Raw genomic sequence first — 48,668 nt, forward strand, 5'->3', positions numbered from 1 at the left:
GTGGTTTAAAGCTGGGCGCTGCGCGGCCAGCAGACTAAAGTCTTGAAAAAAAAATTCGCGTCCCTCGCCTCGGCGCGGACGCTGAATCCGCCATCGCCGACCTTATGGACAGGAGCGTGAGCACCTCGGCCAAGGCTGACCGGCTTGAAAACGAGGCTACCAAGCTGGCGCAGGAGCAGATCGATATCGCCATCGAGAAGGTTGTCTCCAACACCTAGTGAGGCGACCTTTTAACCGCCGTTAAGCCCATAGCCTCAACGCAAACAGAATGCAAACGTACCGTAGTGAGTTGGTTAACGGCATAGCGTGAGAATTCACACTTGCTCATTTGTTTAACGCTCGCACCCTGTCGGGTTCGAGTCCCGGCACTTTATTGAAAAAAACACGGCACCGGAACGGTGCCGTGCTTTTACTTTTTCTGGAGCGGGCAACGGGACTCGAACCCGCGAGTGTCAGCTTGGGAAGCTGATGCCTTACCACTTGGCGATGCCCGCTTGTGTGTTGGCTAGTATAACGCGGTTGTCTTGTTCGATACAAGGGTGGTGATGCTTGTTTTAGCTGTGGAGATTCGTTTGAAAATCGCGTCAATTGTGGAGATGAGGACCTTTGTCTTTCTTTTCTTACCATCTTCTACCTGTACTTTTATCTGATTATTGTATTTGAGCTCGATTTGTCAGAAATCAGGCAAGCTTTTGGTCAGCTTCTGGTACTTACCCGCATGAACCATGGCGGTAGCCTCATCCCAAGCGCCGCGGCCTCCCCGTGCGGCGCACGAGGGATAAGGAGCAGCCATGTCCAACGCACCCACGCACTCTGTCCACAGCGCAATCGCAACAGGTCCGCTGCTCCTGCTCCTCTTCCTGCTTTTCGGCTGCCTGGCACCGGGAGCCGCATTTGCCGTCGATGGCTACGACCAGCTCGGCTTCCGCACCATTAGCGATGATTGTGGACCCTTCTTCATCGGCAAATATGAAGCTCAGGACGCCTCGATTGCCTACTGCATGAACCAGGAACGCCCCGGGCCCACCAAGCCGGGCGGCCCATGGCTCAACTTTGATCAAGGCTGGGTGTGGCTCGACGACGAGTTCGCGGCAATCGTTTGTCACGGATATCCTACCGCCACGTCGTTTGGCGGTTACCATCTTTCACCCGATCGCGCCCGCGCCGCCACCCAGCTTGCCGTATGGATGCTCAACGGCACTACCCATGTCGACGGCACCTACTCCTACACGACCGCTCAGGGCAAAACCAAGAGTGGGCACTTTACCGCCGACGATGAAGTCGTGGCGGCTGCGCGATGGCTCCACGACAACGCAAAATCAGGAAGCATCAAAGCCGCTCCGCACCGCGCGCGGCGCTATTTAGGGGCCGTATCGGGCGGCAACAAACGTCAAGACATGCTCTATGTACTGCCGGCAGTCTCTGTTTCCTTCCAAAAGCAGTCTGCGAACACCGCTATTACCAGCGGAAACAATACCTATCAGTTTAGTGGGGCGACGTTCAATATCTTTGAGGGCGCCAGCGACGCACATGTCGGCACCGTCAAGATGGACGGCAACGGTCGAGCACAGGCAACACTTCTGCCCAATACGGCATACTACCTAGTTGAAACGAAGGCGCCGGCCGGCTATGTCCCCCGTCGTGATCGCATCGCCTTTACCACGGGGAATGACGGTGGACAGGTCGCCATTGATGAACAGCCCGGCACCATCAACCTGTGTATCGTAAAACTCGATGCCGCGACGAATGCCGGCTCCCAGGTGGGATCTTCACTCGCAGGAGCAGAGTTCACGTGTGTGTCGCAATCAACCCCTGGATGGGCGCAAATCCTCACGACCGACGAAAGCGGTCGAGCCACCCTCACCGATGTCCCCCTAGGAACCTTTACCATCTATGAATCAAAAGCCCCCGAGGGCTACCTGCCATCCAACGATAGCTGGTCCTATACCGTTAGAGCCGACCAGCTCGGTGATTCAGGCGTGGTCGAGATCGAATCGCGCGTTTCCGATATCCCCATTGCGTTTGACCTTGAAATTTCCAAATTCAAGGACTACGGCAATAGCGACCAATCCGGCCTGGAGCAGCCGGCGGGAGGTGTTGTCTTTGAGGTTGTGAGCAACAGCTCTCAGCAGGTTGTAGGCACACTGACCACAAACATCTATGGCTTTGCCTCCACCAAAGATCAGCCCGAAGCATGGTTTGGCGCAGGCAAGCGACCCGCCGGTGTCCACGGAGCCATCCCATACGACCGCGCCGGCTACACCGTTCGTGAGGTTCCGGAAACCGTCCCAGAGGGTTTTAAACGTGCAGGGGAATGGACCGTCGAGGCCAACCAGATTTCCGACGGCGCCGAGCTTCAATATATCGTGGACAACCACGCTCTGTCGACGCATCTCCAGATTGTAAAACGCGATGCCCAAACAGGCGTTTCTGTTCCCCTAGCCGGATTCACCTTCCAACTCCTCGACAGCAATCACAAACCTGTCTCACAAACTTGCTGGCATCCAGCACATAACGTAATGGACACCTTTACGACTGACGCGACCGGGACCGTCACACTGCCCGAATCGCTCGTGCCGGGCACCTATTATGTACGCGAAACCTCGGCCAAAGAGCCCTATCTTGTCGGCAAAGAGATCGAGGTAAACATACCCGCCGACATGAACCTAACGCCCGTTGCAATCGCCTCGTATTATGACCACGCCGCGACCGGAAACATCAGGATCGTTAAAACCGATGTCGTAGACGGCAGCAGCCTCGCGGGCGCCATCTTTGAGATCCGTGCCTCGGGTGATATCGTACGCCCCGACGGTAGCATTGCCGCGCTCGACGGTGAGACTGTCGCTACCGTCACAACGGATGAAACTGGAGAAGCACGCGCGGACGACCTCCCGCTGGGATCTGGCGCCGCACGCTACGAGGTTGTCGAGACTCAAGCGCCGGCAGGCTTCTTACTCGACCGGACGCCCCATATCGTAGACCTCGCTTATGCCGACCAGAAAACACCCGTTGTAGAAGCACGGCTTAACGTATCCGACGATTACACCAAGGTTGATATCTCCAAGGTCGATGCAAGCGGAGAGCAGGAAGTGAAAGGCGCACAACTAACCTTATATGGTCCCGATAAAACCGAAATAGACTCCTGGACCTCATCCGACAAGCCGCACCGCGTCGAACATCTTACACCCGGCACCTACTCGTTGCGCGAAATGATGTCTCCGCGGACCTATGACCTTGCCGAGGAGATAACGTTTGAAATAAAGGATACGGGAGAAGTCCAATCCGTCGCGATGAAGGATGCGCCCATCGAGATCAAAGGACAGGTCGACAAGCGTCAGGAGCTTGTCCAACCTATCGGGAAGGGTCTGCTGGCCAACGGCGATGGTAAAAATCGCACCGCAACGCAAACCAATACGGACGGCCTTTTCTCCTATACCATCGACGCTCGAAACGATTCAGCTACCTGGGTTGATGAGTTCACAATTACCGATGATCTTGAGTGTGCCGAGGACGATACGGCGAGATTCGTCTCAATCGAAACCCCCGTCGCCATCGGCGACCTCAACGGTCTGTGCAACGTGTGGTATCGCACGACGCCGTTGGACTCGACAGACGTCGATGAGCCGGCAAACGCGACACTTGACGATGGGCACGAAAATCCTTGGCTTGAGTCCGACGAAGTAAAAGAGAGTCTGGGTGAAGATTGCCGCCTCGTCGATTACGACGGCTGGCACCTCTGGAAGGCGGATGTCTCGACCACGGAATCCGCCACACTCGAGGCGAAAGAACTCGACCTTGCATCCAATACCGTCGTAACGGGCATTCGCATTGAATACGGTGCGGTAGCCGCCGACTTTACGACTCGAAGCGATGCAGATTCTTGGACCTGTGATGATCTCAAAGATGAGCACGACGACCTTGACGATGCCAAAGCAATCCTTGGCACAGGCGCTCGGGGCGCAGTCGTGCACATGCAGGCAACGTCGACTTATACGCCCCAAACCGCACTTACCAACAGCGCGCGCGTCGATCTTTGCCGCAACGGCGGCGGCGATAAACTTGAGTCACATGACGAGGACCGTGTCATTCAACGCTGTACCCTACCGCAGGACCTACCGGCAACAGGATCAGTTCCCATCACCGCTTGCATCACCGCGCTCCTGACCTCGGGTGCCGCAGCCCTATGGTTCGCTCGCCTTAGGTCGATCCCAAAGAAGCGCTAGCGCGATGAAAAGGCGGGGGAGCCAGTTCCCCGGCTCGCCCGCTTTCAATCATTTAAATCGCCGTATCTACTCTGCAGAAGAAGATCCACCATCAACGATTGCTTGCTCGGACTCAGGAATCCCATCGGCACCCGTGCTCTGTTCTTGCTCCACCTCTTCGCTGATTGCGGAGGCGGGGGTCGAGCCCTTCGCACCCACGATGTAGGCAGCCCCAAATCCTAACGCAATGGCGATCAAGGCCAAAATCACGTAGACAGGCCAATGGCGCTTAATATACGAAAACACGTTGACTCCTTAGAGCTCCGTCTACGAACGGCGGATAACCTCGGTCACGACCTCGGATACCGTGGCAATGTTCGTCGGGTTGACATTGTGGGGCAGGTCGTCCTCGGTACGAGCGCAAGCCAGGCGCGTGCCGTCCACGCCGGCGATGGTGAGGGCTCGGCGGCTCGCCTCGAGCGCGGCATAGGCATCGGTCTTGGCATAGGGCATCTCGAGCGCGCCACAATCGACATGGAACGACTTGCACACCTTGCTGACCAGGTTCATGATGCGGCGATCGCCCTTGAGCAGCTGCTGTTCGCCCTCAACCGTCACCACCGAAAGCCTACCGGCGCCGACGGATTCAAGATTGATGAAGAATACGCCGCGGAGCTTATCGCGATGCGAAGCCAAAAAGGCCTTCATACCGGCGCCATCACAGTCCGAGGCGCCCGTTGCCACAAACCAGATATCGTGACCGAGCAGCTCATCGTCACCCATAGAGGCAACAGCCGAGAGCATATCTTCGGAAGAAGCGCCGTCGGAAGACGTAGCGCCGCCCTTCCAGCCATCGTTATCGTCCTCGAAATTATCCCACGAACCGATGCCGCGACCGGACTTCTTGGCATCGTAATCGTCTTCGACGCCCAGCCAGTCACTCATGCTGTCCTGTTCGTTTTTCTTTTTACGACCGAACAGGCCGCCCAGGCCACGCTTGCGAGACTTGGGTGCCGCCGGGGCGGGAGCCGAAATGGTCTCGATCGGCTGTGCGCCCGACGCAACGGGCCTAGGAGGCGCAACGGGTGCCGATGTGGGTTCGGGACCCTGAGCGGTAGCAAAGGGGTCGTTGACCTGTGCGGAGGGGTCGGGAAGGTCGAACAGCGACGTGCGAGACGCAACGTTTGCCTGCTTCATCGACGGCAGCGACGGATCGGGGACCGAAGCTAGCGGAGACGAGGAAGGTGCAGGCGACGGAGCCGACGCCGGATCGGGAACATTCATCTGCGGACGTGGTGATGCCTGGGAGGAAATCTGGGCCATAAGGGAATCGATCGTTTCGTCCTGGGTGGGAGCAACATCGGCAACCGTGGCACCGGAACCACTCGGGGCCGGCATGGTGAAAATCTGCGTGGAGTAAGGCCTCGACTCATCTGTCTCGGGAGCCTCGGAAACCGCAGGCGCTTCCTCCTGCTCGACCTCGGTCGAATCATCTTGCTCGGCTGCCGCGTATTGCTCTTCGTCACAGTTGACCTCGACGGGCTCGTCCTCGGCAGCATCTTGGATTTCGGCAGCATCAATAGGCTCGTCATCGTCTGCCGCGTCGCCCTGCTCATCGGAAACAGGAAGGGGCTCGGCAATCGCGGTGCCTTGCTTTTCAAACGTTATCGTGGAATCGAACTGCGCGGCATCAAACGACATGGTGCTATCGACGTGTTGCTGAGCCTCGAAAGACGTCGTCGCCTCAACAACATCCGCGGACGCCGGTTGCTGGGACTCAAAGGACGTCATAGCTTCGGCAGCGTCGACGGGCACGGACTGCATAGCCTCGTTCTGCTCGAACTCTTGCGCCGCGAGCTCACGTGCCGCCTCAGCTGCCTGCTGCTGAGCGATAGCTTCCTGCTCGGCAGCCTCGCGTGCAGCAGCGCGCTTCTCTTCGAAATCGTCGACAAATTTCTTGCCCTTTGCAAGCGCGCCCTTAAAGAAGTTGGAAGCGCTGGCGCCAATCGAAGAGAACGCGGATGCAATATCGGCATGGGGCGTTGCCGCGGGAATCTCGGCCGAGAAATCAGTATCGCTCTCGTAAGACACGCGCCTCGGCTGTTCAACGTAATCGTCGTCAGACTCATCCGCAACGTCTTGCGCCGGCGCGGCGGGAGCCAAAATGTCCAGTCCTGCCGCGGGATCGATCGCGGACACCGCCTCGGACTCGGCAACGGCAGCGGTAACCGCGGCAGACTCATCATCCACGGTCACGACGGGGGCAGGCTCGGGCTCAAACGTCGGCTCCTCGCCCTCCTCGTAATCGAGCGTGCAGGACTCGGGAAGCATTCCGAGCGCACGGATGGCATCCGAACCAAAGCGGATGTTGCCGGCGGCATTGCGATAGAGCTTGGGCTCGGGCTCGGCCGCGACAGGCTCCTCCGCCGGCTCGGCAGCGGGAACCTCGTCATTGAACTCTTCGGCCTGGACAGCCTGATTCTGATCCTCGGGCACAATGGCGCCAATCAGCGTCTCGTCGGCAGACGCACCCTCAAAGCCCTCGATCTGCTCGTCGAAAGCCTCACCCTGTTCGGGCTCGGCCTGAGCGTCGGGAGCAATCGGCTGACCGAACTCGTCCTCGGCGTAGGTAGGCTCTTCATACTCGATGGTGTTGCCGTAGTCGTTTTGCTGCTGGGCCGCGGCATACTCCGCCGCTGCGCGCGCCATTTCCTCGGCACGACGCTTCTGCTCCCCAAAATAGGTATCGAACGGAACATCGTCGGGAAACTCGTTTTCGCCCTGGAAAGGAGCAACGTTGTCCATAACACCGAGCATAGCGGCGACAGAAGACTTGTTGCACACCGCGCCGGACGTATAGGGAAGAATGTAGCGGTTAGAGATGATGTTTGCCGCGTTGGCGAGTGCGACGAGGGAAGCGAGGATCGCGACAATCCACAGCAGAACCTTGAGCGCGCCGGGGAGCGGCAGGATGCGCAAAATGGCAACGGCAGCAGGGGCAACCGTGGCAACAGGCAACAGCTTGGCGATGAGCGCACGATACGAAGCATAGGGCTCGCGGGCGAGCAGCTCAGCACGGGGAGAGTCGTAGTGTGCGACAACGACCACCGGGCGGTTGCGCGGAGACGCGAGCGGGCCCGAGGCCTTGTGGTAGGCGATGACATTTTGGCTCACGCCCGTCTTGCCCAGGCGCGAAACCACGGGGTGGCCCGTGCGCTCGAGCACGTAAAGAACGGCGCCGATGATGGCCAGCAAGGTGCCGACCAAACCGATACCGCCGCCGATGCCCATCAGCAGGGCGCCGGCAAACGCAAGAATACCGGTAACGGCAAATGCCAACCTACTGGGCGCCGGGGCATTGAACTCCTGAACCTCGGGATCAAAGCCGTGGTTGCGGAAGATCTGAGCGATATCCTCGGCAGCCAAGCGCTCTTCTTCGCTGCATGCCGGCGTGATGCCGGTGTTCTGCAGCAGGTGGTTAATATAGTTCTGGGTGTTCGCCATGTGCGCTCCACATCCATAATCCGACAAATAGGCCCAATGCATGCACATTAGAACCGTATATAGTCGAAAGTATACCCCGAGCGAGCGCAAACGACCGAATTCGGGCCATCTTAACGCCCCGAGCGGACAAGGATATAGCCTAATCTCCATATCGGACTAAAATCATGGCAGCAAACCACCTTCTCATGCGAGGACTCTATGACGGCAAGCGACGCGACCGCGACAATTAAAAAGGGGAATTCGGAGCCCAGTTTCGATAAAACGGCTCAGCGCATCCTCAATCTTTTCTTTGTGCTCAACAGCTCCCCCGAACCGCTGACGACCGAGCAGATCGTCTTGGATTCTGACCTGGGATATGGCTCGGGCAATATCGACTCGGATAAGCGCAAGTTTCGGCGCGATCGTGACAAACTGCTCGAACGCGGCATCTTAATCAAGGAGGTTCGCCCCGCCGGCGCGCAGGAGACCGAGGAAAGCTCATGGACAATCGACCGCGAGCACACGTTTGCGGCAGGTGGCCTCATCACCGCAGACGACGCCGATATCCTGCTCAACGCTATCGACCAGACAATAGCGGCCGGCTCATCCACTTTTGCCGCGCCGCTTGCCGATATTCGTTCCAAGATTGCCTACCTCACCGGCAGGACGACGGCGGACGAAGCACCGATCCGCCGCTCTCCCACCGTCGATGCGGTATGGAGCGCCTTTGCCGAGCGATGCGCACTGCGATTTTTATATCAGAACGGACGCGGTGAGCAGAAAGAGCGTACCGTCTGCGTCTACGGCATGTTCGAGCGCGAGGGCGTTGCGTACTTCTGCGGCCTCGACAATGCCACCGACGACATCAGGACATTCCGCTGCGACCGTATCGTTCGCGCTTGGCGTCCTTCGAAGGCCTACGCCATCCCTGCAGACTTCAATCTCAACGACTATCTGTTCTTTGAATTCGATTTTGCCGACCGACCGCCCGTTGCAGCTACGTTCTCGTTCGCCCCTCAGACGCAGATCGATATGATCAACGGCCTCACGCGCGGGCGAGGTGAGCTCGCACACACCGATGCGGGATGGATCTGGACCGTTGACGTGCGCGACCTTGAAGCCGCCGCCTCATTTTGCATGGCCCACACCATGGACGGCATGAGGCCCATGGCCCCCAAATCGCTCAAGCAGGCGTGGAACCGCCTCATTGAAAGGACGGTGCACGAGCATGCCCGTGCGTAAACTCACCAGCGAGCAGAGACTCTCGCGCGCCATCGACATCATGGAGGCCCTCTACGCCGCCGGCGAGAGCGGCATGACACGAACCGAGATTTGCAGTCGCTTTGACATCACGGGGGTGTCGCTCGACGAGATTCTCGAGATCGTCTCGACGCTCGCGGACCGAGAATCGGGCGTGCGCATCATCTGCGAATGCCACGGCGAGCGTGTGGTCCTCACCGGTGACGCCGGGCGTGTGCTACCGCTGCGCCTGAGTGCCGCCGAAGGCGCTGTGCTCAACCATGAACTTGAATCGTTGGGGATCGAGCCCCAGGCGGCGGCTCGAATTCGACATGCTCTTCTACCCGAAGAGCTCGGCTATAACCAGCGCGTCTTTGACACCGTCAACCACGGGTCGCACTGGCAGCAGCTGAGCTGCGCCATTCAGGACGGCGTTCGCTGCCGCATCTCATATCGCTCGATGGACGATGCACGGCCACGCGAGCGTCTGGTCGACCCCTTGCGCATTACGGCAAACGGCGACCAAACATACCTGATTGCCTGGGACATCGCGGTCGATGGGCAGCGCACCTATCGCATGGATAAAATCGAGGGACTCACCTTGACGGAAGACTCCGTCGTGCCTCACGCACCGGACGTTGCATCCCTCCACGATTCCCTTGCCCGAACGCAGCGTAGCGCAAAGCTCTTGATGCCACTCGATATGGCGGAGCATCTGGACTGGGCCGGCATCACCCTCATCGAGCGTAGCGGGGCAGACATGGCAACGGTAACCGTGCATTACGGCTCCGAACGTTGGCTACTGAGCCAGATAATCGCAGCGGGCGGAGCCATCCGCATCTTGGATGACCCCGCCCTGTCAAAGCGTCTGTGCGATATGGCAAAAGCCCTCGTCTGTCCGCTTTAGCGCCGCCGCTCGTGGCGTGCACGCCACAGCTGTAGATAGTGTCCGATCTGCGCCGATTCGATGCGCTGGTAGGAGCTCGTGGGCAGCGACGTTAAGAACTTCTTGCCATAGCCCTTCGTCACCAGGCGAGGATCCGCCAAGATCAGCACACCGCTATCGGTCGACGAGCGAATCAAACGCCCCGCGGCCTGCTTAACCTCGAGCACCGCCTCGGGCAGCGAATAGCGCGCCCATGCGCGGTCTTCGCGCAGGTTGCGCTCGCACGAGAGCGGGTCCGTGGGGCTCGAGAACGGCAACTTGGGAATGATGACGCAGCGCAGCGTCTCGCCGCTGGCATCAAACCCCTCCCAGAAGGCCTTGAGCGCAAAAAGCGACGAGGTCGGTTCGTTGATAAACCGGTCGCGCAGGCGACGAGGAGATGAGTTGCGCTGCTGGCAGTTGAGCTCCAGACCCGCACGGGCCATCTTGGGCTCAACGCGGGCGTATAGGTCCTCCATGTCGCGCCGATTGGTGAACAACGTGAGCACCGATCCGCCCATGGCAAGATGAGCGTCGACCAGCACACGCTCGAGCGCCGAAAGATAGCCTTCGCGGTCGCGTGGATCGGGGATATCGCCCGCAACGACTACAGCCATGTTCGAATCGAAGTCGTAGCTCGAATCCAAGTGCAGCGATGACGACGTTGAAGCACCGATGCGATCAAGGCCGACCGCATGGTTAAAGTGCTCAAAGCTTTTGGACACCGTCATGGTCGCCGAGGCAAAGATAGCCGTGTGAACCTCGGGTAGCCACTCGGTTGCCAAAGCCTCGCCAATGTCGATGCGCTCTGCGGTCATCGACTCTCCGCCGGCACGAAGTCTGCGATTGACCTGCAGCGAGTACACGTAGTGTTCATCGGTGCCATCAATGATGAGTTTGAGGTTCTCGGCCAGCTCGTGCAGGCGGCGCGAGATATCACCCAGGTCGACAACAACCTCGGGCTTGTCGGCGGCGACGGCTTGCACCAGCGCGTCGACGCTCTTGTCAGCTTGTTCCAATGCGTCGATGCCAGTGTAGGCCGACTGTAAGAAATCATGCCAGTCGTCTGATTCGCGCAGCTCGGGGCCAATCCATAGATTGGCATTGTCATAACCCCCACGCGCACGGCGGCCGAGCTCGCGAACGCCATCGAACACGTCGGCGATTGCCATGCTCGCGCGGGCAACCGTCGACGTCGCCTTGGCAGTAAGGCCCAGATAGAGCGTAGAGCCCTCGGAGGTTGCCAAATCACGGGAAACCTGGCTTAGTGCTCCGGTGCTCGAGCCACCCAGGCGCTCGAACAGGACGCGTGATTCGTCCGCCGACACCACGCGCGCCCACTGACGGCGCGCCTCGCGCTCGATGGAATGGGCCTCGTCGATTACCCAATGACGAATCGGAGGCAAAATCCTGCCCTCGGCCGCGACGTTACGGAACAGCAGGGAATGGTTGGTGACCACCACATCGGCATGCGCCGCACGACGGCGAGCACCGTGGACCAAACATTTATCAGGGAAAAACGGGCAGAGGCGACGAGCACACTCGCGCGAGGCCGTCGTAAAGTCGGGACGGTTGACGCTGCGCCACCGAATGCCGAGCGAGTCGAGGTCGCCATCGGCCGATTGGCAGACGTACGCCATAATGACCGCGACCGCCGTGAGCGTATCCGCCGGATCGCGCTTGGTGGTAATCTCGACCTGGCCGCGACTCATGCGCTCAAGCTTGCGCAGGCACGGATAGTGGTCATACCCCTTGAGCGCGCAAAACGACAGACCACCGTCCAGTTGCTCGGCAAGTTTTGGCAGCTCATGGTACATGAGCTGGTCGGCAAGATTGTTCGATTTGGTCGCAATACCAACCGTGATGTTGTTACGGCGCGCTGCCTCGGCAAAAGGCACCAGATAGGCCATCGATTTGCCGACGCCTGTGCCTGCCTCAATTACTCGATGAGTGCCCGTGACCAGCGCATCGCGGACCTCGAGCGCCATCGCGATCTGCTCATCACGCGGCTCGTAGGTGGGATACATGCGATTGACCAGACCACCTGGCGCATAGTCTGCCTCAATCTCCTCACGACTCGGCATCTTGAGTACCGGCAGTTCATCGGCGTCCACCCGATCGTCGGCGCGATCGGCCTTGAGAACGTCAGCACGAGCGGCGCTGAGAGAGAAGATAGAACCAGGGTTCTGCCCTGCCAAGAACGAGAAGATAGGACGATAGGACCAAGGCACGTCCGGATGCATGTCGGCTAGGCGCGCCATGAGGCCCTGGGGCAAGTCGGTGAGCGCCACGAGCAACACGCGCCATACGCCACACAGGGCGTCGACGTCGGCATTGGCACGGTGTGATACCGAGTCGCAGCCAAACAGATCGGCCATAAAAGACAGCTTGTGAGAGGCCAGGCGCGGAAGCGCGATGCGCGACAGCGCCAGCGAATCGATCCAAATATCACTCACGTTGACGCCGCCTTTGACCGACTCGATAAACGAGCGGTCGAACGTGGCGTTATGTGCGATCACCGGGCAGCCACCGACAAAATCGGCGAGAGCGGCGACGGCCTCAACCGCCGACGGGGCATCTGCCACATCGGCATTTGTAATGCTCGTGAGCTCGGTAATCTCGGCGGGAATCAGCTGCTTGGGATGCACGAAGGTATCGAAGCGGTCGATGACCTCGCGGCCCGAAAGACGGGCCGCCGAGATCTCGATCAGTTCATTGTCCTGCACCGAAAGACCCGTGGTCTCGGTATCGAGGACAATCACATCTTCCTCGATAAGGCCGAAGGACTGCGTTTTGGCGCGGTCGGCAAGCGTGGCATAGGAGTCGATGACAAACTGCGGCGTTCCTGACGAAACCGCGTCCTCGATTAGCATGCAATGCCCGCTCGACGAAGGCCCATACGGATCAGGCTGTCACAGACCTGCGGGAACGTCATGTCGTCGGTGTGGCGGATCTCATCCGGATACAGCGACGTATCGGTCATGCCGGGAATGGTATTGGTCTCGAGGATAACGGGGCCGTCCTCGCTCACAATAAAGTCGCTGCGCGAGATACCCAGGCAACCGAGGGCCTTGTGAGCGGCACAGGCAAGTTCCTGAGCGCGAGCGTAATTCTCGGGTGAAATCTGCGCCGGAATGCGATGGATATCCGTAGGGTCGACATACTTCACGTCCAGATCGTAGAACTCGCAGTCCTCGGGCTTACGAATCTCGACAATCGGCAGGGCGCGCACGTCATCTTCGCCGTATACGCCGACGGTGATCTCGGTACCCTCGATGCACTTCTCGACCAGCACTTTGTCACCGTACTCAAACGCCTTGGCGATTGCCGCGGGCAGCTCGGAGGGCTCATGGACCAGGGAAATGCCATAGCTGGAACCGTTGACGGCCGGCTTCACAAAGCAGCGCTCGCCACAAACCTCGACGATATGATCGATATCGACTTCATCGCCCACCTCGAGCGCAAGGCCGGGGGCAATGGGAATGCCCGCCTTGGCGTATAGGAGCTTAGAGACCTCCTTGTCGGCACCGCAGGCGCTGGCAAGTACGCCCGAGGCCGTGTAGGGGATACCCAGGGTCTCCATGGCACCCTGCATGGCGCCATCCTCACCGCCGGCGCCGTGCATGGCGATAAATGCCACATCGAATCCGCCGGTCGCCATGGTTACCATAAAGTCATCAGCGGCCGTGTCAAGCAGCTCCACCGAGGTGTAGCCGGCTTCCTTCAGTGCCACCACAACGTTCTTTCCCGAATCGAGCGAGATCTCGCGCTCGGCGGAATGACCGCCCGCCAAGACCGCTACGTGCATGTTCTCTAGGCTTTTACCCGGCATGGGCAGACTCCTCCTCTATAATTTCTGCAGCTGATACCATATTGTAGCGATACCCTCTACGTTTCCCCAAAATCGAAAGGCTTCCATGAATCCCAGGACTAAATCTCAGGACATTCGCGACTTGAGCCAAAACGATATTCGCGAGCTCGTGGCCGAACTTGGCCAGCCCGCCTTCCGCGCGAAGCAGCTCATCGAATGGGTCTTTGAGAAGAACGTTTGTTCGTTTGACGATATGACCAATCTTCCCAAGGCTTTCCGTGAGCAGCTTAAAGAGGCTTTTGCCTTTGATACGCCGACTGAACTCACCAAGCAGGTTTCCAAAGATGGCTCGCGCAAGTATCTGCTCGAGTACCACGATGGCATTTCCGTCGAGACTGTCGGCATGCCCCGTCGCAACAAGCTTTCCGTCTGCGTTTCCACCCAGGCAGGCTGCGGCATGGGCTGCGCCTTTTGCGCTACCGGTCTCAACGGCCTCAAGCGCTCTCTGACCGCTCAAGAGATCGTCGACCAGGTGCTTCATGTATCCAACGACTTTGGCGAGCGTGCCACAAGCGTTGTCTTCATGGGCCAGGGCGAGCCGTTTGCCAACTACGACGAGGTTCTCAAGGCACTGCGTATCCTCAACGACCCCGATGGCATCGGTATCGGCGCTCGTCACCTCACCGTCTCTACCAGCGGCGTTATTCCCGGTATTCGCAAATTTGCCGATATCCCCGAGCAGTTCACGCTTGCCGTTTCCCTGCATTCCGCCATCCAGTCGACGCGCAATAAGCTCATGCCCGGTGTCAAGAAGTACACGCTGCTTCGCCTTCACGAAGCGCTTCAGCTCTACACCGAGAAGACTGGCCGCCGCCCGACCTATGAGTATGCCATGATCGAAGGCGTCAACGATACGAATCCCGAGATGCAGGCACTCTGCGACTTCTGCGAGGGAACGCTGTGCCACGTTAACCTGATTCAACTTAACGACATCGAGGGCAGCCCGCTCAAGCCGTCGCCGATTCATAAGGTTGAGGATCTTCAGCGTCGTCTTGAGTCCCGTGGCATCGAGACCACGATTCGTAACTCCCGTGGTAACGATATTGACGCCGCTTGCGGACAGCTGAAACAGCGCTTCAAAGTTCAGAAGAACGCATAGGGGAGTCGCACTCCAAAACGTTTCATGTGAAACGTCGAACGGCCCCGGTTGCAGGATATGCAACCGGGGCCGTTTCATTTATTGACCTCAATTTTGGACCAGCTGCTACCTTTCCCATTTTTTACGGACAAAATAAGGGGCCCATGTCTCATGAATCAGACAAGGGCCCCTCAAAATATGCAAAGTAATTATTAGGTACCTAATAGCCTACATTTTCCCATTGGTTGCTAACCCAACCTTGATTAATCTTAGGATTTTTCGTTACCTGAGCAGTGCGCATGGCAACATCTTCTGTCATAACATCCATTTTCTTCTTGGATGTATCAACGATATCTTGCGCTCCACGAAGCAAACGACCTCGAAGTTCATCGTCTGTCGCGATCTTATAGCCAGCAAAGGCACCAGCCGCGACAGTCGTCACCAATGCAATCGCAGTAAAAATCTTATTCCTCATCTTGGCCTCCTTGATTAAACTGAATCATTTCACCAAGAATACGAGAGAGCTCTTCCTCGTCCTTAAACTCAATCTCAATCTTATTCTTTCCACGCGAGCTCTTCACACGCACGTTGGTATTAAATACCTGACGAAGTACACGCGCAGCCTTTTTAAAAGACTGCGGCGTTGCGGGCCGCGGCGTCTTAGGTGTCTCTCCGGCAGAAAACAATGGAGCAAGATTTTCTGTCGCTCTTACGGAAAGGCCCTCCGCAACAACCTTCTCTGCAAGTCGAATTCGAGCATCCTCATAGGGAACTGCAAGAATCGCACGTGCGTGACCAGCAGTAAGTTTACCCTCAAAAATCATCTGCTGAACTACTTCGGGGAGATCGAGAAGGCGCAGCGAGTTTGTAATTGCAGAGCGTGACTTGCTTACGGCCTTCGACAATGCCTCCTGGGTCATACCGCTAGCTTCGATGAGCTGGCGATAGCCCTTAGCCTCTTCGACGGGATTCAAATCAGAACGCTGAAGGTTTTCGATAAGAGCAAGAGCCAGCATCTCTTCATCATTAACATCTTTAATGATGACAGGCAGTTCCTCAAGACCAGCAAGCTTTGACGCCTGGTAACGACGCTCACCAGCGATGATCTCATAGCCGTTTCCATGCTTGCGAACCAAGAGCGGCTGCAGAACGCCATGTTCTTGGATTGACTCGCTCAACTCGCGAAGTTCAGTTTCATTAAAGTGAATTCGCGGTTGATTAGGGTTGGGAACGATATCCTCAATAGGTAGTTTTGTTTCAGATGCGGCATTTGAAGCAGATGCAGCAGAACCACCGGTCTCATACTCAGCCTCTGAGACCAAAGCATTGAGTCCGCGTCCCAATCCACCACGTTTCTTTGCACTAGGCACGCTTGATCACCTCTTTTGCAAGGTTCATATACGCTTTTGCACCCTTATTTTGAGGTGCATAGGTAATTACCGGTTCTCCAAAAGACGGAGCTTCAGAGATTTTAACCGTACGGGGAATCAGCGTCTTAAACGCCTTATCACCAAAGTACGATTGAACTTCCTCAACAACCTGATTCGACAAAGAAGTACGTGAGTCATACATGGTCATAAGCACGCCATAGGTGTCTAAGCCCTTATTCAGACGTGATTTGACCATCTTCATTGACTCAAGCAGCTTCGTAACGCCCTCGAGTGCGTAATACTCACACTGGATTGGAATCAAAACGCTATCTGCTGCGGTCAAGGCATTGATAGTAAGCAGGCCGAGCGAAGGAGGACAGTCAATGAAAATAAAATCGAACTCGTCCTGAATCGGCTCAAGCAAATCTTTGAGGCGGGTTTCACGAGCAATTGCGCTTACGAGCTCAATTTCGGCACCTGCAAGCTGAATCGTAGCTGGAATTACGAATACCTTTTTGCAATTTGTATCAAGAACAAGCGATTCTGCCGGCGCATCATTCAACAATGCATCATAGATGCAGTGATCAAGGTCTTCTTTTTCAATTCCAAATCCACTGGTGCTGTTTCCCTGCGGATCAAAATCGACAATCAGGGTCTTACGACCCTGCTCACCCAGTGCTGCTGCAAGGTTTACAGCCGTCGTTGACTTACCGACGCCGCCTTTTTGATTGATGATTGCAATGATACGCGTGTCTTTTGCGCTCTTAGAACGCTTAACGTCGCGAAATCCCACGGTCCCTCCTGGTGTGTATTAAAGCTGTCAAACGGAGGATGTTTCACGTGAAACATTCCGATTCGATATCAACCGCCATGTTTCACGTGAAACACTGCAAGTTGTTAGTATCCATTATGTTTCACGTGAAACATCTAGGCAAGCGGATTCTTCTTTGCCATGCCATTTGCACGAGGCAATGAAACGGATGCTGGATGACTCTTTTTAAGAACAATGAACTCCCTGTGGCCCAAGCCCTCAGGCAAATCGGTTGCGTCATTCAGAAGCAAAGTGAAGCCGCAAATCCTAGCTGCTGACATGCCAGAAGCACGCTCCTCATCCGAAGGATTACCCTTGGTGATAACAAATAGCCCTCCATCCTTGAGGAACGGAGCTGCATACTCAACAAGAATCGGTAGTGGAGCCAGTGCGCGGGCAGTTACGACAGAGAACTGCTTCTTATGGCTTCGAGCATATTCTTCAAGGCGATCATGAACCGCATGAGCATGTTTCAATCCAAGATCATGAACAAAAGAATTGACAGCATCAACCTTCTTGCGAACGGAGTCAATATAAGTAGCTTTACGATGCGTGGTTATGGTTAAAGGAATACCAGGGAAGCCCGCACCTGTTCCCATATCGAGCAAAGCTCCCTCAGGAGCCTTATTGATATAAGGGAGCAAAACAAGAGAGTCGAGGATATGTAGTACCGCAGCATCTTCTATGTTAAGAATACGGGTGAGATTGGTTGTCTTATTTGTTTCCAGAACCAAATCCAAATGCTGAATACATTTCCTCAGCTCAACATCAGTTACGCTCAAGGAATACTCTTTGCAATAGGAAGTTAGACGACTCAACATCTCGTCAGCCTGCTGATCAGTAAGTACTAACAACGAAAGCTCCTTTCTGACAAAAATCAGTGTATCGAGAACTTTTGACAAAAAAAGGGGACGTGGAAACCACGTCCCCTTAGCATAAGCTCGAGTAGATTATCGAGCAACAATCACCACATGGCGATCGGGGTCAGAACCCTCAGAATGAGTATCGACGGCGTCATTGCCACGAAGTGCAATGTGAACCAGTCGGCGCTCGTAGGCATTCATGGGCGGAAGCGAAACACTCTTATGAGTGCGGATGGCACGCTCGGCTGCAGACTGAGCCATGGAGGCAACCTTGTCCTGACGGCGGCTCTTGTATCCCTCGACGTCCACTACAACCGGATACCTAAAGCCAAGCTTGCGGCTCACTAGCAAAGAGAACATAACCTGAAGGGCATCAAGGGTGCGACCATGACGGCCAATGAGAACAGCAAGGTCGGGAGCCGTTACATCCAGAATCAGCTCACCCTCGTCGCCCTCATACTCATCGATAGGAGAGTTGGCGGCATCGAAGTGCGAAAGGATGGAACGCAGGATGGAAATCGCGACATCGGCAATGGTGTCGAGCTCCTCGTCGGTCAGCTCTTCACCGGCCTTGTAGCGCTGTGCAATCTCGGGATAATCGCCCGCGACCTGCGGGGCAACCTCCTCAAGCATATCCTCGATGATCTCTTCAGACATAACGTACTCCAAAAGTTAGGTACCTAAATAAGATTGATATCCCGCTACTTCTTCTTGTGCGGGCGCGGCTTCTTCTCGCGACGAGTGACCTCAACCTGCAGCGGCGCGTTCTTAAGGCGCTCCTCCTCATCGGCCTTCGCCTTGTCGATGACCTTCTGCGTCACAAAAATCTGCTGGATAACCTGCCAAGCAGACGAGACGTCGTAGTACAGCAGAACACCAACGGGAAGGCTCCAGCCCATCCAAAGCATCATGACCGTCATGACAACGGCCATCATACGCATGCTCTGAGCCTGCTGGCCGGTCTGGTTGCGCGACATATAGAGCTGCGGAATCAGGGTCAGGACAGCGAACAGGATCAGGCAGACCAGCGCAGGCAGCGCGACCATAAAGCCATCGGCAAAGGAGGCACTCGGCGTGGTGGTCAGGTCGGGCAGAATATTAAAGAACGAGAACGCGCCGTCGTTAAAGTAGTCCGGCAGGTTACGCAGCAGCGTAAATAGGGCGAACAGGACAGGCATCTGAATCAACAGCGGCAGACAACCAGCCATCGGGTTGAACTTGTTCTCGCTGTAGAACTTCTGCATTTCCTCGGCCTGACGCTGGGGATCGTCGGCATAGCGCTCCTGGATCTCGAGCATCTTGGGCTGCAGCACCTGCATGCGTGCCGTCGACTTAGTCGACTTGAGCATAAGCGGCGTCAGTAGCAGACGGATGATGACCACCAGGATGATGATGGACAGGCCCCAGTCGACCGCAAAGGTCTGGATGAGCTTGAGCAGCTCGAAAAGGATGTTAACGATCCAATCCCACATGTAAGTTTTCCTCCGATAGCGAGTGCCCACTAGGGCACAGGGTCATAACCGCCGACGTGCAGGGGATTGCAGCGAGCGATGCGCCTCACGGCAAGCCAGCAGCCTCTCAAAACACCGTACTTCTCAATCGCCTGGACGGCGTATTGCGAGCACGTTGGGTAATAAATGCAGGCGTCAGGCAATAAGGGCGAAATAACCTGTTGATATATGCGAATAGGAGCGATGGCAACACGTCGCAAAACGTGATTGCTCATCGCTCCTCCCCGGCAACGCCGGCGCGTTTCATAAGCGAACGCAATGCATTGTCCATCTCCTGAGGCGAAGAAACCCTCGTCTTGGGAGTTGCGAACAAGATGATGTCATAACCCGCAACGGGAAATCCACAGCTGCGGGCGGCCTCGCGCATCACACGCTTAGAACGGTTGCGCACGACAGCACAACCGAGCCGTTTAGCACCAACGAAGGCGACCCTTCCGGAGTCGCCTTCGCCAACCGATTCACATATGGTCATTCGAATCAGAGGGTGATTGAAACGACGCCCCTGACTGAACACATGCTCGAAACCTTGCCGAGACTTAATAGTCTTCATGCGAGATGTGTGTATCGCTGCTAGACAGTGAGACGCTTGCGGCCCTTGGCGCGACGACGGGCGAGCACGGCACGACCACCCTTAGTGGCCATACGGGCACGGAAGCCATGGGTCTTGGCACGCTTACGCTTATTAGGCTGATACGTACGCTTCATCTTAAGTTCCTCCTGCTGCATTTCGAGTGTCCGCGGGGGCGCGGACGCAGATATAGACACGTGAGCTTGAAGATTGTAGGGAAATCAATGTTCAAATGTCAAGAAATCAAAGGTAAAAGGTTGCGCAGTTCACACGGTTCCCCCATAAGCCGAGCTCGATTTAGCGGTGCATGGCAACTTTTCACGATATTTCATCGAGTTTTCAACAGGTCATGTTGGCAATGTTGAGAACTTTTCGTCCGTTTTCCAAAGTTTTCAACAGGTTTTGAAAAGTTGTCGAAAGATGAGAAACATTGCACGGTGAGCTACTATTTGTTCGAAACCTTTTGAAAGATTGCGAGCGGCATGTCTGACGACTTTTACACCATGGTCGATTCCGGAGACCCGGCACCCGACAACGAGCACATCACCGGCGTGCGCGAAGAGCGTGAGGAAGGCGAGCAGACGACCACGCAGGCGCCAAAAGTCATGTACGCCGCGCGCATCGCCGTCTATGACGACATGCTGTCGACACCGCGTGTGATCGTCATTGATCCGCAAGATGTCCGCACGTATTTGGAAGAGACGACCAACACCGTCTACCAGTGCATGAAAGAACAAGGTGGCCATATCTCGCTCATGGTCATCCGCGAGATTGTCGAAAACTTTATCCACGCGCACTTTGCCGAGCCCATCATCTCGATTCTGGACGGCGGAGACACCATCCGCTTTGCTGATCAAGGACCCGGCATCGACGACAAGGAGCGCGCTTTCGACTTTGGCGTTACCAGCGCAAACAGCAAGATGAAGCGCTATATCCGTGGAACCGGAGCAGGGTTTCCCATGGTGCAGGAGTATTTGGAAAACGCCGGCGGGGCCGTGTCCATCGAGGACAACATGGGCAACGGCACCGTGGTTACGGTAAGCCTGGATCCTAAACGCGTGCAGGAAATCGAACGCGCCGGCGGGCGCGGTGCTGCCGTGCGGCCCGAGACGGAGCAGCCCGCATATCCCCTGCCGGGAGCTTTTGCGCAGCAGCCCATGGCAACGCAACAGATGCAGCCCCGCGTGGGACAGATGCAGCAGCCCGGAATGCTTCCTACACAAGAGTCCCAGGCGGCGTCGATGTCGATGCCGCCAAACGTGCCAGAGGCCATGCCGCTGGCGGATCAGGATGCAGCAGCAATGCAGCAGGCGACGGGGGCACCGGGTGGCCAGCAAATGGGATATCAGCCGTACCAACAGGGATTTCCATATCAGCAGATGCCGCCACTGGGGTATGGCCAGCAGTTCCCACAGCAGTACCAGCAGGGATATCAGCAGCCGTACCAGCAGATGCCGCAGCAGCAGTACAACCCCTGGGCCCAGCAGATGACTCCGCAGCCTTACCAACAGTGGCCTCAAAGTTTTCAACAGCAAATGTCGCCGATGCAGAGTTCTCAACAATCAGCAGCTCAAATGATGTATCCTAATGCAGCAAATCAGTATGCGCAGCCACAGCCGGACGTGTTCGTAAGCGATCGCGGCAACGCCGCGCTGGGCTATCTGGCGCAAAATCAAGCGTGCGGTGCAACCGATCTGGCGAGGGCGTTTGGAAACTCGGCCCCCACTTGGTCACGCACGCTCAATGACTTGGCGCAGGCCGGCTTGGTCATCAAGCATGGCCAGAAATACCATCTGACCGAACTCGGCGCCGCTCGCGTGCGAGCTCAGAGCTAAAGAACGGGAGAGACAGTGGACGAGGAAGCAAGCATCATCCTGGGGGATGCCATCGCCTTTTGCCAGCGCGACGGCCAAGATGCACGCCTCATCAACATGCTGGGGCAATCGCGCGCCATAAGCCTGACCGAAGATACGCTCACGATCGAGGCCCCCTCGCGCTTTGCCATCGCGCAGCTCAAAAAGCATCAGCCGACTATTGAGGCCTATCTGGAAGAAATCGCCTTTGCTCCGATCGCGCTCGACATCGTGGCACCGCAAGGCGCAACGGCCGAATCTGCTGCCGCGACGGTGCCCGCCACGGCTCCCGCTGCTTCCCCTGCGGCGCCAGCCTCCGCAGGCGACGTGCCGACAATCGAGCACCAGCACAGCGATGTTTCCCGTGAAACCATGGCACCGTTGCCGACCGCCGCTGCGACGTCAACGAACGCACCCGTCACGCACATGCCCATCGCTCATGACGCAGCGGCGGGCGCGGATTCGGGCATTGCAATCAAGAACACGCTCTCGGCCGATGATTTTCGTCGCATGATGAACCAGATGAAGGGCGGGGCGCCGACTAAGTCCACGCAAGCCGCGACCCCCGCTTCACCCATGCCGGCACCGACCGTGCCGGCCGAGCAGAATACGGATGGAGCCCCACTCGCCGCGAACTCAAAATTTACCTTTGAGAACTTTGTCTACGGCCCCGAGAACAGCCATGCCTATCGCTCGGCACTCAAGTTTGCCGCCCTCGCGGACGAGCGCGGCACGTGCACATCACTGTTCATCTACGGCAAATCGGGCCTGGGCAAGACGCACCTGCTGCTTGCCATCAAAAACGAGCTCGCCGAGAAGTCGCCCGAGATCAAGGTCAAGTATGCCAACTCCCAGGCATATCTGGACGACCTGATGACCGAGTTCGACCGCCAAAAGAAGAGCAACGCCCCTATCATGCAGGCATACCACGGCGTGGACGTGCTCATCATCGATGACATCCAAAACATCATCGGCAAGCGCGCGAGCGTGGACTACTTTTTCCAGCTCATGGACGAGTTCATCCGCAACAACAAGAAGGTCGTCATCGCGGCAGACCGCGCCCCCAAGGACCTGAGCATGGACGAGCGTCTGACCAGCCGCTTCAACGCCGGCATGCTCTGCCTGGTCGCAGAGCCCAGCTACGAGATGAAATACAAGATCTTGCAGCGCTATTACGAGAACACCATCGTCGCCGCTCCCGAGGCAGGCGACGACTCGCTGCTGGCGGCCTATGGGGGCGACAGCGGGCACCTGACCGACGACCACTTTAAACACATGGCCGAGGTCTCGGGCACCAACATCCGCGAACTCGAGAGCTTTTGCGAGCGCTGCGCCGGCGAGGCGGGCGACCGCGAGCGCGAGGGCGGGGAGCTCACCTTTGACGATATCGACGCCATCGCCAGCCAGTACTTCGACACATCGGCCAAAAAGATCAACGTCCAGACGGTTCAGTCCGTCATCGAAGAGCAGTACGGCGTGACGCACGAGGAGCTCATCGGCCCGCGCCGCAACGCCAATATCGCCAAAGCACGCCATATTGCCATCTATCTGGCCATCGAGATGTGCGAGATGACGACCACGGCGGTGGGCGCCGAATTTGGCAACCGCAACCACTCGACCGTCAGCACGAGCTACAAAAAGGTCCAGAAGATGATCCAGGAAGACCGCACCGTCACCGAAGACCTCAAGTCGCTGCGCGATAAAATTACACTGCGCTCGTAGGGAAATAGAGACACCTGTTGAAAACTTGTCGAAACCACGGGCATAAGGTGTCTAAAACCCAACCCGCGGTGATGAAAAGTTTTGCGCAGGTTTTGAACGTGGAAAACCACCCCTGTTGCACACAGGTTGCTGTCGATTCTCTTTCTGGGTCTGACCTGCGTCTTTGGGAGTAATCAACAGTTTCGTCAGTGCTATTACTATTATTAAGATATTTATATCTATAGAAAGGTATTAAAAGATGAAGTTCACCGTCAGCCAGAGCTCGCTTACACAAGCCATCGGCGTCGTTATGAAGGGTGTCGCTTCGGCATCCACCCTCCCCATCCTGTCGGGCGTGCTCGTTAAGGCCCAAGACGGCATCTTGGAATTCCAGACCTCTAACTACACCATCTCGATCCGTCATCGCATCGCGGCGCATGTCGAAGAAGAGGGCGAGATGGTTATTCCCTGTAAGATGCTCTCCAATATCACCAAGACCCTCCCCGATGCCCCGGTCACCTTTGAGCTGTCCGAGCGCCAGGTGCTGATTGGTTGCGAGAAGAGCTCTTTCCGCCTGAACACGCTCGATGCCAATGACTTCCCCGAGTTTCCGGCCTATGCCATCGAGAGTGCCGTGGAGCTGCCGACCGATGTCTTGTCCGAAATGGTCGGCCGCGTGTGGCGCGTCACCTCGACCGACAAGGCTCGCCCCATCCTGGGCGGCGTGCACATGAAGGTCGAGAACAACACCGTACGCCTGGTGGCGACCGATTCCTTCCGCTTGGCCGTGTGCGACACGCAGGTCGAGACCTCGACCCTCGAGGGCTCCTTTGAGCTCAACGTTCCGGCTGACGCCTTTAACGACGCGCTGAACATCATGGCCAGCCAAGCGACCATCATGATCGGGGCTACCGACACCCAGGTCGTCTTCGAGGCCGGCAACACCACCTACGTGTCGCGTCGCATCGAGGGCGTGTACCCCAACTACAAGCAGCTCATCCCCGATTCGTGCGTGACGAGCGTCAAGATCGACGTCGCCGCCTTTAACGCCGCCCTCAAGCGCGTGGCCGTTATCGCGAGCGCCAACCCCGCCGTCAAGTTCGAGATCGATGTCGAGAACGGGCAGATGGGCCTGTCCTCCATTTCCAATGACCAGGACCTTGCGCAGGAGACGATCGATGTCGAGGCCGAGGGCGAGTCGGGTACCATCGCCTTCAACTACCACTACATCTTCGGCTGCCTCAATGCCCTGTCCAAGGAGAAGGAGATCACGCTGGAGCTCAAGAGCTACTCGCAGGCGGGCATCTTTAAGTCCTACGACAAGATCAACTACCTGTACCTGGTCATGCCGGTCCGCATCTAGCGCTGCGCCATGACCATGTTCGCCCGCGATCTTTCCGTCGCGCACTACCGCAGCTTCGATAGCTATCACCTTGCCCTGGACGAGGGCGTGACGATACTTGCGGGACCCAACGCGGCGGGAAAGACCAATCTCATAGAGGCGCTGCAGCTGCTGACGAGCGGCGCCTCGTTTAGGCATCCGACCGCAGCCGAGCTCGTCCATGACGGCGTGGGCTCGTGCAAGATCGAGCTGAGGCTCGAGGGCGACGGCCGCGTGCTTGATATGGGATTGAGCGCGGAGGACGGTAAGCGCTCGTTTAGCCGCAACGGCAAGAGATGCTCTGCCGCCGGTGTGCGCGGGGTTCTTCCGAGCGTGCTGTTTTGCCCCGACCATCTGGACATGGTTAAGCGTGGCGCCAGTGTGCGCCGCGCCGCCCTCGATGACTTTGGCATGCAACTGAGCGCACGCTATGCCGATCTTGCGAGCACCTATGGGCGCTGCGTGACCCAGCGTAACGCCTTGCTCAAGGAGACCTGGTGCTGCCGCGAGATGCTCGGCGCGTGGAACGATTCGATTGCCCGCGCGGGCTCGGCCCTGCTCGTGCACCGGTTGGCTCTGCTCGACCGGCTGGCGGGCCATGTGCACACTGTCTACGGGCAAGTAGCGTCAGGTGAGGCCGCCAACGTGACCTATGCGTCCACGCTGGGGGCTTTGCCCCAGGTCGAGGATCGCGAAGAGCTGAAGGGTTGGGCGTACGAGCGCATGCTGGCCGCCCTTGACGAGCATGCCGACGAGGAAATTCGCCGCGGCGTGACGTTGGTGGGACCGCATCGCGACGAGATCGAGTTCACCGTGGCGGGTCGCTCCGCCCGTTCATTTGCCAGCCAAGGACAGCAGCGCACGCTGGTACTGTCCTGGAAGGTGGCCGAGGTGGCCGTGGCTCGCGATGTCCTGGGCACCGCCCCGCTGCTGCTTTTGGACGACGTGATGAGCGAGCTCGACGGCGAGCGTCGCGGCGCTTTCCTGCGGCTGATCGGCGATGATATCCAGACGGTCATAACTACGACCAACCTGGGGTACTTTACCGATGACCTGCTTGATCGAGCCAAGGTGGTGAGCATGGGTGAGACGTGCTAATTACGAGCGCGAGAGCGAGACGGTCGCCTTCAGTGGATTTTTGAACGCAGAGCGCCAGCGCATCCTGGCGGCTGCAACGCCTAAGCGCCGTGCGCAGATGGAGGCCGCCGAGGAGTCGCGCGCGGTCTATCGCGCATGGAACGCGGTGTGCTCGGGCACGCGCGAGGGACGGCATGTGACGGGGCTGCGCTACCTGCCCGAGTCCAATGAGCTGCTGGTGTATCTCGACTCGCCCTCGTGGACGCAGGAAATGACGCTGTTGCGCGAGATCATCCGTGCGCGCATGGAGCGCGCCGGTGCGCATGTGGACGGCCTGGTGTTCAAAACCACCGCGCCCGGTCACACGCCGCCCGCCGCCAAGGAGCGCCTGCGCCCGGCGACGACCGAGCGACCGCCGGCCCCGCACGCCGACCTAAGTGAGGCCGAGCGTACCGAGATCGAGCGCCAAGTGGCGCCCATCGAAGACCAAAAACTGCGCGAGGCCCTCGAGAATGCCATGAGAGCCAGTGCCGAGTGGGCCAAGGGCGTGCAAAGCAAAAAAGAGCCTTAAATCGCATCTGGTGGCCTTGTAGAGCCAAATACCCTCGTTCCCGAGGGTATTTTTTTACGATAAACTAGTAAGGCTGTACACATTTTCTTGACTGAAGGAGGACGTGTGGCAAACGAAAACGATTACGATGGCGGCGAGATTAAGATTCTCGAAGGTCTCGAGGCCGTTCGTAAGCGCCCGGGCATGTATATCGGCTCGACGAGCGCCAGCGGTCTGCATCACCTGGTGTGGGAGATCGTTGACAACTCCGTCGACGAGGCCATGGCCGGTTTCTGCACCGAGATCCAGGTGACGGTCCACGCCGACAACTCCATCACGGTCGTCGACAACGGGCGCGGCATCCCCGTCGACGAGCACCCTGTTAAAAAGATCCCGACGCTCGAGGTCGTTATGACGATCTTGCACGCCGGCGGTAAGTTCGATAACTCGGCCTATAAGGTCTCGGGCGGCCTGCACGGCGTAGGCATCTCCGTCGTCAACGCACTGTCCAAGCGCGTGGTCGTTCAGGTTCGTCGCGATGGCAACACCTACGAGATGGAGTTCTCGCGCGGCAAGACCGTCAAGAAGATGGAGGTCGTGGGCACCTCGGATTCGACGGGCACCACCGTCACCTTCTGGCCCGACGACGAGATCTTCGAGACCTGCATCTACGATTTCGATACGCTGCACAACCGTCTGCAGGAGACAGCGTTCCTCAATAAGAACCTCAAGATCGTGCTGACCGACGAGCGCGAGGCGACTCCCCACGTGGAGGAGTTTTGCTACGAGGGCGGCATCATCGACTTCGTCAAGTTCCTCAACGAGGGCAAGGACGTCCCCGAGGCCTTTAAGGAGCCCATCTACATCGAGGGCAAATCGGACCCGGACGCTCCCGTGGCCAAGATGGGCGAGGTCGAGGTTTCCCTGCAGTGGAATAGCGGCTACGGCGAGAACGTCATGTCGTTTGCCAACGACATCTACACTCCCGAGGGCGGCATGCACCTTGAGGGCTTCCGCACCGCGCTCACCCGCGTGATCAACGACTACGCGCGCAAACAGAACCTGCTCAAGGAAAAAGACGCCAACCTGACCGGCGACGATGTGCGCGAGGGCCTTTCGGCCGTTATCTCGGTCAAGCTGCCCGATCCGCAGTTTGAGGGGCAGACCAAGGCCAAGCTCGGTAGCTCCTATATGCGCGCGCTCACGCTCAAGATCGTGACCGACGGCCTCGCCGATTACTTGGAGGAGCATCCCAAGCCCGCCCGCGAGATCGTCAAGAAGGCGCAACAGGCCTGCAAGGCGCGCAACGCCGCCCGCAAGGCGCGCGAGGCGACCCGCCGCAAGAGCCTGCTCGAGACGGCGTCCCTGCCCGGTAAGCTCGCTGACTGCTCAGTGCGCGATGCCGAGCTGACCGAGCTCTTCATCGTAGAGGGCGACTCGGCAGGCGGTTCGGCCAAGGACGGCCGTCGCCGAGACATCCAGGCGATTCTGCCCCTGCGCGGCAAGATTCTGAACGTCGAACGCGTTGGTGACCATCGCGCGTTCTCGAGCGACACCATCCAGTCGCTGATTACCGCGATCGGCTGCGGTGTCACGACGAGTGCCGGCGACGGCGGCGACTTCGATATCACCAAGGCGCGCTACCACAAGATCATCATCATGACCGATGCAGACGTCGACGGTGCGCATATCCGCATCCTGCTGCTGACGTTCTTCTACAAGTACATGCGTCCGCTGATCGATGCCGGCTACGTCTATGTTGCCTGCCCGCCTATCTTTGGTATTAAGGTGCGCAACAAGATCCACTACGTGTATCCCAACGGCCGCCAGCCCGAAGACGAGATCCTGCGCGACACCATTCAGAGCCTGGGCCTGAACCCCGACGAGGACGACGAGGACGGCAAGGCCAAGGACGGCAAGATCACCAAGAAGCGCAAGGGCTATACCGTCCAGCGCTACAAGGGTCTGGGCGAGATGGACCCCAAGCAGCTTGCCTCGACGACGATGGACCCCAAGACCCGCATCCTGCAGCGCGTGTCGATCGAGGACGCCGTGGTGGCGGACCGCGCCGTGCGTGAGCTGATGGGTTCCGAGGTCGGCTATCGCCGCGAGTACATTGAAAAACACGCGCACGATGCGCGCTTCTTAGACGCCTAGCTTTCCCAGGCACCCCAGCTTGCCCTTCAGGATTTTGGGCGCCGCACGCAAGGCGCGCGCCCTCATCCTTCAGGGCAACCTGGGGCACCTGGAAAACCTAGGAGGGTTATCCGGTGTTCCCGGTAATTCGTCTCCGTGGCAGGGAACTAATGGACCACGCAAACCATGAGGAGGTAACGTGGCAGACGATATCAACAATAACGAGGGTATGGGCGAGGCCGGCGATGCCGGCATGCCCGACGATCTGAAGCGCCTGCTTGCCCGTGCTGAGCAGGGCGAGGACGGCGATCCTGACGCCTATAACCCCGATGCCGATGATGACGAGGAAGAGGACGACGACGGTGAGCTCGAGGAGAGCTTTGGCGAAGTCGATCGTGGCGCCTCGGCCGGCGAGGATATAAACGGCGGCCAGCTCCAGATTTCGGAGTTTGGCCGTGAGATGAAACAGTCGTTCATCGAGTATTCGATGTCGGTCATCACGGCGCGCGCCCTGCCGGACGTGCGCGACGGCTTAAAGCCGGTTCACCGCCGCATTCTGTACGCGATGAACGAGAGCGGCATCTACCCCAACCGCCCACACAAGAAGTCGGCCTGGACGGTCGGCGAAGTTATCGGCAAGTACCATCCGCATGGTGACTCCGCGGTCTACGAGGCCATGGTCCGCCTGGCGCAGTGGTTCTCCATGCGCACGCCGCTCATCGACGGTCACGGCAACTTCGGCAACATCGACGGCGACGGCGCGGCAGCCATGCGTTACACCGAGAGCCGCCTGGCCAAGCCCGCCATGGAGCTGCTGCGTGACCTGCAGAAGGATACCGTCGACTGGCAGCCCAACTACGACGAATCGCTCGCCGAGCCCGTGGCACTGCCTGCGCGCTTCCCCAACCTGCTGGTCAACGGCAGCCAGGGCATCGCCGTCGGCATGGCCACCAATATCGCCCCGCATAACCTCACCGAGGCGATCGAGGCAACCTGCTACCTGATCGATAATCCCGACGCCACTGTCGACGAGCTCATGCAGATCATGCCCGGTCCGGACTTCCCCACCGGCGCCATCATCATGGGCAGCGCCGGCATTAAGCAGAGCTACGAGACCGGCCGCGGCTCCATTACCGTGCGCGCCAAGGCTCACGTGGAGTCCACCAAGACCGGCCGCAGCCGCCTGGTCTTTACCGAGATCCCCTACATGGTCAACAAGGGCACCCTGCAGGAGAAGATCGCCCAGCTCGTCAACGACAAGCGCATCGAGGGCATCTCGGATATGCGCGATGAGTCCAACCAGAAGGGTATCCGTCTGGTCATCGAACTCAAGAAGGGCGTCATCCCGCAGGTCGTGCTCAACAACCTGTACAAGTACACCTCGCTGCAGACGACCTTTGGCGCCAACAACCTGGCGCTTGTCAACGGCGTTCCCAAATGCCTGAGTCTGCGCGAGATGCTGCAGCACTACATCGACCACCAGGTCGACGTCGTCACCCGCCGCACCCGCTTCGACCTTAAGAAGGCCCAGGCCCGCGCGCATATCCTTGAGGGCTACCTGATGGCCCTTGACCATATCGACGAGGTCATCAGCATCATCCGCTCCTCGCAGACCGACTCCGAGGCCAGCAGCCGCCTGATCGAGCGCTTTGGCTTTACGCCCGAGCAGACCACGGCCATCCTCGAGATGAAGCTGCGCCGCCTGACCGGCCTGGAGCGCGACAAGATTCAGGAAGAGCTGGACGGCTTGCGCCGCGCCATCGCCTACTACGAGGACCTGCTGGCGCACGAGGAGAAGATCCTGGGCGTCATTAAGGAAGAGATGCGCGAGATCTCCAAGAAGTTCGGCGATAAGCGCCGCACCGAGATCAGCCATGTCGAGAAGGACCTGGACGTTGAGGACCTCATTGCCGACGAGGACATGGTCGTGACCATTACCCACACCGGCTATGTCAAGCGCATCCCGGTGGCCGCCTACCGCGCCCAGAAGCGCGGCGGCAAGGGCGTGTCGGGCGTCAACCTCAAAGAGGACGACGTCATCGACGAGATGTTCATCGCGTCCACGCACGAGTACGTGCTGTTCTTCTCGAGCAAGGGCAAGGTCTATCGCCTGAAGGTGCACGAGCTGCCGGTGGGTACGCGCCAGGCGCGCGGTACCGCGATCGTCAACCTGCTGCCCTTCGAGGAGGGCGAGAAGATCGCGAGCGTCATCAGCTGCCGCGAGTTCCCTGCCGACGAGTATCTGATGTTTGCCACCAAGAGCGGCATGGTCAAGAAGACCGTGATGAGCGCATATGACCGCAGCCGTCGCGACGGCCTGATCGCTATCAACCTGCGTGACGACGACGCGCTGCTGAACGTGCGCCGCGTGCGCGAGGGCGACAAGATTATCCTGGCCACCACCGCGGGCAAGGCGATCATGTTCTCCGAGGAGCAGGTGCGCGCCACCGGCCGCGATACCAGCGGCGTTCGCGGTATCGGTATGAAGGACGGCGTGAGCGTTCTGGGCATGGAAGTCACTAACGGCAACGGCGATCTGTTCGTCATCACCGAGCGCGGCTACGGCAAGCGCACGCCGGTCGCGGACTACCCGGAGCAGAATCGCGGCGGCCAGGGCGTCTACACCATCCAAATGACCGAGCGTAAGGGTAACCTCGCGGCCATGAAGACGGTGGGCCCGCAGCACGAGCTGTTCATCGTGACGGAGGGCGCGACGGTCATTCGCGTCAAGACCGACGAGATCAGCCAGACCGGCCGCGCCACCCAGGGCGTCAAGATGATGACCGTCGACGACAACGACCGCATCTGCGCCGTAGCCCGCATGACGGCCGCCAAGGAGAAGCCCGAAGGCGAAGCCACAGAAGACGGCTCCGCCCCCGAAGAAACCCCTGTCGATCTAGGCGACGGCAACGACATGCCAGAGGATCTCCTAGACGAGTAAGAGGCCCTAGCTGGTAGAAAATATCAGACCCCATATATCGGCGGTCGGCGCACTGCGTGCCGACCGCTTTTTTGACAAGCTTGGAGCCCCGTGTCAGACGGCTGGGCGAGATGGGTTAGGTTTGTCGCGAGTTCCGCACGCAAAGAAGGCCACTTAATGTGGCCTTCGTCTTGCGCAGGACTGCCCGAGCAGCAAACCTAACCCATCTCGCCCAGCCGTCTGACACACCCCTCAAAGATTTTCAAAAAAGTTGTTGACGTGCGCGTAACGACTCGTCTAATATATCCCTTGCGCGATGGACCTGTAGCTCAGTTGGTTAGAGCGTCCGGCTGATAACCGGGAGGTCACAAGTTCGAATCTTGTCAGGTCCACCACTTTCTTTCGCAATAAACACCCCAGCGAGAGCCGAGTCGCCGCTGGGGTGTTTATTACTGTCTCCGTGGGGGTTTAGCTCAGCTGGGAGAGCGCGGGCTTTGCAAGCCTGAGGTCAGGGGTTCGATCCCCCTAACCTCCACCATGATGGACCTGTAGCTCAGTTGGTTAGAGCGTCCGGCTGATAACCGGGAGGTCACAAGTTCGAATCTTGTCAGGTCCACCATCAAAACTGTGAAGAGCCCCGGGGCGTTGCCTCGGGGCTTTTTTCTTGTCTGCGATAAATCTCATTTTGGTTTTGTGTGCTGGGCGAAAGATTGGGTAGTATAGCTATTCAATGCGGCGGGCTGCCGCGTGTTAACCGCTACGTACCGGAGGTGTTCCATGGTTCGTGTCGACATAGAGACCATCGTCATGGCCGCCGGTCCCGTGCCATCGCTTATCGTACTTCGTGAGCGCAGCAGCAAATCGGACTCGCCCGCGCCGCTGCGTTCCCTTTCCATTCAGACTGGTTCGTTTGAAGCTGCTGCCATCAGCCGCGGCATCGATAGCGGCCGCGCCGAGCGCCCGATTACCCATGACCTGCTGCTCGATACCGTTGACGCCCTGGGCGCCAAGCTCGAGCGCATCGAGATCGTTCGCGCCGAGCCGCCGGTGTTCTACGCGACGATCGTCGTACTGGCCGATGGCGAGGAGCGCAAGATCGACGCCCGCCCCAGTGACGCCATTGCCCTGGCCGTGCGCAGCAATGCCCCCATGTTTGTGGAGGACGACATCATGAATCGCCTGGGCACTGTTTCTACCCACGCCGAGGAAGTCGACGACGAGCAGGAGTTCGAGAAGTTCGACGAGTTCGTCCATACGCTCTCCCCCGATGACTTCTAAATGTCTGGCACGCGAGCGGAGAGGTCGCTGATGGGTACCCGCGTATCGGCTGAAGCGGCCGCCATCGCGCGTGAAGCCCAGATGCGCTCGGAAGCATCCGAGGCGGCCCGCCTCGCCTATGTGACACAGGCCCGTACGCTTCGCGAGCGCCGCGGCTCGTTTATCAAGATGGTTGTCATCTCCGCCCTTGTCGCGGCAATCTGCTCGCGCCTTCGTGGTACAGTTGGTGCGCTTGGGTTTTCGATCTCTACGGGCCTGGTAATCTGGGGCGTGGTCGACGCGGTAATGCTGACCAGTCAGATCAAGGTGCTCGACAAGCGTGCGGTGGATATGATGCACGCCCGCGACGCTGCCGCCAAGATCGCTGCTGAGGCACAAGAACTGTAACGACGCCGGATTCGATGGGAAGGTCTAAAGATGGCACAGGATATGCAGGACGCCGGTAACGTCTCCGCCGAGCTCGACGCCATGGTGTGCGATCTGATTGGCGCCTTCTTGGACGACCTGGCCGTGGGCGAGAACCCGGGCGTGGTTGTGGCAATTGAGGACGCCGCTTCCAACCGTTATCTGGCCGCACTCGACGAAGATGGCGAGGAGGCATGCCTGGAGGCTGCCACCAACTTTATCTCCGAGCACAAGATGGGTCTTAAGGACGAGGGCCTGGGCCGTATCGCCCGCTATGCCATCGGCTACACCGGCTGCGTCGAGATTGACGGCGGCTATCACGATGCTCTGCTCGTGAGCTTCTTCGAAACCACGCTCGAGAGCGGTTTTTCGGCATACGTGCTGTATGAGGGCATGGGTGCCGGCGATGGTTTTATGTGGAGCGACCCTGAACCTGCAGGTGAGGAAACCCCTCTTATCTAAAATCGCTAAAATAAACGAGTTTTCGGTAAAAGGCTCAATATTCCCGCTGAGCGTTGTATCGCTGGGCGGGTCGCATACGCGTGCCGTTTGTATATGGATAGAAGATAGGGGAACTACATGCGCGTAGACAATCTGAGGAACATCGCCATCATCGCCCACGTCGACCACGGCAAGACGACGATGGTCGACAAGCTCCTGCGTGCCACGGACGCCTTCCGTGCCAACCAGCAGGTCGAGGACCGCGTCCTGGACTCTAACGACCAGGAGCGCGAGCGCGGCATTACGATTCTCGCCAAGAACATCTCTATCGAGTACAAGGACGTTAAGATCAACGTCATCGACACCCCGGGCCACGCCGACTTCGGCGGCGAGGTCGAGCGCGTGCTGCGTATGGCCGACGGCGCCCTGTTGCTGGTCGACGCTTTTGAGGGTCCCATGCCCCAGACCCGCTTCGTGCTGCGTCACGCTATCGATACCGGCCTTAAGATCATGATCGTCATCAACAAGATCGACCGTCCGGGTGCCAACCCCGAGAAGGCCTACAACGACTGCCTGGACCTTATGGCCGACCTGGGCGCTACCGACGACCAGCTTGAGTTTGCCATGGAGCATGTCATCTACGCCAGCGGCGTCAACGGCTTTGCCCGTCATGATCCCGAGGACGGCAACATGGACATGTACCCGCTGCTCGACATGATCATCGACGACATGCCCGCACCCGAGGTTGACGAGACCGCTCCGCTGGCCATGCAGTGCGTGACCATCGATCACTCCAACTTCGTCGGCCGTATCGGCATCGGCCGCGTGTACTCCGGCACCATCCACCAGGGCGACCAGATCTTGGTCGTCAAGAACGACGGCTCCAGCGCCACCGCTACCGTCAAGCAACTCTTTACCTTCGACTACCTGGGCCGTACCGAGTGCCAGGAAGTCGGCGCCGGCGACATTGCCGCCGTTGTGGGCATCGACCGCACCGATATCGGCGATGTCTACACCGACCCCGAGAATCCCGTCGAGCTCGAGCCCATCGAGATCGACCCGCCGACCCTGTCCATCGTCTTTGAGGCTTCGACCTCCCCGCTCGTCGGCCGCGACGGCGATATCGTTGGCGCCCGTCAGCTCAAGGAGCGCCTGTTCAACGAGGCCGAGAACAACGTGACCATGAAGATCGAGGAGCTCGAGGACAAGAGCGGCGTCGAGGTCTCGGGCCGCGGCATTCTGCACCTGTCCGTTCTGATGGAGTCCATGCGCCGCGAGGGCTTTGAGTTCCAGGTCGGTCGTCCGCGCGTTCTGTTTAAGAAGGACGAGAACGGCAACAAGATGGAGCCTGTCGAGCAGGCCGTCGTCGAGTGCCCGGACGAGTACTCGGGCAAGGTCGTTGAGGTCTTCGGCACCTCCGGTGGCATCATGACGAGCATGGATACCTCGGGCATCGTGACGCACCTTGAGTTTAAGATCCCGACGCGTGGCATCATGGGCCTTAAGAACCGCATCATGAACGTCACCCACGGCGAGGGCGTGTTCTACCACACCTTCTTGGAGTATGGCCCCTACGCCGGCGAGATCGGCAACCGTCAGAACGGTGCCATGATCTCCATGACCACCGAGAAGGCCGTCGCCTACGCTCTGGGTACGCTGCAGGAGCGCGGCCAGCTGTTTGTTGAGCCGGGCACCGAGTGCTACGAGGGCATGATCGTGGGCGAGCGCAGCAAGGCCGGCGACATGGTCGTCAACATCGCCCGTACCAAGAACCTGGGCAACCAGCGTTCCTCGACCTCCGATATCTCCGTCCAGCTGGTGCCGCCCCGCACCTTCTCGCTGGAGGAGGCGCTGGAGTACATCGCCGACGACGAGCTGGTCGAGATTACTCCCAAGAACATCCGCCTGCGCAAGCGTCTGCTCAACGCCACCGACCGTAAGAAGGCAGCCGTCCGCGCCGGCCAGGTCAACAAATAAGCGCTGGGGCTTATAACTGCCAATAAGAAAGGGCGTCGACCGCAATGGTCGGCGCCCTTTTTGGTGCAATGGGATCAGGTTGCTTTGCGCCACCACAAAGGTGCCTGGCCCTTTTGTGGTGGTTGGCGGCTAGGCGGTGGGGAGTCCTGGCGTGTTAGCCGGCTGCTGCGGCTTGAGGTGGGCGTTGCGCCAGATGATCTGGATGGCGTAGCCGAGCGTGAAGACGAAGGCTACACCGCTGACAAAGTTGCCCATAAGAGGAAGTGCCGTGAGTGCGCCCGCGACGATACCGCCCACGGCGGCCATGGCGTAGCGGTTTTGGTTGTGTCCGACCATGCGCGCGACCGCGGTGCCCGTAAATGCCGCCGAGACCAAAGCGATGCCGATGACGCCGCACATGAGGGCGGCGGCGAGCGACAGGCCTGCAATCGAGATGATGAGCAGCAGCACGGCGGGAGCGGCGGCGACCGTGCCCAGAAGACCACTTACCCACAGCGGCATGGGACGCTGATGGAGCATGCCGGCAGCGCTGGCGGTTGCGCGTGGAAAGACAAGCTCAAGCAGGATGGCGACAAAGCAGGTGGAAAGCGCCGCGGCAACGATGCCGCCGATAATGTCGTTGGCCGTAGAGGTGTTCTCGTTCTCGGTCCGGTCGATCTTGAGAGCTCCGACCTGGGCGCCCTCGGCCCGCTCGGGGTCCTGTGAGACGTGGGCGTTCACCGTGCCGGTGATGCGGGCGTTTTTACCCAGGATGAGCTTGTCGGCCCAGACCTCAACATCGCCATCGACGGTGCCGTCGATGGTTACGGTGTCGCCGGCAAGCGCCGCCGATTTGGCGGAGCCGCGCAGGGCGACCGTTTCGCCTGCCGCGTAAAAACAGTTGGCGGTGCTGCCGGTGTTGAGCACGACGTGCTGGCCGGCCACCGTGACGCTGCCATCGATTGCGGTTTTGGCGATATCGATGGTGCGTGCCGCCAGACGAACGGCGCCGCCTACGGTGCAATCGCGAATCGACAGGTTCTCACCCGCCGCGATAATATCGCGGCCGATGGAGGCGTCGTCTAGGTTGAGACTTTGGCCGGCCCAGTACAGGTCGCCTTCGATACCGGACGGAGTTGAGTCAACTTCGGTTGCGAGCACGTTTCCCGCGGTGTCGGTGCCGGCGAACGACACCGTGGGAAGTGCGGTGAGCGCGAGCGCAATCAGCGCGAATAGGATGGTGATGCGGGCCTGCGCTTTGTGGCGCCGGATCGACGGTACTTGGTTGCAAGGCATAGTGAATCCTTCGTTAGATACTCGACAGGTATCTAACAGGGTACCCAACGCGCGGGCGCTCTAAAAGAATCTCTCGGTTGCATTTCGAGGGGTTGTGCTGTGCTACCTACTTTTTACGGTGCAAAAAGCGCGCGATGTCTTCCTCGGTAGGGCTTTTAATGTCAAAGCGCAGTGATAGCCAACGCAGCCCCATGGTCACCACAACGCATACGACCAGCGCGGCAACATTGCTCATGAGGCCGCTCATGACGAGGGCTACATAGCTTGCCGATCCGGCGATGGCCGCGATGGCATAGAAGTTGGTGCGTTGGAAAATGCCCGGGACCACGCCCATAAAGCCGTCGCGCAGCATGCCGCCGCCCACGGCGGTAAAGAAGCCCATCATGATACATACGGCGGGCGCAAATCCGTACACCAACGCCTTGTCCGCGCCGGTTGCTGCATAGATGCCGACCGAGATGATGTCGAGCAGGGGAATGAGTTTTTCGGGCTTATCGACGATTGCCGGGAAGATATAGATGATGGCGGCTGTGGCGATGGAGAGCGGTAGTGCCATGGGCTGGTTGAGGATGTAGACGTTGCCCACCTGCAGCGCCATGTCGCGTAAAAGACCGCCGCCCAAGCCACAGACCACGGCAAGCGCGACCGCGCCCACCAGATCGAGCTTGTGCTCGCGCGCGACCAACACGCCCGAGATTGAAGCCGCGACGACGGCGAACATTTCGAGCCAAAACGGGATGGCGACCATGGCATCTGTGGCGTGTGAGGTAACGGTCATAGCGGCGACGACGGGCAAGATGGGGTCCTTTTGGTTGCGGGTTTAGACAATGCCCGTACATAGTACATGGTTGGCGGGCGTGGTGATCCTATTGCTCGGTAAACGGTCGGGACTGGGTGGGGGCGTAGGTTCCATGTTTGGGGATCTGGGTCGATGCTGAACGCGATGGGGGCGTGGCTGAATAGGAGGGATGTCCAAATTTTGAGCTTTGCTCAAAATTTATCCGGTCGGCTTACGCCGACCGCGCTGCGCTAAAAACGCGCCACGGGCGCGTTTTCTTTACGCTCCGCGCCCTGGCGGGTTCGAATCCCTCCTCCTGCGCGTTATTGAAATGTGCCCGAAAAGAAAAAGCCCCATTGCTGGGGCTTATACCATCTAATGGCGGAGGAGGAGGGATTCGAACCCTCGTGACCTTATACAGGCCAAACGGTTTTCGAGACCGCCGCATTCAACCACTCTGCCACCCCTCCGCGTGGGGTAAAAACAAAGCAGGCTCGAAGGCCTGCTTTGGAATTAACTGGCGGAGAGTCAGGGATTTGAACCCTGGAGACGCTTTTGACGCCTACACGATTTCCAATCGTGCTCCTTCGGCCACTCGGACAACTCTCCGTTAAATGCGAAAGTCAGTATACACGAGGAATCGAAAAGTGCAAACAGAAAACTTGGCAATTTTTAAAACGTGCGGCCGCGCTTGGCTCTGCAGCGGGGTTTGAGGTGCCAAAAAACGGCTTCCGACCAGCGCGGTTGATCAACTCAATTGTTCAAAAGGGGTATTCATAAGCGACTTGGCAATGAATTTAAAAATCTTTGGGTGGTGCTGTGGACCACTGGTATGCATTTCGCGACCACAGCCTTGTGCCCGTTGACCTGCGGCCTGGCTCAGCTTGTCACCACGGCACCGTATCTTGTCCACAGATCCGTCAAGCATTTGGTCAGCATTTGGTTGGAATGCGCATGAAATGCCGTGTGAGTATGGGCATATGTGGAGGTCATGAGGTTGTAGCTGCATATTCTTGCGGCCTGGGAGGTTGAAAGATATTATTACCAAGTCTTTTCCTGCTTCAGGCGCACCTTCACGACCTGAAGCCACATTTGCCCAGAGGAGGTGACAATATGAAGGCTTATGAACTGCTGTTCTTTGTTGACCCGTCGCTCGACCCCGAGACTCGTCTCGCTGTTATGAAGCGTATCGATACCACGATCGCTGAGGGCGCTGGCAAGGTCGACTCCGTTGACGAGTGGGGCAAGCGCAAGCTCGCCTACGAGATCAACGACCTCACCGATGGTGACTACACCCTCATCAACTTCCACGCAGATCCTACCCAGATCGCCGAGCTTGATCGCGTCCTGCGCATCACCGACGCTGTGGTCCGCCACATGATCGTCCGTCGCGACGACCAGGAGTAAGACTGTCGTTTTGGACTGGGCTTGTGCCCCAAGAGGAAGTAGTGAGTTATGAGCATCAATCGAGTGAACATCACCGGTAACCTCACCCGCGATCCCGAGCTGCGCGCCACCGCCGGCGGAACCCAGGTTCTGTCCTTTGGCGTCGCCGTGAACGATCGTCGCCGCAACGCGCAGACTGGCGAGTGGGAGGACTATCCCAACTTTGTCGACTGCACCATGTTCGGCACCCGCGCCGAGGCCGTGAGCCGTTTCCTGGCAAAGGGAAACAAGGTCGCGATCGAGGGCAAGCTGCGCTACAGCTCTTGGGAGCGCGACGGCCAGCGCCGGAGCAAGCTTGAGGTCATCGTCGATGAGATCGAGTTTATGAGCTCCCGTGGTGGCCAGGGTGGCTACGACCAGGGCGGTTACGCCCCCGCAGCTCCCGCGCCCGCAGCACGTCCTGCCGCACCGGTGGCTACGCCGCCCGCGGTCGACGTCTACGATGAGGACATCCCGTTCTAAGGGTTGTTCACCTATTTTTGAGTGAGAGGCGGCTTCGGTTCGCCGAAGTTGCCAAACGAAAGGTATTTTGACATGGCTAATGATTTTTCTGCACGTCAGCCGCGTCGTAAGTACTGCCAGTTCTGCAAGGAGAACACTGAGTTCATCGACTATAAGGACACTCAGCTTCTCCGTAAGTACATGACCGACCGTGGCAAGATTAAGCCCCGTCGCGTCACTGGCGCTTGCACGCAGCATCAGCATGACATCGCCAACGCCATCAAGCGCGCCCGCGAGATGGCTCTCCTGCCGTACACCGTCCCCGTGGTTTCCTCTCGTGGCAACCGCGACCGCGGCTAAGAAGGGAGACGCATCATGAAGGTTATTCTTCTCGATGAGATCAAGGGCAAGGGCGGCGAGGGTGACGTCGTAGAGGTCGCTCAGGGTTACGCTGAGAACTTCCTGTTCCCCAAGAAGCTCGCTGTTGCCGCCACCAAGGGCAACCTCAAGCAGCTTGACGAGCGTCGCAACAACATCGCCAAGCGCGAGGCCGTCCGTCTGGCTACCGCCAACGAGACCAAGGCTGCCTTCGAGGGCAAGACGGTCACCGTTGACGTCAAGGTCGGCGACGAGGGCATCCTCTTTGGCTCCGTTACCGCCGCTATGATCGCTGACGCCATCAAGGCTCAGCTCGGTATGGACATCGACCGCAAGCGCGTCGAGCTCGGTAAGCCCATCAAGGTTGCCGGTGCCCACACCGTTGCCATCTCGCTGTACCGCGAGATCAAGGCCGAGGTTGTCGTTCTCGTCGGCGTTACCGCCGAGGAGCTCGCTGCCGAGGCTGAGGTCGAGGAGGCCGCTGAGGTCGCCGAGGCCGAGACCGCCGAGGTCGAGACTGAGGCTGCTGCCGAGTAGCATTTGCTGCAACGCAACAATCTTGTTCTAAGAAGGGCGCTCTGGGAAACCAGGGCGCCCTTTTGTTTTTTGCGCTGAGTGAGTGTCATGGTGAACGTTGCGTCGAAGTCCTATATACAGGACCGTTCATCCGTTTGGTTCGGTGATGATTGGCGGCGCGCGGCGCGTTTTGGGACCGTGGCTGATACTATGGATGCTCGCAAGCGATATGAATGAGGATGCTCATGGCATATGACGATAGGGAGACCGGGCTGACGGTTGAGGACCGCGGCTCCAAGTTGGGTCTTCCCCAAAACCAAGATGCAGAGGCCAATGTACTGGCCGCTATGCTGCTATCGCCCGAGGTGGTCGAAGAGGCCCAGGTCGAGCTGCAGCCCGATGACTTCTACCGGCCCATTCATAAGACCATCTATACCGCGATGGTCGATATGTACAACAGCCGCATTCCCATCGACTCCATCTCGCTGATCGATTACCTGCGAAGCATCAACAAGCTTGATGCCGTGGGCGGCGAGGCCTACATTTTGGAGTTGATGGGTCAGACCCTGTCGCTCGTCAACTGGCAGCACCATGCCGCTATCGTTCGCCGCGATTCGATGCTGCGTGAGCTGATCGGCGCCACCAACGAGATCAACGCGCTGGCCTATAACGCTCCCACCGATACCAAAGAGGTCGTGGAGCTGGCCGAGAGCAAGTTGCTCAAGGTCACGGCGCGCGAGGTCAAGTCGAGCTACAAGACGCTGACCGAGTTTATGGTCGAGGCCTATAACGAGGCCGAGGAAGTGTGCCAGGCAGGCGGCCAGGCTGCGGGCGTGCCCACGGGCTTCCCGTCGCTCGACCGCATGCTCATGGGTTTTCGCGAGGGCCAGCTCATCATCATCGGCGCCCGCCCTGCTGTGGGTAAGACGTCGTTCGCCCTGAATCTGGCGCTCAACGCTGCCGCGGCCGGTTATACCGTCGGCTTCTTCTCGCTGGAGATGTCGGGCAAGGAAATTGCCCAGCGTCTGATTTGCGCCTACGCCATGATTTCGATCAGTGACTTCCGCATGGGCCGCATTAGCCCCGAGCAGTGGGCCAATATCAACGAGGCCACGCAGACCTTGTCCAAGCTCGATATTCTGATTGACGATACGCCCGGCACCACAGTGACCGAGATTCGCGCCAAGAGCCGCCGCATGCTCCACAACAAGGAGAAGGCCATCATCATCCTGGACTACCTGCAGCTGGTGAGTCCTCCGCCGGGACGCCGCTCCGAGAGCCGTACCGTCGAGGTCTCCGAGATGTCGCGTGGTCTGAAGATCATGGCCAAGGAACTCAAGATCCCGCTCATCGCGCTGTCGCAGCTCTCGCGTCAGGTCGAATCCCGTACCGGCAAGCGCCCGCAGCTTTCCGACCTTCGTGAATCGGGCTCCATCGAGCAGGACGCCGATATCGTTATGTTCTTGGACCGCTCCGCCGACGAGGCCGAAGCCTCGCGCGACGATCGACCCGACGAGGGCGTTACGCGTATCGTCGTGGCCAAGAACCGTTCGGGCCCGATCGGCGACGTCGACCTGATGTTCCTGCCGGCATCCACCAAGTTCTATGAGCTTGATGGGGCACACGCCGAGGAGTAGGACAGGCGCCCGTTGCACGGGTATACTGGGAATGTTTTGTGCTTCTGCGTGCCGGCGTGGCGCGTAGACAGTCCATGAATGTAAGGAGTAAACATGCCGTCAACCGTTTTGGTCGGTGCCCAGTGGGGCGATGAGGGCAAGGGTAAGATCTGCGACCTGGTCGCCGGCGACTTCGATGCCGTCGTGCGCTACTCGGGCGGCAACAACGCCGGCCACACCATCGTCGTCAACGGCAAGAAGTACGGCCTGCACCAGGTGCCCTCCGGCATCATGTATTCCGACCATGTGTCGGTGATCGGTAACGGCTGCGTCGTCAACCCCAAGGTTGTCCTTGAGGAGATCGACATGTTTGAGGCCGACGGCATCACCACCAAGAACCTCAAGATTAGCGGCAACGCGCATGTCATCATGCCGTACCACATCGATCTGGATGGCGCCTTTGAGCAGAAGCTCGGCAAGAAGAACATCGGTACCACCAAGCGCGGCATCGGTCCGTGCTACCAGGACAAGATGGCCCGCATCGGCCTGCGCATGCAGGACATGCTGGACGAGGCACTGTTCCGCGACAAGCTGGAGACCGCTCTCGCCCGCGTGAACCCCGAGCTCGAGCTCATCTACAACCTGCCCACCTACACCGTGGACCAGATTTGCGACGAGTACCTGCCCATGGCCGAGCGCCTGCGTCCCTACATCACCGAGACGAGCCTGCTGCTCAACAACATGATCGATGAGGGCAAGGACCTGCTGTTTGAGGGCGCCCAGGCGACGCTGCTCGACATCGATCACGGCACCTATCCGTACGTGACGTCTTCCAACTGCACCGCCGGCGGCGCCATCACCGGCTCCGGCGTGGGCATGAAGAACGTTGACCGCGTGCTGGGCGTCATGAAGGCCTATATCACCCGTGTCGGTTCGGGCCCCATGCCCACCGAGCTTTCCTATGAGTCCGAGGCCGGCCACACGCTGACCGAGGAGGGCTATGAGTACGGCGTGACCACCGGTCGCCGTCGTCGTTGCGGCTGGTTTGACGGCCCTATCGCCAACTATGCCTCGCGCGTCAACGGCCTCACCGACATCGCCGTGACCAAGCTCGACGTGCTTTCGGCCTTCGACACCATCAAGGTGTGCGTGGCCTACGACGTCGATGGCGAGCGCTACACGAGCGTGCCCGAGCATCAGGTGCGCTTTGAGCACGCCAAGCCCATCTACGAGGAGCTCCCCGGCTGGAAGTGCGATATCACCGGTTGCCGCAGCTTTGACGAGCTGCCGCAAGAGGCTCAGGACTATGTGGCGTTTATCGAGGATCTGGCACACACCCGCGTGACGTTCATTGGCGTTGGCGCTGGTCGCGAGCAGATCATCAACCGATTCTGGAAGTAATCGGGACCATTTGGTTATTGCGATATACCCCTTTGCAGCCCAAGTGGGCGGCCGAGGGGTATATTTGCTTGCAAAGGGCTCGCGCGGAGCGGGCCATTCATCCATAGAGGAGGCACCCTTGAAGGCGGACACTCAAACCATCGACATCCTGTTGTTGGGCAGCGGCGGCCGCGAGCATGCTTTGGCAGCAAAGCTCGCAGCATCACCGCGCGCCGGCAAGCTCTACATTGCGCCGGGTAACGGCGGCACCGCGAGCTGCGGCGAGAACGTTGTTCTCGACGACTGCGATCCCGCGGCCGTGGCGGCGTTTGCTCAGAGCCACGGATGCGGACTCGTGGTAATTGGCCCCGAGGCTCCGCTCGTGGCGGGCGTGGCCGACGCCGTGCGCGCGGCGGGTATTCCCTGCTTTGGCCCGGGTGCCGAGGGCGCCCAGATGGAGGGCTCCAAGCTGTTCTCCAAGCAGCTCATGGAGCGTGCGGGCATTCCGACGGCAGCCTATGGTTCGTTTACCGACGAGGCTTCGGCTCTCGCCTACGTGCGCGAGCAGGGCGCCCCGCTGGTCGTCAAGGCCGACGGCCTTGCCGCGGGCAAGGGCGTTATCGTGGCGACCGAACTTGAGCAGGCCGAGGAGGCCGTGCGCGAGTGCTTTGGCGGCACCTTTGGCGATGCCGGCAGCACCGTGGTCATCGAGGAGATGCTGACCGGTCCCGAGTGCTCGCTGCTGGCCTTTACCGACGGCAAGACCGTGCGCCCCATGGCCACTTCGCAGGACCACAAGCGCGCGCTCGAGGGCGACAAGGGCCCCAACACCGGTGGCATGGGCGTCTACAGCCCGGTGCCCATCGTGACCGATGAAGAGCACGCCACGATGGTGGCGGTCATGGAGCAGACCGTGGCCGAGCTTGCTGCCGAGGGCATCGACTACCGCGGCTGCCTGTATGGCGGCTTTATGCTCACCCCCGCCGGCCCCAAGGTGCTGGAGTTCAACGCCCGCTTTGGTGATCCCGAGACTCAGGTTGTGCTGCCGCGCCTTAAGAACGACCTGGTCGAGGTCATGCTCGCCTGCGCCAACTGCGAGCTCGATCAGATTGAGCTCGACTGGCGTGACGAGTGGGCCGTGGCCGTTGTCCTGACGAGCGCGGGCTATCCCGGCAGCTACGAGAAGGGCAAGGTCATCACTGGCATTGAGGATGCCGAGGCCATGGAGAACGTGACCGTTTACCACGCGGGTACTGCCGTGGTGGACGGCCAGCTCGTGACCAATGGTGGCCGCGTGCTTGCCGTGACCGCTCTGGGCGACACGTTTGAGAACGCTCGCAACCTTGCCTACGAGGCTTGCGAGAAGATTGATTTTGAGGGCAAGACCCTGCGTCACGACATCGGCCTGCGCGCGCTGCGCGGCCGCGACGCCTGGGATGCCTAAAATCCGAGAGGAATGAGACGGATGGACGAGAAGAACGAAGAGCTCGTGGACGCGCAGATCGTCGAAGAGGACAGCCGCGTGTATGGGCACGCCGAGGGCGAACCTGGTGGCGAGGTCGCTGACGAGCCGGCGCTGGTGCTGGGCGACGACGACCCGCACGATGCCGAGCTGCACGAGAAGATTCTTTCGGAGGAGTGCGCCTGGAAGGGCAAGATCCTCGACGTCCACCGTCTTGAGGTTGAGCTGCCCAACGGTCGCCGCAGCGCCCGCGATATCGTTCGCCATCCGGGTGCGGCGGCCGTCGTGGCGCTGACCGAGAGCGGCAAGATCGTACTGGTGCGTCAGTACCGCACCGCCATCGACCGCGTGACGGTCGAGATTCCCGCCGGCAAGCTCGATCCAGGCGAGGATCCGCTCGATTGCGCCAAGCGCGAACTGCATGAGGAGACGGGCTTTAGGGCTGGTCGTATTCGCTTTTTGACGTCGATTGTCACGTCCTGCGGTTTTTGCGATGAGATCATCCGCATCTACTTGGCTACCAAGCTCGAGTTTGATGCGCCCAACCCCGATGATGACGAGTTTGTCAACGTGGACCTGGTGCCGCTGCACGAGCTGATCGACGCCGTGCTCGACGGCAAGATCGAAGACGCCAAGACCGTCGTAGGCGCGCTTGCCTGCGACAGCATCGCGCACCGCTTGGGTGGGGCCGATCTTTAACGAGCGGGGATGATCCCGCAGGTTTGTGTAAGTCAGCGAAAGTGCTCCATTTGAGACAAGGTGGTCTAAAAGAGGAGGGAAGCGTATGGATATACGCGACCGACGATTGAAGGCCAGATTGTCTAAATGGGGCGCTTGCAGCGTCGAGACGAAACGCGGTTTGGTAAAACCGCGTAAGGTGATTATGCTGAAGAGGTTTCTTTCTTACTACAAGCCCCAGATGGGGCTTTTTGTTGCTGATACTGTTTGCGCTCTGGTGCTTGCCGCCATTGACCTGGCGTTCCCCATTATCCTGCGCAATTTGACCGGTGGGCTATTTACTCAGGGTCAGGCTGCCATTATGCAGGCGCTCGGCATGATCGCGGTGGGCTTGGTGTTGATGTATGCCGTCCGCTGCGTCTGCCGCTACTTTGTGAGCTATTGGGGTCACGTGATGGGCGCGCGCATGGAGTCCAAGATGCGCGAGGACCTGTTCGACCAGTATGAGCGCTTCAGCTTTGCGTACTTCGACCGCAACAGCTCGGGCGACATGATGAGCCGCGTGGTCAACGACCTGTTCGATATCTGCGAGGCGGCGCATCACGTGCCCGAGTGGATCATCATCTGCGGCATCGAGATTATCGGCTCGTTTGTGATCCTCTTTACCATCGCCCCGGTGCTGGCGCTCGCCATGGCCGTGGTGACGGCGGCGTTTTCGGCCATCATGTTTTGGCAGAACATGCGCATGCGCGAGGTCTTTAGCGACAACCGCAAAAAGATCAGCGGCATCAATGCGCAGCTGCAGGATTCGCTGGCGGGCATGCGCGTGGTCAAGAGCTTTGCCAATGAGGAGACCGAACGCTTCAAGTTCCGCGCCTCAAACAATCGCTATCTTTCGTCCAAGGAGAACATGTATCACGCCATGGGCGTCTATACCGCGACGTATGGCCTGCTTTCGGGTGTGCTCTATGTGATCGTGGTGCTGCTGGGCGGCTGGCTGGTCGCCCAGGGGCAGCTGCAGGCGGTCGATATGGCGACCTTTGCACTCTATATTTCGCTGTTCTGCACGCCGCTCGAGACACTCGTCAATTCGGCCGAAACGTATCAGAAGGCTATCGCCGGCTTTAAGCGTATGGACGAGGTGCTCTCGACCGCGCCGGATATCCAGGACAAGCCGGGCGCTACGGATCTGCAGGTGACTGCCGGCGCCGTGGAGTATCACGACGTGTGCTTTAACTACGAGGATGTTGAGCTGGGCGAGGGCGATGCCGACGAGCGTCCCGTTATCGACCATATGGACCTGTCCATCAAGCCCGGGCAGACCATCGCTTTGGTTGGCCCTTCGGGCGGTGGCAAGTCCACGACCTGTTCGCTGCTGCCGCGCTTTTATGACGTGGCCGCCGGATCCATTAGCATCGACGGCCAGGACGTGCGCGATGTGACGCAGCAGAGCCTGCGTCGCGCCATCGGCCTGGTGCAGCAGGATGTCTATCTGTTTGACGGCACGATTGGCGAGAACATCGCCTACGGCAAGCCGGGCGCTACGGCAGGAGAGATCGCCGAGGCCGCCCGTCGCGCCAACATCGATGCCTTTATCGAGTCGCTTCCACAGGGCTATGACACGGTCGTGGGCGAGCGCGGCAGCCGTCTTTCGGGCGGACAGAAACAGCGCGTTGCCATCGCGCGTGTGTTTCTCAAGAATCCCAAAATCTTGATCTTGGACGAGGCGACGAGTGCTTTGGATAACGAGAGCGAGGAGGCGGTCCAGGAGTCGCTCGAAGAGCTGGCACGCGGCCGTACCACAATCATCATCGCCCACCGTCTCTCGACCATTAAACACGCCGATGAGATTGCGACCGTTGAGCATGGTCGCGTTGTGGAACGTGGCACGCATGAACAGCTTCTCGCCCGTGGCGGCACCTATGCCCGTTACTATCGAATGCAGTTCGAAGGTGCGCGTGCGCACGAGCTCGACTGATTGATATGACAGGAAGTTTATGGCTGACAAGAACCCTTTGACTCCGGAAGAAGTGACGGAGTTATTCTCCGAAATCGATGCATCCGGTGTCTTGGATCCCACGCTTGCCAAAAAGCGAACCGAGCGCATGCGTGAGAAGGAGGCTGCGGCCAAGCGCGGTGACAAAGCGGCGCTAGCGCAGCTGCGCAGCGAGGACCGCGCGAGCCATGCAAAACATATCGACCCGCTGTCCGAGGATGATCCTTCGGGTTCGCAGGTGAGTCATACCATTACGAAGACCGCGATGGCCGTGGTCATTGGTATTTTGGTGCTGATCGTGGGCATGCAGATTGGCTACGGCGTGATGCGTCGCCTGAACACCGCCAACCTGTCCGAGAGCGTTTCGGTCGATACCGTTTCGACGGCGCTGAAGGGCGGCCTTGAGTGGGGCAACGGCTTTACGCAGTTCCCGCTCGACTTTACCGTCGATGAAGCCGATGAGCGTACGGGCACGGTCGAGGTGACGGTGTTGGACACATCGTCTGCCAACGAGCTCGAGCTGCTGTCCAACGGGCAGATTCAGGCCGCGGCGCTTGCGACCAACGCGTTGCTCAACGATAAGATCGACCGCGTGGTGTATAACGTTCACGCCTATATCGACGAGGATAGCAACATTCAGCACGATTCCTTCTTTGGCATGTTTCCCGCCCAGGGCCACCAGAGCGCCATCCTGACGTTCGTGTGGACCAAGAGCTCATCCAACGCTACGGGTATCGACTGGAAGATGCGCATCGTGAGTATGGATGACACCATCGCCGAGCGCATTCAGAAGCAGGTGAACTCGGTGTCGTCGTTGATTGAGGACCCGGTGGTGAGCCAGACCAAGATTGACGAGGAAAAGGCCGAACGTGACCTGGAGCATCGTCTGCATGGCCGCGAGATTTTCCGCGGCGGCAAGCCCGATCGCACACCGTCCGAACTGCTGGAGCAGGACAAGATAAAATAAGACGCCATCATCCCGCGTGAGCCACAAGCCCCGCGGGATGATTTTTCCGGGACGTGTCTCTATGGTTTTGTCAACCGCGTGCTTCGCGCCATTTC

40 protein-coding genes and 6 tRNA genes are annotated in these 48,668 nt (G+C 58.9%); 28 read left to right on the forward strand and 18 right to left on the reverse strand.

Annotated elements, in window-relative coordinates:
• Positions 1-419: 419 nt before the first annotated feature.
• Positions 420-494: transfer RNA gene (locus DWZ15_RS07735), tRNA-Gly, on the reverse strand.
• A 297-nt stretch (positions 495-791) separates the two neighbouring features.
• On the opposite strand from DWZ15_RS07735, the gene DWZ15_RS07740 reads away from it, so the two are divergent.
• Positions 792-4,223 (forward strand): SpaA isopeptide-forming pilin-related protein, encoded by a 3,432-nt coding sequence (locus tag DWZ15_RS07740; RefSeq protein WP_117735825.1) that lies wholly within the window; start codon positions 792-794, stop codon positions 4,221-4,223.
• 66 nt (positions 4,224-4,289) lie between these two features.
• Here the strand turns inward: DWZ15_RS07740 and DWZ15_RS07745 are convergent, their stop codons facing one another.
• Positions 4,290-4,508: a hypothetical protein gene (locus DWZ15_RS07745; protein ID WP_117735826.1), complete on the reverse strand. Its 219-nt coding sequence runs from the start codon at positions 4,506-4,508 to the stop codon at positions 4,290-4,292.
• 21 nt (positions 4,509-4,529) lie between these two features.
• Positions 4,530-7,706, reverse strand: a complete 3,177-nt coding sequence (locus DWZ15_RS07750; protein ID WP_118450310.1) for a hypothetical protein — start codon at positions 7,704-7,706, stop codon at positions 4,530-4,532.
• Positions 7,707-7,904: 198 nt separating this feature from the next.
• On the opposite strand from DWZ15_RS07750, the gene DWZ15_RS07755 reads away from it, so the two are divergent.
• Both DWZ15_RS07755 and DWZ15_RS07760 read left to right on the forward strand, forming a co-directional pair.
• Entirely contained in the window at positions 7,905-8,927 is a 1,023-nt protein-coding gene (locus tag DWZ15_RS07755; protein ID WP_118450312.1) for a YafY family protein, read from the forward strand.
• A complete protein-coding gene (locus DWZ15_RS07760) occupies positions 8,914-9,831 on the forward strand; it encodes a YafY family protein (protein ID WP_118450314.1) in 918 nt (305 codons plus the stop codon). Before DWZ15_RS07755 ends, DWZ15_RS07760 begins: the two co-directional genes overlap by 14 nt.
• Here DWZ15_RS07760 and DWZ15_RS07765 read toward each other — a convergent pair.
• Entirely contained in the window at positions 9,828-12,722 is a 2,895-nt protein-coding gene (locus tag DWZ15_RS07765; RefSeq protein ID WP_118450316.1) for a helicase C-terminal domain-containing protein, read from the reverse strand. The genes DWZ15_RS07760 and DWZ15_RS07765 overlap by 4 nt on opposite strands.
• Positions 12,716-13,681, reverse strand: coding sequence for a D-alanine--D-alanine ligase (locus DWZ15_RS07770; protein WP_117637917.1), 966 nt, complete (start codon positions 13,679-13,681; stop codon positions 12,716-12,718). Before DWZ15_RS07770 ends, DWZ15_RS07765 begins: the two co-directional genes overlap by 7 nt.
• A gap of 85 nt (positions 13,682-13,766) precedes the next feature.
• Between DWZ15_RS07770 and rlmN the strand changes: the two genes are divergently transcribed.
• Positions 13,767-14,819: a 23S rRNA (adenine(2503)-C(2))-methyltransferase RlmN gene (gene rlmN, locus DWZ15_RS07775; protein ID WP_055251319.1), complete on the forward strand. Its 1,053-nt coding sequence runs from the start codon at positions 13,767-13,769 to the stop codon at positions 14,817-14,819.
• Between the two features lie 199 nt (positions 14,820-15,018).
• Here the strand turns inward: rlmN and DWZ15_RS07780 are convergent, their stop codons facing one another.
• The 9 genes from DWZ15_RS07780 to rpmH form a co-directional block, all read right to left on the reverse strand.
• Positions 15,019-15,273, reverse strand: a complete 255-nt coding sequence (locus tag DWZ15_RS07780; protein ID WP_117817403.1) for a hypothetical protein — start codon at positions 15,271-15,273, stop codon at positions 15,019-15,021.
• Positions 15,263-16,168, reverse strand: coding sequence for a ParB/RepB/Spo0J family partition protein (locus DWZ15_RS07785; RefSeq protein ID WP_199580053.1), 906 nt, complete (start codon positions 16,166-16,168; stop codon positions 15,263-15,265). The genes DWZ15_RS07780 and DWZ15_RS07785 overlap by 11 nt, the downstream gene beginning before the upstream one ends.
• On the reverse strand, positions 16,161-16,961 hold the full coding sequence (locus DWZ15_RS07790; protein ID WP_118450318.1) for a ParA family protein: 801 nt from the start codon (positions 16,959-16,961) through the stop codon (positions 16,161-16,163). The genes DWZ15_RS07785 and DWZ15_RS07790 overlap by 8 nt, the downstream gene beginning before the upstream one ends.
• A 134-nt stretch (positions 16,962-17,095) precedes the next feature.
• On the reverse strand, positions 17,096-17,761 hold the full coding sequence (gene rsmG / locus DWZ15_RS07795) for a 16S rRNA (guanine(527)-N(7))-methyltransferase RsmG (RefSeq protein WP_233544681.1): 666 nt from the start codon (positions 17,759-17,761) through the stop codon (positions 17,096-17,098).
• Between the two features lie 168 nt (positions 17,762-17,929).
• Positions 17,930-18,499, reverse strand: coding sequence for a R3H domain-containing nucleic acid-binding protein (locus tag DWZ15_RS07800; protein WP_022093802.1), 570 nt, complete (start codon positions 18,497-18,499; stop codon positions 17,930-17,932).
• Between the two features lie 44 nt (positions 18,500-18,543).
• Positions 18,544-19,314, reverse strand: coding sequence for a YidC/Oxa1 family membrane protein insertase (locus tag DWZ15_RS07805; RefSeq protein ID WP_117564014.1), 771 nt, complete (start codon positions 19,312-19,314; stop codon positions 18,544-18,546).
• A gap of 29 nt (positions 19,315-19,343) precedes the next feature.
• Positions 19,344-19,568: a membrane protein insertion efficiency factor YidD gene (yidD, locus tag DWZ15_RS07810; RefSeq protein WP_022093804.1), complete on the reverse strand. Its 225-nt coding sequence runs from the start codon at positions 19,566-19,568 to the stop codon at positions 19,344-19,346.
• Positions 19,565-19,903, reverse strand: a complete 339-nt coding sequence (gene rnpA / locus DWZ15_RS07815) for a ribonuclease P protein component (RefSeq protein WP_118450322.1) — start codon at positions 19,901-19,903, stop codon at positions 19,565-19,567. Before rnpA ends, yidD begins: the two co-directional genes overlap by 4 nt.
• 20 nt (positions 19,904-19,923) lie before the next feature.
• The gene (rpmH, locus tag DWZ15_RS07820) at positions 19,924-20,058 is read right to left on the reverse strand and encodes a 50S ribosomal protein L34 (RefSeq protein WP_019127408.1); all 135 of its coding nucleotides are present in this window, start codon (positions 20,056-20,058) and stop codon (positions 19,924-19,926) included.
• A 345-nt stretch (positions 20,059-20,403) separates the two neighbouring features.
• Here rpmH and DWZ15_RS07825 point away from each other — a divergent pair, with 345 nt between their 5' ends.
• The 14 genes from DWZ15_RS07825 (at position 20,404) to typA (ending at position 35,640) form a co-directional block, all read left to right on the forward strand.
• On the forward strand, positions 20,404-21,756 hold the full coding sequence (locus DWZ15_RS07825; protein WP_118450324.1) for an ATP-binding protein: 1,353 nt from the start codon (positions 20,404-20,406) through the stop codon (positions 21,754-21,756).
• A 15-nt stretch (positions 21,757-21,771) separates the two neighbouring features.
• Entirely contained in the window at positions 21,772-23,496 is a 1,725-nt protein-coding gene (locus DWZ15_RS07830) for a DnaA ATPase domain-containing protein (protein ID WP_118450326.1), read from the forward strand.
• Between the two features lie 238 nt (positions 23,497-23,734).
• A complete protein-coding gene (gene dnaN, locus DWZ15_RS07835) occupies positions 23,735-24,838 on the forward strand; it encodes a DNA polymerase III subunit beta (protein WP_099432409.1) in 1,104 nt (367 codons plus the stop codon).
• Between the two features lie 9 nt (positions 24,839-24,847).
• The gene (locus DWZ15_RS07840; RefSeq protein ID WP_118450328.1) at positions 24,848-25,954 is read left to right on the forward strand and encodes a DNA replication/repair protein RecF; all 1,107 of its coding nucleotides are present in this window, start codon (positions 24,848-24,850) and stop codon (positions 25,952-25,954) included.
• Positions 25,941-26,504, forward strand: a complete 564-nt coding sequence (locus DWZ15_RS07845; protein ID WP_118260018.1) for a DciA family protein — start codon at positions 25,941-25,943, stop codon at positions 26,502-26,504. The genes DWZ15_RS07840 and DWZ15_RS07845 overlap by 14 nt, the downstream gene beginning before the upstream one ends.
• Positions 26,505-26,609: 105 nt before the next feature.
• Complete coding sequence (gene gyrB, locus DWZ15_RS07850) at positions 26,610-28,640, forward strand: DNA topoisomerase (ATP-hydrolyzing) subunit B (protein WP_118450329.1); 2,031 nt, start codon at positions 26,610-26,612, stop codon at positions 28,638-28,640.
• Between the two features lie 208 nt (positions 28,641-28,848).
• The gene (gene gyrA / locus DWZ15_RS07855; RefSeq protein WP_199413458.1) at positions 28,849-31,560 is read left to right on the forward strand and encodes a DNA gyrase subunit A; all 2,712 of its coding nucleotides are present in this window, start codon (positions 28,849-28,851) and stop codon (positions 31,558-31,560) included.
• A gap of 297 nt (positions 31,561-31,857) precedes the next feature.
• Positions 31,858-31,934: transfer RNA gene (locus DWZ15_RS07860), tRNA-Ile, on the forward strand.
• Positions 31,935-32,001: 67 nt separating this feature from the next.
• Positions 32,002-32,077 (forward strand) — tRNA-Ala (locus DWZ15_RS07865).
• Between the two features lie 4 nt (positions 32,078-32,081).
• Positions 32,082-32,158, forward strand: a tRNA-Ile gene (locus DWZ15_RS07870).
• Positions 32,159-32,316: 158 nt separating this feature from the next.
• Positions 32,317-32,817 (forward strand): bifunctional nuclease family protein, encoded by a 501-nt coding sequence (locus tag DWZ15_RS07875; RefSeq protein WP_099432413.1) that lies wholly within the window; start codon positions 32,317-32,319, stop codon positions 32,815-32,817.
• 30 nt (positions 32,818-32,847) lie between these two features.
• Positions 32,848-33,204, forward strand: a complete 357-nt coding sequence (locus tag DWZ15_RS07880) for a hypothetical protein (RefSeq protein ID WP_118450330.1) — start codon at positions 32,848-32,850, stop codon at positions 33,202-33,204.
• 30 nt (positions 33,205-33,234) lie between these two features.
• The gene (locus DWZ15_RS07885) at positions 33,235-33,684 is read left to right on the forward strand and encodes a hypothetical protein (RefSeq protein WP_117840256.1); all 450 of its coding nucleotides are present in this window, start codon (positions 33,235-33,237) and stop codon (positions 33,682-33,684) included.
• Between the two features lie 117 nt (positions 33,685-33,801).
• Positions 33,802-35,640, forward strand: coding sequence for a translational GTPase TypA (typA, locus tag DWZ15_RS07890; RefSeq protein WP_117584035.1), 1,839 nt, complete (start codon positions 33,802-33,804; stop codon positions 35,638-35,640).
• Between the two features lie 129 nt (positions 35,641-35,769).
• Here typA and DWZ15_RS07895 read toward each other — a convergent pair whose 3' ends face one another.
• From DWZ15_RS07895 to DWZ15_RS07910, 4 genes are all read right to left on the reverse strand, one after another.
• Positions 35,770-36,915 (reverse strand): polymer-forming cytoskeletal protein, encoded by a 1,146-nt coding sequence (locus tag DWZ15_RS07895; RefSeq protein ID WP_118450331.1) that lies wholly within the window; start codon positions 36,913-36,915, stop codon positions 35,770-35,772.
• A 106-nt stretch (positions 36,916-37,021) separates the two neighbouring features.
• Positions 37,022-37,711 carry a trimeric intracellular cation channel family protein gene (locus tag DWZ15_RS07900; protein ID WP_233544687.1) on the reverse strand — a complete coding sequence of 230 codons (690 nt, stop codon included), beginning with the start codon at positions 37,709-37,711 and terminating at the stop codon, positions 37,022-37,024.
• Between the two features lie 361 nt (positions 37,712-38,072).
• Positions 38,073-38,163 (reverse strand) — tRNA-Ser (locus tag DWZ15_RS07905).
• A 48-nt stretch (positions 38,164-38,211) separates the two neighbouring features.
• Positions 38,212-38,302 (reverse strand) — tRNA-Ser (locus DWZ15_RS07910).
• Positions 38,303-38,806: 504 nt separating this feature from the next.
• Here DWZ15_RS07910 and rpsF point away from each other — a divergent pair.
• The 10 genes from rpsF to DWZ15_RS07960 all read left to right on the forward strand — a co-directional run bounded on the left by rpsF (position 38,807) and on the right by DWZ15_RS07960 (position 48,573).
• A complete protein-coding gene (gene rpsF / locus DWZ15_RS07915; RefSeq protein WP_006235831.1) occupies positions 38,807-39,100 on the forward strand; it encodes a 30S ribosomal protein S6 in 294 nt (97 codons plus the stop codon).
• Positions 39,101-39,148: 48 nt separating this feature from the next.
• A complete protein-coding gene (locus DWZ15_RS07920) occupies positions 39,149-39,601 on the forward strand; it encodes a single-stranded DNA-binding protein (RefSeq protein ID WP_006235830.1) in 453 nt (150 codons plus the stop codon).
• Positions 39,602-39,673: 72 nt separating this feature from the next.
• Complete coding sequence (gene rpsR, locus DWZ15_RS07925; RefSeq protein WP_006235829.1) at positions 39,674-39,940, forward strand: 30S ribosomal protein S18; 267 nt, start codon at positions 39,674-39,676, stop codon at positions 39,938-39,940.
• 15 nt (positions 39,941-39,955) lie between these two features.
• A complete protein-coding gene (gene rplI, locus DWZ15_RS07930) occupies positions 39,956-40,495 on the forward strand; it encodes a 50S ribosomal protein L9 (RefSeq protein WP_022094073.1) in 540 nt (179 codons plus the stop codon).
• Between the two features lie 218 nt (positions 40,496-40,713).
• Positions 40,714-42,111 (forward strand): replicative DNA helicase, encoded by a 1,398-nt coding sequence (gene dnaB, locus DWZ15_RS07935; protein ID WP_006235827.1) that lies wholly within the window; start codon positions 40,714-40,716, stop codon positions 42,109-42,111.
• A 93-nt stretch (positions 42,112-42,204) separates the two neighbouring features.
• Positions 42,205-43,491 (forward strand): adenylosuccinate synthase, encoded by a 1,287-nt coding sequence (locus tag DWZ15_RS07940; RefSeq protein WP_022094075.1) that lies wholly within the window; start codon positions 42,205-42,207, stop codon positions 43,489-43,491.
• 118 nt (positions 43,492-43,609) lie between these two features.
• A complete protein-coding gene (gene purD, locus DWZ15_RS07945; protein ID WP_089572586.1) occupies positions 43,610-44,914 on the forward strand; it encodes a phosphoribosylamine--glycine ligase in 1,305 nt (434 codons plus the stop codon).
• A gap of 21 nt (positions 44,915-44,935) precedes the next feature.
• Positions 44,936-45,631 carry an NUDIX domain-containing protein gene (locus tag DWZ15_RS07950; RefSeq protein ID WP_199580054.1) on the forward strand — a complete coding sequence of 232 codons (696 nt, stop codon included), beginning with the start codon at positions 44,936-44,938 and terminating at the stop codon, positions 45,629-45,631.
• A 184-nt stretch (positions 45,632-45,815) separates the two neighbouring features.
• Positions 45,816-47,588: an ABC transporter ATP-binding protein gene (locus DWZ15_RS07955; protein WP_118450332.1), complete on the forward strand. Its 1,773-nt coding sequence runs from the start codon at positions 45,816-45,818 to the stop codon at positions 47,586-47,588.
• A gap of 19 nt (positions 47,589-47,607) precedes the next feature.
• Positions 47,608-48,573 (forward strand): hypothetical protein, encoded by a 966-nt coding sequence (locus DWZ15_RS07960; RefSeq protein WP_118450333.1) that lies wholly within the window; start codon positions 47,608-47,610, stop codon positions 48,571-48,573.
• Positions 48,574-48,668 lie beyond the last annotated feature (95 nt).

The sequence above is a fragment of the Collinsella sp. AF29-7AC genome, from assembly GCF_003475665.1.
Lineage (GTDB): Bacteria > Actinomycetota > Coriobacteriia > Coriobacteriales > Coriobacteriaceae > Collinsella.

Coding starts and splice junctions, on each gene's coding strand:
- DWZ15_RS07740 (WP_117735825.1), top strand. CDS start 792: ATGTCCAACGCACCCACGCACTCTGTCCACAGCGCAATCGCAACAGGT.
- DWZ15_RS07750 (WP_118450310.1), bottom strand. CDS start 7,706: ATGGCGAACACCCAGAACTATATTAACCACCTGCTGCAGAACACCGGC.
- DWZ15_RS07755 (WP_118450312.1), top strand. CDS start 7,905: ATGACGGCAAGCGACGCGACCGCGACAATTAAAAAGGGGAATTCGGAG.
- DWZ15_RS07760 (WP_118450314.1), top strand. CDS start 8,914: ATGCCCGTGCGTAAACTCACCAGCGAGCAGAGACTCTCGCGCGCCATC.
- DWZ15_RS07765 (WP_118450316.1), bottom strand. CDS start 12,722: ATGCTAATCGAGGACGCGGTTTCGTCAGGAACGCCGCAGTTTGTCATC.
- DWZ15_RS07770 (WP_117637917.1), bottom strand. CDS start 13,681: ATGCCGGGTAAAAGCCTAGAGAACATGCACGTAGCGGTCTTGGCGGGC.
- rlmN (WP_055251319.1), top strand. CDS start 13,767: ATGAATCCCAGGACTAAATCTCAGGACATTCGCGACTTGAGCCAAAAC.
- DWZ15_RS07780 (WP_117817403.1), bottom strand. CDS start 15,273: ATGAGGAATAAGATTTTTACTGCGATTGCATTGGTGACGACTGTCGCG.
- DWZ15_RS07800 (WP_022093802.1), bottom strand. CDS start 18,499: ATGTCTGAAGAGATCATCGAGGATATGCTTGAGGAGGTTGCCCCGCAG.
- DWZ15_RS07805 (WP_117564014.1), bottom strand. CDS start 19,314: ATGTGGGATTGGATCGTTAACATCCTTTTCGAGCTGCTCAAGCTCATC.
- yidD (WP_022093804.1), bottom strand. CDS start 19,568: ATGAGCAATCACGTTTTGCGACGTGTTGCCATCGCTCCTATTCGCATA.
- rnpA (WP_118450322.1), bottom strand. CDS start 19,903: ATGAAGACTATTAAGTCTCGGCAAGGTTTCGAGCATGTGTTCAGTCAG.
- rpmH (WP_019127408.1), bottom strand. CDS start 20,058: ATGAAGCGTACGTATCAGCCTAATAAGCGTAAGCGTGCCAAGACCCAT.
- DWZ15_RS07825 (WP_118450324.1), top strand. CDS start 20,404: ATGTCTGACGACTTTTACACCATGGTCGATTCCGGAGACCCGGCACCC.
- dnaN (WP_099432409.1), top strand. CDS start 23,735: ATGAAGTTCACCGTCAGCCAGAGCTCGCTTACACAAGCCATCGGCGTC.
- DWZ15_RS07840 (WP_118450328.1), top strand. CDS start 24,848: ATGACCATGTTCGCCCGCGATCTTTCCGTCGCGCACTACCGCAGCTTC.
- gyrA (WP_199413458.1), top strand. CDS start 28,849: ATGGGCGAGGCCGGCGATGCCGGCATGCCCGACGATCTGAAGCGCCTG.
- DWZ15_RS07875 (WP_099432413.1), top strand. CDS start 32,317: ATGGTTCGTGTCGACATAGAGACCATCGTCATGGCCGCCGGTCCCGTG.
- DWZ15_RS07880 (WP_118450330.1), top strand. CDS start 32,848: ATGGGTACCCGCGTATCGGCTGAAGCGGCCGCCATCGCGCGTGAAGCC.
- DWZ15_RS07885 (WP_117840256.1), top strand. CDS start 33,235: ATGGCACAGGATATGCAGGACGCCGGTAACGTCTCCGCCGAGCTCGAC.
- typA (WP_117584035.1), top strand. CDS start 33,802: ATGCGCGTAGACAATCTGAGGAACATCGCCATCATCGCCCACGTCGAC.
- DWZ15_RS07895 (WP_118450331.1), bottom strand. CDS start 36,915: ATGCCTTGCAACCAAGTACCGTCGATCCGGCGCCACAAAGCGCAGGCC.
- rpsF (WP_006235831.1), top strand. CDS start 38,807: ATGAAGGCTTATGAACTGCTGTTCTTTGTTGACCCGTCGCTCGACCCC.
- DWZ15_RS07920 (WP_006235830.1), top strand. CDS start 39,149: ATGAGCATCAATCGAGTGAACATCACCGGTAACCTCACCCGCGATCCC.
- rpsR (WP_006235829.1), top strand. CDS start 39,674: ATGGCTAATGATTTTTCTGCACGTCAGCCGCGTCGTAAGTACTGCCAG.
- rplI (WP_022094073.1), top strand. CDS start 39,956: ATGAAGGTTATTCTTCTCGATGAGATCAAGGGCAAGGGCGGCGAGGGT.
- dnaB (WP_006235827.1), top strand. CDS start 40,714: ATGCTCATGGCATATGACGATAGGGAGACCGGGCTGACGGTTGAGGAC.
- DWZ15_RS07940 (WP_022094075.1), top strand. CDS start 42,205: ATGCCGTCAACCGTTTTGGTCGGTGCCCAGTGGGGCGATGAGGGCAAG.
- DWZ15_RS07950 (WP_199580054.1), top strand. CDS start 44,936: ATGGACGAGAAGAACGAAGAGCTCGTGGACGCGCAGATCGTCGAAGAG.
- DWZ15_RS07955 (WP_118450332.1), top strand. CDS start 45,816: ATGCTGAAGAGGTTTCTTTCTTACTACAAGCCCCAGATGGGGCTTTTT.
- DWZ15_RS07960 (WP_118450333.1), top strand. CDS start 47,608: ATGGCTGACAAGAACCCTTTGACTCCGGAAGAAGTGACGGAGTTATTC.